Source organism: Streptomyces sp. AM25 (assembly GCF_058146165.1).
The window spans coordinates 1-57,388 of sequence record NZ_JBKIWN010000021.1; the positions used below are offsets into that span (position 1 = coordinate 1).

General features: G+C 72.3%; 52 protein-coding genes (1 of these 52 cut by a window edge). 13 read left to right on the plus strand and 39 right to left on the minus strand.

The window, feature by feature from the left end; all coding sequences use genetic code 11:
• The 21 genes from ACLHRZ_RS26755 to ACLHRZ_RS26855 all read right to left on the minus strand — a co-directional run.
• A partial coding sequence (locus ACLHRZ_RS26755) for a hypothetical protein (protein WP_490421083.1) occupies positions 1–608 on the minus strand: 608 nt, incomplete at its 3' end.
• A 561-nt stretch (positions 609–1,169) separates the two neighbouring features.
• Positions 1,170–2,321, minus strand: a complete 1,152-nt coding sequence (locus ACLHRZ_RS26760; RefSeq protein ID WP_490421084.1) for a hypothetical protein — start codon at positions 2,319–2,321, stop codon at positions 1,170–1,172.
• Positions 2,322–2,323: 2 nt separating this feature from the next.
• Complete coding sequence (locus ACLHRZ_RS26765; RefSeq protein WP_490421085.1) at positions 2,324–4,192, minus strand: ATP-binding protein; 1,869 nt, start codon at positions 4,190–4,192, stop codon at positions 2,324–2,326.
• Positions 4,189–4,830 (minus strand): Pvc16 family protein, encoded by a 642-nt coding sequence (locus ACLHRZ_RS26770; RefSeq protein ID WP_490421086.1) that lies wholly within the window; start codon positions 4,828–4,830, stop codon positions 4,189–4,191. The genes ACLHRZ_RS26765 and ACLHRZ_RS26770 overlap by 4 nt, the downstream gene beginning before the upstream one ends.
• A gap of 14 nt (positions 4,831–4,844) precedes the next feature.
• A complete protein-coding gene (locus ACLHRZ_RS26775) occupies positions 4,845–6,182 on the minus strand; it encodes a COG1470 family protein (RefSeq protein ID WP_490421087.1) in 1,338 nt (445 codons plus the stop codon).
• Between the two features lie 40 nt (positions 6,183–6,222).
• Entirely contained in the window at positions 6,223–7,335 is a 1,113-nt protein-coding gene (locus ACLHRZ_RS26780; protein ID WP_490421088.1) for a discoidin domain-containing protein, read from the minus strand.
• 1 nt (position 7,336) lies between these two features.
• On the minus strand, positions 7,337–7,936 hold the full coding sequence (locus ACLHRZ_RS26785) for a phage tail protein (RefSeq protein WP_490421089.1): 600 nt from the start codon (positions 7,934–7,936) through the stop codon (positions 7,337–7,339).
• On the minus strand, positions 7,933–9,915 hold the full coding sequence (locus tag ACLHRZ_RS26790; protein ID WP_490421090.1) for a putative baseplate assembly protein: 1,983 nt from the start codon (positions 9,913–9,915) through the stop codon (positions 7,933–7,935). The genes ACLHRZ_RS26785 and ACLHRZ_RS26790 overlap by 4 nt, the downstream gene beginning before the upstream one ends.
• On the minus strand, positions 9,902–10,354 hold the full coding sequence (locus ACLHRZ_RS26795) for a GPW/gp25 family protein (protein WP_490421091.1): 453 nt from the start codon (positions 10,352–10,354) through the stop codon (positions 9,902–9,904). The genes ACLHRZ_RS26790 and ACLHRZ_RS26795 overlap by 14 nt, the downstream gene beginning before the upstream one ends.
• Before the next feature lies 1 nt (position 10,355).
• Positions 10,356–10,679, minus strand: a complete 324-nt coding sequence (locus ACLHRZ_RS26800) for a PAAR domain-containing protein (RefSeq protein WP_490421092.1) — start codon at positions 10,677–10,679, stop codon at positions 10,356–10,358.
• A gap of 35 nt (positions 10,680–10,714) precedes the next feature.
• Positions 10,715–12,454, minus strand: a complete 1,740-nt coding sequence (locus tag ACLHRZ_RS26805; protein WP_490421093.1) for a VgrG-related protein — start codon at positions 12,452–12,454, stop codon at positions 10,715–10,717.
• 55 nt (positions 12,455–12,509) lie between these two features.
• Positions 12,510–13,229, minus strand: a complete 720-nt coding sequence (locus ACLHRZ_RS26810; protein WP_490421094.1) for a CIS tube protein — start codon at positions 13,227–13,229, stop codon at positions 12,510–12,512.
• A 19-nt stretch (positions 13,230–13,248) separates the two neighbouring features.
• Positions 13,249–13,698 (minus strand): phage tail protein, encoded by a 450-nt coding sequence (locus ACLHRZ_RS26815; protein ID WP_490421095.1) that lies wholly within the window; start codon positions 13,696–13,698, stop codon positions 13,249–13,251.
• 4,098 nt (positions 13,699–17,796) lie between these two features.
• Complete coding sequence (locus ACLHRZ_RS26820) at positions 17,797–17,955, minus strand: DUF6760 family protein (RefSeq protein WP_490421096.1); 159 nt, start codon at positions 17,953–17,955, stop codon at positions 17,797–17,799.
• The gene (locus ACLHRZ_RS26825) at positions 17,952–18,422 is read right to left on the minus strand and encodes a hypothetical protein (protein ID WP_490421097.1); all 471 of its coding nucleotides are present in this window, start codon (positions 18,420–18,422) and stop codon (positions 17,952–17,954) included. Before ACLHRZ_RS26825 ends, ACLHRZ_RS26820 begins: the two co-directional genes overlap by 4 nt.
• A gap of 11 nt (positions 18,423–18,433) precedes the next feature.
• On the minus strand, positions 18,434–18,892 hold the full coding sequence (locus ACLHRZ_RS26830) for a hypothetical protein (protein WP_490421098.1): 459 nt from the start codon (positions 18,890–18,892) through the stop codon (positions 18,434–18,436).
• A 50-nt stretch (positions 18,893–18,942) separates the two neighbouring features.
• Positions 18,943–20,613, minus strand: a complete 1,671-nt coding sequence (locus ACLHRZ_RS26835) for a phage tail sheath family protein (protein WP_490421099.1) — start codon at positions 20,611–20,613, stop codon at positions 18,943–18,945.
• Between the two features lie 251 nt (positions 20,614–20,864).
• A complete protein-coding gene (locus tag ACLHRZ_RS26840; protein WP_490421100.1) occupies positions 20,865–21,314 on the minus strand; it encodes a roadblock/LC7 domain-containing protein in 450 nt (149 codons plus the stop codon).
• A complete protein-coding gene (locus tag ACLHRZ_RS26845; protein WP_490421101.1) occupies positions 21,311–23,701 on the minus strand; it encodes a sensor histidine kinase in 2,391 nt (796 codons plus the stop codon). The genes ACLHRZ_RS26840 and ACLHRZ_RS26845 overlap by 4 nt, the downstream gene beginning before the upstream one ends.
• Positions 23,702–23,861: 160 nt before the next feature.
• Positions 23,862–25,424 (minus strand): FAD-dependent monooxygenase, encoded by a 1,563-nt coding sequence (locus ACLHRZ_RS26850; protein ID WP_490421102.1) that lies wholly within the window; start codon positions 25,422–25,424, stop codon positions 23,862–23,864.
• A gap of 110 nt (positions 25,425–25,534) precedes the next feature.
• Positions 25,535–26,197 (minus strand): response regulator transcription factor, encoded by a 663-nt coding sequence (locus ACLHRZ_RS26855; protein WP_490421103.1) that lies wholly within the window; start codon positions 26,195–26,197, stop codon positions 25,535–25,537.
• 419 nt (positions 26,198–26,616) lie between these two features.
• On the opposite strand from ACLHRZ_RS26855, the gene ACLHRZ_RS26860 reads away from it, so the two are divergent.
• The 4 genes from ACLHRZ_RS26860 to ACLHRZ_RS26875 all read left to right on the plus strand — a co-directional run bounded on the left by ACLHRZ_RS26860 (position 26,617) and on the right by ACLHRZ_RS26875 (position 30,653).
• The gene (locus ACLHRZ_RS26860; RefSeq protein WP_490421104.1) at positions 26,617–27,279 is read left to right on the plus strand and encodes a response regulator; all 663 of its coding nucleotides are present in this window, start codon (positions 26,617–26,619) and stop codon (positions 27,277–27,279) included.
• Between the two features lie 70 nt (positions 27,280–27,349).
• Positions 27,350–28,630, plus strand: a complete 1,281-nt coding sequence (locus tag ACLHRZ_RS26865; protein ID WP_490421105.1) for a sensor histidine kinase — start codon at positions 27,350–27,352, stop codon at positions 28,628–28,630.
• 50 nt (positions 28,631–28,680) lie between these two features.
• Complete coding sequence (locus tag ACLHRZ_RS26870; RefSeq protein WP_490421106.1) at positions 28,681–29,355, plus strand: response regulator; 675 nt, start codon at positions 28,681–28,683, stop codon at positions 29,353–29,355.
• 104 nt (positions 29,356–29,459) lie between these two features.
• Complete coding sequence (locus tag ACLHRZ_RS26875) at positions 29,460–30,653, plus strand: sensor histidine kinase (RefSeq protein WP_490421107.1); 1,194 nt, start codon at positions 29,460–29,462, stop codon at positions 30,651–30,653.
• Between the two features lie 12 nt (positions 30,654–30,665).
• Here ACLHRZ_RS26875 and ACLHRZ_RS26880 read toward each other — a convergent pair whose 3' ends face one another.
• The 5 genes from ACLHRZ_RS26880 to ACLHRZ_RS26900 all read right to left on the minus strand — a co-directional run bounded on the left by ACLHRZ_RS26880 (position 30,666) and on the right by ACLHRZ_RS26900 (position 34,871).
• Positions 30,666–31,286 (minus strand): peptidoglycan-binding domain-containing protein, encoded by a 621-nt coding sequence (locus tag ACLHRZ_RS26880; RefSeq protein WP_490421108.1) that lies wholly within the window; start codon positions 31,284–31,286, stop codon positions 30,666–30,668.
• 109 nt (positions 31,287–31,395) lie between these two features.
• A complete protein-coding gene (locus tag ACLHRZ_RS26885) occupies positions 31,396–32,346 on the minus strand; it encodes an ABC transporter substrate-binding protein (protein ID WP_490421109.1) in 951 nt (316 codons plus the stop codon).
• A 59-nt stretch (positions 32,347–32,405) separates the two neighbouring features.
• Complete coding sequence (locus ACLHRZ_RS26890) at positions 32,406–33,281, minus strand: ABC transporter permease (RefSeq protein ID WP_490421110.1); 876 nt, start codon at positions 33,279–33,281, stop codon at positions 32,406–32,408.
• Entirely contained in the window at positions 33,278–34,114 is an 837-nt protein-coding gene (locus ACLHRZ_RS26895; RefSeq protein ID WP_490421111.1) for an ABC transporter ATP-binding protein, read from the minus strand. Before ACLHRZ_RS26895 ends, ACLHRZ_RS26890 begins: the two co-directional genes overlap by 4 nt.
• 142 nt (positions 34,115–34,256) lie before the next feature.
• Positions 34,257–34,871, minus strand: coding sequence for a phosphoribosylanthranilate isomerase (locus ACLHRZ_RS26900; RefSeq protein ID WP_490421164.1), 615 nt, complete (start codon positions 34,869–34,871; stop codon positions 34,257–34,259).
• A gap of 166 nt (positions 34,872–35,037) precedes the next feature.
• Here ACLHRZ_RS26900 and ACLHRZ_RS26905 point away from each other — a divergent pair, with 166 nt between their 5' ends.
• Positions 35,038–35,586 (plus strand): DUF4232 domain-containing protein, encoded by a 549-nt coding sequence (locus tag ACLHRZ_RS26905; protein ID WP_490421112.1) that lies wholly within the window; start codon positions 35,038–35,040, stop codon positions 35,584–35,586.
• Here the strand turns inward: ACLHRZ_RS26905 and ACLHRZ_RS26910 are convergent.
• The 3 genes from ACLHRZ_RS26910 to ACLHRZ_RS26920 all read right to left on the minus strand — a co-directional run bounded on the left by ACLHRZ_RS26910 (position 35,573) and on the right by ACLHRZ_RS26920 (position 37,339).
• Complete coding sequence (locus ACLHRZ_RS26910) at positions 35,573–35,974, minus strand: hypothetical protein (RefSeq protein WP_490421113.1); 402 nt, start codon at positions 35,972–35,974, stop codon at positions 35,573–35,575. The genes ACLHRZ_RS26905 and ACLHRZ_RS26910 overlap by 14 nt on opposite strands.
• Positions 35,975–36,200: 226 nt before the next feature.
• A complete protein-coding gene (locus ACLHRZ_RS26915; protein WP_490421114.1) occupies positions 36,201–36,599 on the minus strand; it encodes a septal ring lytic transglycosylase RlpA family protein in 399 nt (132 codons plus the stop codon).
• Positions 36,600–36,631: 32 nt separating this feature from the next.
• A complete protein-coding gene (locus tag ACLHRZ_RS26920; RefSeq protein WP_490421115.1) occupies positions 36,632–37,339 on the minus strand; it encodes a polysaccharide deacetylase family protein in 708 nt (235 codons plus the stop codon).
• A 240-nt stretch (positions 37,340–37,579) separates the two neighbouring features.
• On the opposite strand from ACLHRZ_RS26920, the gene ACLHRZ_RS26925 reads away from it, so the two are divergent.
• From ACLHRZ_RS26925 to ACLHRZ_RS26940, 4 genes are all read left to right on the plus strand, one after another.
• A complete protein-coding gene (locus tag ACLHRZ_RS26925) occupies positions 37,580–38,791 on the plus strand; it encodes a basic secretory protein-like protein (RefSeq protein ID WP_490421116.1) in 1,212 nt (403 codons plus the stop codon).
• 78 nt (positions 38,792–38,869) lie between these two features.
• Positions 38,870–39,337 (plus strand): RpiB/LacA/LacB family sugar-phosphate isomerase, encoded by a 468-nt coding sequence (locus ACLHRZ_RS26930; protein WP_490421117.1) that lies wholly within the window; start codon positions 38,870–38,872, stop codon positions 39,335–39,337.
• Between the two features lie 298 nt (positions 39,338–39,635).
• Positions 39,636–42,428 (plus strand): MFS transporter, encoded by a 2,793-nt coding sequence (locus ACLHRZ_RS26935; RefSeq protein ID WP_490421118.1) that lies wholly within the window; start codon positions 39,636–39,638, stop codon positions 42,426–42,428.
• 45 nt (positions 42,429–42,473) lie between these two features.
• Positions 42,474–42,977: a hypothetical protein gene (locus ACLHRZ_RS26940; RefSeq protein ID WP_490421119.1), complete on the plus strand. Its 504-nt coding sequence runs from the start codon at positions 42,474–42,476 to the stop codon at positions 42,975–42,977.
• Here ACLHRZ_RS26940 and ACLHRZ_RS26945 read toward each other — a convergent pair.
• Entirely contained in the window at positions 42,963–44,006 is a 1,044-nt protein-coding gene (locus tag ACLHRZ_RS26945) for an alpha/beta hydrolase (RefSeq protein ID WP_490421120.1), read from the minus strand. The two genes, ACLHRZ_RS26940 and ACLHRZ_RS26945, sit on opposite strands and share 15 nt — an antisense overlap.
• A gap of 341 nt (positions 44,007–44,347) precedes the next feature.
• Positions 44,348–44,926 carry a helix-turn-helix domain-containing protein gene (locus tag ACLHRZ_RS26950; protein ID WP_490421121.1) on the minus strand — a complete coding sequence of 193 codons (579 nt, stop codon included), beginning with the start codon at positions 44,924–44,926 and terminating at the stop codon, positions 44,348–44,350.
• A 98-nt stretch (positions 44,927–45,024) separates the two neighbouring features.
• Here ACLHRZ_RS26950 and ACLHRZ_RS26955 point away from each other — a divergent pair, with 98 nt between their 5' ends.
• Positions 45,025–45,909: a class I SAM-dependent methyltransferase gene (locus ACLHRZ_RS26955; protein ID WP_490421122.1), complete on the plus strand. Its 885-nt coding sequence runs from the start codon at positions 45,025–45,027 to the stop codon at positions 45,907–45,909.
• Here ACLHRZ_RS26955 and ACLHRZ_RS26960 read toward each other — a convergent pair whose 3' ends face one another.
• Together ACLHRZ_RS26960 and ACLHRZ_RS26965 are read right to left on the minus strand one after the other, a co-directional pair.
• Positions 45,910–47,526 (minus strand): AMP-binding protein, encoded by a 1,617-nt coding sequence (locus ACLHRZ_RS26960; RefSeq protein WP_490421123.1) that lies wholly within the window; start codon positions 47,524–47,526, stop codon positions 45,910–45,912. It abuts the gene before it with no gap.
• A 174-nt stretch (positions 47,527–47,700) separates the two neighbouring features.
• The gene (locus ACLHRZ_RS26965; RefSeq protein WP_490421124.1) at positions 47,701–48,738 is read right to left on the minus strand and encodes an aldo/keto reductase; all 1,038 of its coding nucleotides are present in this window, start codon (positions 48,736–48,738) and stop codon (positions 47,701–47,703) included.
• 91 nt (positions 48,739–48,829) lie between these two features.
• Between ACLHRZ_RS26965 and ACLHRZ_RS26970 the strand changes: the two genes are divergently transcribed.
• Positions 48,830–49,468, plus strand: a complete 639-nt coding sequence (locus tag ACLHRZ_RS26970) for a TetR/AcrR family transcriptional regulator (RefSeq protein ID WP_490421125.1) — start codon at positions 48,830–48,832, stop codon at positions 49,466–49,468.
• 22 nt (positions 49,469–49,490) lie between these two features.
• Complete coding sequence (locus ACLHRZ_RS26975) at positions 49,491–49,709, plus strand: hypothetical protein (RefSeq protein WP_490421126.1); 219 nt, start codon at positions 49,491–49,493, stop codon at positions 49,707–49,709.
• Between the two features lie 74 nt (positions 49,710–49,783).
• On the opposite strand, the gene ACLHRZ_RS26980 is transcribed toward ACLHRZ_RS26975, so the two are convergent.
• Both ACLHRZ_RS26980 and ACLHRZ_RS26985 read right to left on the minus strand, forming a co-directional pair.
• Positions 49,784–51,163, minus strand: a complete 1,380-nt coding sequence (locus ACLHRZ_RS26980; RefSeq protein WP_490421127.1) for an FtsW/RodA/SpoVE family cell cycle protein — start codon at positions 51,161–51,163, stop codon at positions 49,784–49,786.
• A 170-nt stretch (positions 51,164–51,333) separates the two neighbouring features.
• Positions 51,334–52,455: a DUF5954 family protein gene (locus ACLHRZ_RS26985; protein ID WP_490421128.1), complete on the minus strand. Its 1,122-nt coding sequence runs from the start codon at positions 52,453–52,455 to the stop codon at positions 51,334–51,336.
• A gap of 97 nt (positions 52,456–52,552) precedes the next feature.
• On the opposite strand from ACLHRZ_RS26985, the gene ACLHRZ_RS26990 reads away from it, so the two are divergent.
• Positions 52,553–53,197 (plus strand): class I SAM-dependent DNA methyltransferase, encoded by a 645-nt coding sequence (locus ACLHRZ_RS26990; RefSeq protein WP_490421129.1) that lies wholly within the window; start codon positions 52,553–52,555, stop codon positions 53,195–53,197.
• Between the two features lie 165 nt (positions 53,198–53,362).
• Here ACLHRZ_RS26990 and ACLHRZ_RS26995 read toward each other — a convergent pair whose 3' ends face one another.
• From ACLHRZ_RS26995 to ACLHRZ_RS27010, 4 genes are all read right to left on the minus strand, one after another.
• On the minus strand, positions 53,363–54,082 hold the full coding sequence (locus ACLHRZ_RS26995; protein ID WP_490421130.1) for a transglycosylase SLT domain-containing protein: 720 nt from the start codon (positions 54,080–54,082) through the stop codon (positions 53,363–53,365).
• A gap of 296 nt (positions 54,083–54,378) precedes the next feature.
• Positions 54,379–55,647: a threonine--tRNA ligase gene (gene thrS, locus ACLHRZ_RS27000; RefSeq protein ID WP_490421165.1), complete on the minus strand. Its 1,269-nt coding sequence runs from the start codon at positions 55,645–55,647 to the stop codon at positions 54,379–54,381.
• 148 nt (positions 55,648–55,795) lie between these two features.
• Entirely contained in the window at positions 55,796–57,133 is a 1,338-nt protein-coding gene (locus tag ACLHRZ_RS27005) for a cytochrome P450 (RefSeq protein WP_490421131.1), read from the minus strand.
• Between the two features lie 29 nt (positions 57,134–57,162).
• A protein-coding gene (locus tag ACLHRZ_RS27010; protein ID WP_490421132.1) for a DUF5005 domain-containing protein crosses the window boundary here: on the minus strand, positions 57,163–57,388 show its 3' portion. It continues 932 nt past the right edge of the window; 226 of the gene's 1,158 nt are visible here — the last part of the coding sequence; its start codon lies off the right edge, out of view; its stop codon occupies positions 57,163–57,165.

Genomic DNA, 57,388 nt, shown 5'->3' on the forward strand with positions numbered 1-57,388 from the left:
CGATCACCGCGACTTTGCAATCGCCCTGGGTTCTGCCCGGAAAGGCTCGCGAAGCCGTTCTCCAGAGCCTCCTTCGGCACCAGCGGATCCGCGGCCAGCTCCTGCCGCTTGAGGCGCGTCACCTCGTCGTCGACCTTCGCCGCAACCTGGTTTTCCCAGTCCGCCAGTGACCAGCTCCCGTCGGTCGGCTTCCCCTCCGTCCCGTCCTGTGTGAACCGGGTCAGCGCCGCCTCGAAGTCGTACCGGGACTCCACCATCAGCCGGTCACGGTCCGGGCTGTTCGCGAACCGCGCGATGGCGGCGATCTCTTCGGCCAGTCGCTTCGCCTCACTGGGGTCCCGCCGTGCGGCGACGCGCCTCTCGTCGTAGAGCCGCTGCGTCGTCCTGGCGAGGGTGTTCCAGAAATGGCTCATGGCGGCCCCGTGTGCCGTCGCATGGTGGGGCGACGGCACCACGCCCATTGCTCTGTCCACGATCGCCGCACTGAGCTGGTGTCCCAGGCCGGAACGCGCCCAGTCGCGCAGTGTCTTCGCGGATGCCGTCGGCAGGGGACCGCCCCCGGCCCCCTGTGCACCTCGCGCATCCGGCTCCGTCTGCTGCACGGGCATCTGAACGGGCTTCCTTGCCTGGTCCCTCGGCTGCTGTGCAGGCACGTACTGGCTGTCGGGCATGTCGTTGCTCTCGTTCTTCGGCTGAACGTCGGTTTCGCGAAGCAGCCCCCGTCCTTGCGGTCCTGGACGACTCATGGAGCGACCGCCCGGACTCGTGCCGCTCGATGGACCACGGCCACCGAAAGGTCTTCGTCAGGGACACGATTCACACAGGAGGTTCGCGCAGACAGAGCGTCAGGGCCCTTGGCGTCAACGGATCAAGGGGCGCATCAAGGGGGGGACGAAATCACCGGGCAACGGTAACGACGGGGATGGTGGACGGCCCCGTACCGATGGGATACATCGAAGCACCCGAAAGTCGACACTTAACTTGGTGCTTATCGCCTACCGTCGAACGGTGCGACGGCCTTGTCCGAAACCCACTGTTCACCGGACATGCGGGCGGCCTCCGTCCGACCATGTGCTCCGTCACAGGGGCACTTGGCCGGCACGAAGGCCGCAACAACTGAGTCTTGCTTCAACGGGACGTTCTGCGGGATGCGCCAGACCGACCGCCCCTCACGCCCCTCCGGCCTTCTCCTCGAACCACGCCGCCGCGTCCGGGTGCAGGCGCCGACGCGGGGCGTTGCCGGGTACCGGGTCGTGGTAGGCCGCGTACGCCTCGGCGAACCACTCGTCCGCGGAGGAGAACTGGTAGGGCGAGACGATGTGGTCGCGCGCCGAGGCCAGGTAGCTGCCCCAGGAGCCGTATTGGTCGAGTTGGTAGACACGCCCGTCACGGGTGAGGCGGGAGGCTCCGCCGTCGGGGAGCATCCAGGGCTGGGCGGTCGCGAACTTCAGGTCTTTCACCAGCTGCCGGAGGCCATCCCGGCCCAACTGCCCGGCCGCTTCGGGCCGGTCGCGGGTCAAATCGGCGGCCAAGCTGTCGCCCAATGTCACGTTGCCGTCGTAGTCGGGCGCGATGCGCTGGGCCAGCCAGCCGCAGACGGACTCGTCGGTGATGCCGTGGGGGGTGAGGAAGGCGCGGGCGACCGCCCGGCACCCGTACGGGCCCAAATGGGTCTGCCATCCGCCGAATTCGGGCTTGCCGGATTCGGAGAGGACCCACCGGTGGCGCTGGTCGACACTGTGGCCGATCTCGTGGCGCAGGGTCCAGCCGAGCAGGCTGCCGTGGGCGAGAGCGCCGCCCATCACCTGACGCCGGCTGCGCGAGCAGCCCATGACCGAGCACCGCTGGCCGACGCTCAGGCCGTCGTAGCCGGCGGCGGCGCCGAGGTCCATCAGGCGGCGCTGCCAGCCGGAGCCCTTCTGGAGCCGGGTGTAGAGCCAGGCCGGCATGCCGGCGGGGTGCTGGATGTGAACCTGGCTGGTGTCGGGGTCGTAGAGGCTGACCATGCCGCCCTGGCCGCCGCCGCGCACGATGCCGCGCAGAGAGCTGCCGTTGTCGAGGTCGTTCCGGGGAAGGGCACTCAGCACTTTGTCCAGCTTGTTGAGCTCGGAGTGGCTGAAGTGCTGCCCGCCACCGTCGGCGGGGCCGAGAGAGATGCCGTACGCGACGCTCAGATCGCGCTCGCGGTGCTTGGCGCCCCGGTTCCACAGCAGTCCGGGAAGTCCCCGGCCGCCGGTGCCGAAACGGTCGGCGTGCGGACGCGGTGCGGGCGGCTGCGCAGTGGCCTTCGGGGCGGGACGTTGCAGATGTTCCTGTTCCACCGTCAGGTGCCTATCTGTGGGGAGCCGTCGAAGAGACGGCCCAGCTTGCGGTATTCGGTCTCGACCCCGTCGAGGAGGTCGGAGAAGGTGACCTCGCGGTCGTGCGCGGCCGCGGCGAAGGCGGCCGTCTCCACGCTGGCGCGGATGCTGCCGCCGGCCAGGTCGTAGGCGCGGGCGAGGGCGTCGAGGGGGGCGTTCTCGGGGGCGGCCGGGCCCAGGAACGTGCGCCACAGCTGGGCGCGGACCCGGGGGCCGGGGCTGTCGAACTCGACGACCTCGTCGAAGCGCCGGGTGAAGGCGGTGTCGATGTTGGAGCGGAGGTTGGTGGTGAGGACGGCGAGGCCGTCGAAGGCCTCCAGGCGTTGCAGGAGGTAGCCGCTCTGCATGTTGGCGTGGCGGTCGTTGGCGCCGCGCACCTCGCCGCGTTTGGCGAACATCGAGTCGGCCTCGTCGAAGAGGACGACGGCGTCCAGGGTTTCGGCGGCCGCGAAGATGCGTTCCAGGTTCTTCTCGGTCTCGCCGATGTACTTCGAGACGACCGACGGCAGGCTCACCACGTACAGGTCCAGGCCCAGTTCGCAGGCGATGGCCTCGGCGGCCATGGTCTTGCCGGTGCCGGACTCCCCCGCGAAGAGGGCCGCCGTGCCGCGCCCGCGGCCTCCGCCGCGGCGCAGGCGCCAGCCGTCGAGGACCGTATCGCGGTGGCGCACGCGGGCGACCAGCATCTCCAGGCGGGTGCGTACGGGCGTGGGCAGGACGAGGTCGCCCCAGCCCACTTGGGGGGTCACCCGGCGGGCGAGGCGGCCGAGTTCGGCGGCGGCGCGGTCGCGGGCCGTCGTGCGCACGGTCTCCGGGGAGACGGTGGCCGAGCGCAGGGCCGCGCTGCGGTGGAGGTGTTCGACGGCGGTCAGCGCGGCCGGGCTCAGCCGTTCGGCGGCGGCCGGGCGCAGGTCGGTCTCGGCGGGCAGCGGCGTGTCCCAGCCGCAGGCCGTCCACTCCTGCCCGCCGTAGAGCAGCAGGGGCACCGGTTCCTCGTCGAGACGGGTCACGACGCGCCGCAGCACCTCCATACCTTCCGAGGTGCCGGGTACGGGGACGAGGAAGCCGGCGCCGAGCAGCCGGCCCTCCAGGGCGATGCTCTCCGCGAGCCTGCCGGGCGGGAGTTCGGCGGCGGCCAGGGCCTCGGGGTCGAGCAGCAGGGGGACGCGGCCGGTGGCGGCCAGGGCGGCGCGTCCGGTGGGCAGGGCCTCGCCGGCGATGCCCTGGCGCAGGTAGTGGGCCCGGTGCGGCTCGGTCTCCAGCAGGGCGGTGAGCCGTGCCGTCGCGTCCGGGTCCGCGGCTCCCGGTCCGTCGGGCAGGAGGTGCAGCCAGCGGCCGCCGCCGTGGATGCCGTCGCGGTCGCCGGAGAGGTATCCCAGCACCCGGTCGGGGGCGTACGGGACGCGGTCGGGGAAGGCGGCTTCGGGGTTCTCGTAGGCGATCAGGCCGGCGGCCGACAGGCGCGACCCCTCGCGGAAGAGGCCGCGGGCGACGGCGTCCGGGACGGTGATGCCGTGGACGGCCAGGACCACGGCGACCGTCGGCCGGGAGCCGGCCTGACCGCTCAGGGCGCGGAAGGCGGCGCCGCACACGGGGTTGAGGTCGGGCAGCAGGCAGGTGACCAGGAGGTCGGCCTCCTCGCCGGTCAGGGCGAACTCGGTCATCAGGCGGGCCAGCGGGTCGCCCTCGGCCGCGCGGCGGCCGAGTTCGGCGGCGTCCGGCAGGGCGGGAGCCGTCTCCGGCTCGGCGTCGGCGGCGTACTCCTCGCGCTCCAGGTAGAGGCGGCGGAGCTGTTCCTCCGCCACGGTCAGGCGCTGTGCGAACAGGTTCACCGGACCTCCTCCACCCGGCGCCGGGGGCGCGCGGACCGGGGCGCCGGGTCCTCGGGGCGGTCCGGGAGGCGGCCCGTGCGCAGGGCGAGGCCGTTCACGGGCGCGGGTCCGGAGCCGATGGGCTCGCGCTCCAGGGGGACGGTGACGACGAGGTCGAGCCCGGGACGGGCCGGGGTGCCCAGGGAGGACCAGATGCGCGAGGCGGGGGTCTCGCCGTTCTCTCCGCCGGTCGCACGCACCCGCAGGCCGAGGCGGTCGGGGTGGAGGCCGAACCCGTCCTGCGGCAGGGCGAGTTCGTCGGTCACGGCGCACCACTCCAGCAGCCGCCCCAGCAGGCGGTGTTCGTCGGGAACGGTCTGCGCCCACACGGTGACGAGGTAGGAGAGGGCGAAGTAGCGGGGCGGGCGGCGGTAGCCGATGACCGTCCCCTCCTCGTCGACGACGCCGATCCGGCCCGTCTGGGTGTGCTGGGCGTCCTCCTCGACGGAGTGGAGGAAGACGTTGACGCAGGGCCCGCTGCGGCGGGCGGACCACTCCGATCCGGGGGTGTCGAAGGTGACGGGTATCCGCGACCCGCTGAGCGGCCCCCGGCTCAGTCCGTCCTTGAGGGCGTCGTCGACGCACTGGACAACACTCACTGATCTTGCTCCGTTCATGCGGACTTCAACGGCGGCGGGGAGTGGAAGGGGCCCGTCTTGGGCACGAGGATTCCGGTGAGCTGGGCCGTGGCGGTGCAGGTGGTGGGCTGGGGCTGCCCGGTGGCGCCGCTCGCGGACGGTCCGGCGGAGGGCTGCGGGGAGGAGCCGCCGCCGGTGGCGGTGACGGGGCATTCCACGGTGAGCTTGACCGACTTGCCCTCGGGGACGGTGTAGGGCGGCTCTTTCCAGTCGTGCTGGTATCCCTGGGCCATGGTGCCGTTGGCGAAGATCCCCTGGTGCGCGGTGAGTTGCCACGTGCCGTTCGCGGGTCCGGCGACGGTGACGGAGACGCTCGCGAGCCGCAGTTCGTAGCCCTTGGGGACCGTGTACTGGTCGGACTTGCTGCCCCGCACGGCCGTCACGCTCAGGGGCCGTTGCAGGGTCTTCTGCTTGGGCGCCTTGTCCTCCTCCTTCTTCTTCTCCTCCTCTTCCTTCTCCTTCTCCTGCTTCTCCTGCTCCTTCTTGTTCGCCTTCTCCTTGTCGCTCTCGCTCTGTTCCTGCTGCTTCTGCTGGGAGGGCCCGGGCAGGGCCTGGGTCTTGGGGGTGGCCTTGCCACCGACCGGGGAGAGCCACAGGACGATGCCGGCCACGGCCGCGGCGGCCAGGAGGGAGAGGCCCTTGATGGCCTTCTTGGTGAGGAAGGGCAGGCGTTCGTAGGTGAACTCGAGCTCCTCCTCGGCCTGGGCGTCCCATTCGACCCGCAGGCGCAGGGCGCAGGCCTCGGTCCCGCCCAGCAGGGTGGGCTTGGTGTTGTTCAGGTCGATGCCGATGCGGGCCCGCTCCCCCGGTTCCAGTTCGACCCTGGCGCGGCGGGTGCGGGCGCGCACGGGTGCGGTGTCCTCCTGGGGGGCGCACCGGATCCGGATGTGTGCGGGGGCGTTGCCGATGTTGTGCAGGGTGACGAACTGGGCTGCGCTGAAACGGCCTTTGACCGTCTTGCGGGCGAGCCGTGCCTCCACGTCGAAGAACTCGCCCACGGCCAGGGCGGCTTCGGGTACGGCGATGCGCCCGGGGTCCTCCGATGAGACGACCTTGACGGCGAACGGCAGCTGTCCGGGGGCGAGCCCGCCGCTGCGGGGCGGGGCGAGAGGGATGGTGATCTGTTCGCTGGTGCCGGGGAAGACGACGACGCGGCCCAGGCGCCGGGTGTCCCAGTCGCCGGGGTCGCCGAGCAGTTCCAGGTCGTAGGCGTCGACGATGTGGCCGTCGTTGCAGACGAGGAGATCGGCCGAGGTGCGCTCGCCGGGTGCGACCGAGTCGCCGGGGACGATCAGTTCGGCCCGCAGGCTCATGTGTGCTCTGCTCCCTTGTCTCTTCGTCTGTCTCTGCGTCTCATCCCTTGCGGGTGAAGAACTGCACTTCGGCCAGCCCGACCGGCGCCTTGGCGCCGGCGGCGTCGTCGACCCGTACGTCCTCGATCTGCAGCCGTACCGCCCGTACGTCGTCCACGCCCCAGCCGAAGGTCTGCGGGCCCGGCTGGTCCGCGAGTTTCAGTTCCTTGACGAAGGCCCGGTCGTCGGCGGTGATCGCCACGGCTTTGAGGCGGTGCGGGCGACCGGCGGCGAGGTAGTCCTTGGGCTGCTGGGACACGCCGTTGAGGATGACGAGCGAGGTGAGGCGGAAGGGCTGGCCGAAGTCCGCCTCCCACCACTGCCCCCGTGCGTCCGCGCCCGAGTTCTTCGGGGCCCAGGCGCGGTTGTTGACGCCGTCGGCGGCGCAGCGGGCGGGGAAGCCGTCGCGTTCGCTGGACGCCGAGACGGTGTCGGGCACCACGGCGGTCTTCGCCGCGAACCGGTCCTGTACACGTCCGGCGGCGGTGACCGCGGGGCCGGCCAGCCACGGTCCGCCGCCGGCGAGGACGACGACCAGACCCACGCCGCCGGCGCCGGCCAGCACGTACCAGGAGCGGTTGCGGTGCCAGACGGCGGGGCGTTCGCGGATGCGGGTGCGGACGTCCTCGACGACCCGGCGCCACCACGGGAGGTGTTCGGGTTCCGGCGGCGGGCGCAGCAGTTCGCCGCAGTGGCGGCAGAAGTGCCGTTCCTGCGGGTTGTCGCGGCCACAGCTCGGGGACGGGCAGGGCAGCGGGGGTGCGCCGGTGTCCCTGGTGTCCTTGACGGCGAAGAGCCGGAGCGTCTGTTCGACCCGGGGTTCGTCGTCGGCGGGCAGGAGCGCGGTGGGGCGGTGGTCCCGTTCGGGCCGGGGGGCGCGCGGTTCCTGGTCGTCCTGGCGGCGGTGCCGCGGGGTGCGCCCGTTGGTGACGGGCGGCAGGACCTGGGTGGCGTCCGGCTGTTCGGCAGGGGCGGCGGTCCGCGGGGCGGGGTCCTTGGCCGTCCAGTCCAGGTAGGCCCCGCAGGTGCCGCAGAAGACCTCTCCACGGCCCACGGGGCTCTCGCAGCCGGGGCACGGCTCCAGGGGGCCTGGCGTGTGCGCGTGGCGTGCCATGTCAGTTCACGTCCGGGTGCGGCGGGCCGGGGTGCCGGGCCGGCTGCGGGTCCGCGACGTCGATCGTCGCGTGGGCGTGGGCGGGCAGCCAGTCGCGTACGACGTGCACGACGTCCCGCGCCGGCATGCCGGCGGGCGGGGTGACGCGCACGCGGACGCGGGGCGGTTCGTGGTCCTCGGCGGTGTCGTCGGGCCACGGCCCGTACCGGGTGCCGCCCGTCTCGGCGATCTCGACGTGGCCGCCCAGGACATGACGGACCATCAGTTCCAGGCCCGTACGGGTGCCGCGCAGGCCCTGCAGCCGGACGCCTGCGGCCAGGGCGTAGCGGCGTCCCGCCTCGGGGACCGAGGCGGGCAGGTCGGCGCCGGTCCAGTCGAGCATCCAGTCCAGGAAGTCGGCGGGGGTGGTGCCGGGGGCGGTGTAGGCGTCCAGGCAGTCCAGCGTTTCGAGGACCGGTGCGAGGACGTCGTCGAAGCCGGCGACGAACCGGTCGGCGAAGTCGCCCTGCCGGTAGACCGCCGGGAGGGCGGCCAGCAGCGAGCGGTGGGCGGGGGCGTCGGCGGAGCGGTCCGGGCCCGGGCGCCGGCTGGTGGACGTCATGCGGCCCCTCCGCTCCGCGGGCCCCGGGTGCGCTGCCGTGCCGGTGCCACGGCGACCTGGTGCCGGTAGGACAGGAACAGGGCCGTGGGGTCCAGTTCGATGCGCTGGGCGGCGGCCGAGCGCTCGCCGGTGGTCAGGTCGGCGGGGTACATCTCCAGCTTCTCGATGGCGTCGACGCCCTCCACCGCGGCGAGGGCGGCGTGCAGTTCGCCCGAGCGCAGGGTGCGTCCCAGGGGCCGGCCGGGGCGGCCGTCGGGGCCCGGGAGGGGGCTGAGGAAGGCGTGCAGGGCGTCGAGCACCCGCTCCCGTACCCGCTCGGGGTCCTCGCCGGGTGCGGCCTCGACGCCGGCGACGACGGTGACGCCCTGGTAGGCGGGGCCGCTGACCGAGACCCGGGTGCCCAGGGGGCGGCGCACGTCGATGGCCTGGGCGACGGCGGAGAGGAGGGTCTGCGAGGGCACGGCCGTGCGCCAGTCGTTCTCCAGGGCCTCGGCGGGCACGTCGGGGACGACCAGCACCCGGACGGGGCCGTGCCCGTGCTCGCCGAGGGTCTCCACGCATTCGATGCGGCCGGCCTCGCGGCAGGCGCCGCGCGCGATGACGGCGTAGTCGCGGGCGGTCACGGCGCGCCGCTGGGTGCGCAGCCACTGGGCGGCGCGGAGCTTGACGCCCTCGACGGTCTCGGCGTCGACGCCGCCGCTCGCGGGTGCGCGGTTGGCGGCGCGGGCGACGGCGGCCAGCGGGGTGCGCAGCACGCTGAGCGCTCCGGCGGCGACGTTGCCGGCGCGTCCGCCGCCCCGGCGGTATGCGGCGGCGCTGATGCGGGCACCGGGCTCGGGCACGGCCCCGAACTGGCGGACGGTGCCGTCGGGTTCGCGGACGGCGGGGCCGAAGCGGACCTCGCCGAGGACCTCGTCGACGGTGACGTGCCGGTCGGCGGGCCCGGAGTCGGCGAAGGAGCCGACGACGGTCCAGCTGTGACGGCCCGTCGGGCCGTCGGTGAACACGGTGCGCAGGGATCCTGCGACGACGGGGCTCTGTTCGACGGGCAGCACCTGTCCGGGGGTGCCGTCGGAGGTGCCCAGGTCCTCGCCGCGGATGATCTCGCCGTGGGTGGCGGAGGTGGTGCCGCCGACGGTGAAGGCCTCGATGCGGCTGATCCGGGGCGAGGCGGAGTAGCCGGGCTGTCCCGGTTCGCTCTCCACGACGCGGCAGCGCAGCCAGCCGGCGCGGCGGCGGCCGATGAGGGAGGCGGTGTGGCTCTCGGGAAGGTGGAGGACCACTTCGCCGGGCCGGTTGAGTCCGCCGGTGGTGTCGTGGTCCACCGTGCAGGGCTGCCACTGCTCGCCGCACCAGGCCTCCCACACCAGCGGGGGGCGGGTCGGGTCGACGCCCACGCCTTCCAGGGCGCAGTCCATGCGCAGGGCGACGGCGCAGCGGGGTGCCGCCTCGCTCAGGCCGATCAGGAGGCTGTCGCCGACGGCGGGCTGCTGGGCGAAGCAGGTGACGGGGTCGCCTGCGGCGAAGCGTTCGGTGACGACGACGGCCGCGTGGCCGGGTTCGCTGGTGGCGATGTGCCGGAACGCGCTGGGCACGATGTGCAGTTCGCGGTCGACGGTGAACACACTGGCCTGGCCGCTGCCGGTGCGCGGGGTGGCGATCTCCGCGCCGACGGGCACGGTGACGGCCGTCTCCTGGGGTGCGGCCAGCCAGAATGTAACGTCCGCACCCGCTGCCTGATGGGGTGTCAGCTTCAGGTCGAGCATGTCGAGGAAGCCCAGGTGCACCTTCTCGGGTACCCGGTTGAGGCGGTACACCAGCTGGTCCACCATCTGCGCGAAGGCCTCGATGAGGGCGACGCCGGGGTCGGAGACGTTGTGGTCGGTCCACTCCGGGCAGCGCCGCTGGATGAAGCGCTTGGCGTCGTCGACCAGGTCCTGGAATCGCCGGTCGTCGAGGTGGGGGCTAGGCAGGGGCATCGGTGCCCTCCTGGAACGAGGTGGTCGTGCCGTGGTCCGCGCCGGGGCGGGCGGGGATCACGTAGTAGGGGAAGACGAGGTTGCGGCGGCTGTTGGTGTGGGACAGGTGGTAGGCGAGGTGGATGCGCAGCACCTCGGGTTCGCCGGGGTCCTGGGTGACCTCGACGTCGTCGACGACGATGCGCGGCTCCCAGCGGTCGAGTGCCTGGCGCACCTCGTGGGCGACCGCGCCCATGGCGGAGGCGTCGACGGAGCCGAAGACGTGGTCGCGGATGGCGCAGCCGAACTCGGGCCGCATGGGCCGCTCTCCGGGGTCGGTGCCCAGGACGAGGCGGATGGCCTGCCGGATCTCCTCGTCGCCGTCGGCCATGTCGACCCCGCCGGAGGGGCCGACGCCGAGCGGGAAGGCCCAGCCCCGTCCGATGAACGCGTCGCTCATCTCACCCCCCGATCACGACGGTTGCGCAGCCGCCCACGACCGCGGCCCCGCACGGCAGCTTGTCGCCCATGCGCAGCACGGGCCGGCCGCCGACGAGCACGGGCCGGGGCATGGGGGTGGGGATGACCGGCGCGGGCGGCAGGGGCGTCGGTCCGTGCGGCACCAGGCACACGGCGAGTCCGGGCGCGACGGCGACGGGCAGCCCGCCGACCAGGACGTTGGGCATGCCGGGCGGGGCGACGGACCCGGTGCCGGCGGGCACCGGCACAGGGGTGGGGTTGGGGATGTGGGACATGGCGTCGCCGACGCGGGCTGCGGGCGGCATGGGCAGGATCTCCTTGCGTGCGAAGTGACGGGGGGTCAGTTGAGCTTGATCATCGAGCCCTTGATGGTCGTGATGCCCTTGCCCTCGACGTTCACCGAGGTTCCGGAGAGGTCGACCTTGCCGCCCTTGAGCTCCAGAGCGCCGGTCCCGGCGTCCAGCGAAATGCCCTTGGTGCCCTTGACCTTGACCGATCCCGAGCTCGTGATCTCGATGTCGCCGCTGCTGGAGACGGTGACGGTGCTCTTGGCCTGGTTCAGCTCCAGCCGCAGCTTCCCGTTGCCGGTGGCCATCAGCACGCCCTTCGGTCCGCCGTCGGCGTCGAGCAGCTCCAGCCGCTGCCCGGTGCGGGAGACGAAGGAGCGGACGTTGGTGGCGCCCTTGGTCCCGTCGTAGAAGGAGTCCACGGCGTGGCTGCCGGGGTGGCGCTGCTTGCTGTAGAGGCCGCCGATGACGTACGGGCGGTCCAGGCTGCCCTGTTCGAAGCCGACGAGAACCTCGTCGCCGACCTCGGGGCACACGATCCCGCCGTCCTTGGTGCCGCCGGTCTGGACGGTGCGCGCCCAGTCGCTCTCGTAGTCGTCGGACAGCCAGGGGAAGGTGAGCTTGACGCGGCCCAGCTTCATCGGGTCCTTGATGTCCTTCACCAGCGCGCACACCAGCCCGGCCAGGCGGGGTGCGGAGGTCTCGGGGTCGCCGGGGCGCGTCTCCTCCCCCGCCGGGCCGTCGCCCTCCCGCACGGTCACCTCGGTGAGGTAGCCGGTGTCGGGGTGGAACTCGTGGCGCACGGACGTGGCCGTGTAACGGCCGTCGAAGCCGTCGCCGAGCCCGGTGAGCGTCACCGCCGAGCGGACCCGCAGCTCCGGCGCCCCGCTGACGACCGCGTGCAGCCCGGTGAGACCGGCGGCCACTTCCTGGGCCATGGCGGCGGCGACGTGCTCGGCCTCGTTCTGCCCGGTGCGCGGCAGCGAGGTGAGCAGCAGCGGCTCGCCGCGCACCGCGTCGCCGCCGGGCCGCCACGGCACGTCGCGGGAGGCGGTCCGCCCGGCCTTGCGCTCGGCGACCAGCGCCTTGCCCGCGTCCGGGTCCCATCCGCGCACCTGCACTCCGGTGACCTGGTGGCGCAGGGAGGCGGAGGACCGCACCTTCAGCAGATTCTGCCCGTACTCCAGGACGAGGGGGCTCTGTTCCGCGCGCGTGCGCGGCGAGGGGGCCCCGGAGGCGTCGGCGAGGGTGCGGAAGTGCAGGGCGCCGGTGCGGACGAAGACGTCGTGGCCGCTCTCGCGCGCGAGCCTGCGCAGGAAGTCCCAGTCGGACTCCCCTGCCTGGGCGAGGTGTTCGTACACGAGCGGCGTGCTGTCGATGCGCCCCCGCTTGAGCCCCGCCTTCTGGGCCAGCTTGGCGGCGATCTCGCTCGCCGCCATCTGCCGGTAGAAGGTGACGCGGCGGCCGCGGCGCAGCCGGTGCGAGAGGTCCTCGGCGCGCAGGACGGTGTATGTGCCCGACTCCCCCGCGACCACCTCGCATCCGGTGATCTCCCCGGTGAACAGCTCGCTGCTGCCCGCGCCGGTGCGGGCCACCAGCTCCAGCGGTGAACCGAGCCGCAGCCCGGTCCGGCGCGGCAGTTCGCACCCCGGGTCCCGGAATCCGAGTTCGCAGGATGCCGAGGAGTGCCGGGTCTCCTCGACGGACGCCCAGGCCACGGACTGGGTCAGGGTTTCGGGCAGCGCTTTGCCGCCGATGCGGGCGAGCAGCCCGGCGGTGTGACGTCGCACCACGGCAACAGCCTTCTCTCTCGGTCGTGTTCGTACAGGGCCGGGGCGGGGGCGTGCCTCAGCCCGGTTCCCGGTCCCCGCCGCCGGCCGGCAGCACCAGGGAGCGGCCGGCACGCAGCCGCAGCGGGTCGTCGATGCCGTTCCGCTCGGCGATCTCCCGCCATTCGGTCGGTGACTTGCGCAGCCTGCGGTGCACGACCGACGGCAGCGTGTCCCCGGCGACGACCGTGTGCACGTGGCGGGAGTCGGGCGAACCGGACGTCGGGTTCTGCCGCTTGCGGGCCAGCCCGATCTCCTCCAGCGTCAGCGCGCACACGGCCCGCTCCGGGCTGCCCTGCGGCGAGAACAGCGAGTAGACCGCCTCGACCTTGCGCAGGCAGGACATGAAGGACACCGACGAGGACTTCCCCCACCGGAACCGCACCCAGGGCGGCGACGGCAGGTCCGCGTGGATACTGTCCTCGGTGGGGGCGCACCACTTCAGGAGCAGGGACACCCGTTCGTCCACCGACCCGGCCCTGCCTTCGCCGTCCAGCAGCACGCGGAGCGTCAGCACGCGCGGCTCCGTCCCGGTGAACTCCGGCGTCGCGGCCGCGGCCGCCGAGCGGACGTGGTGCCGGGCCCAGGCGGCGCCCTTCACCAGGGTCAGCTCCGCCGGGTTGAACTGCAGGTCGACCGTCTCGCCGGACAGTTTGCGCGGCCCACCGCCGGAGCTGGTGGGCGGCGCATAGCACTCCAGGGAGGCGCGCTCCATCTTGTCCGTGTTCTCACCCCGCATCGGGTGCCTGTCCTTTCTCTCACCGGCCTCCGGGTTCGGAGAACCCGTGGTGCACGATCTCCAGCACTTCCATGCCGGCCATGGGACTGTTCACATCGAAGGTCGGCCCGCTCCACGAGACGGGCACCACGCCCATCAGCCCCCACCGGGCCAGCACCGTGCCGTCGCTCTTGAGCGCGGCGATCTCGCCGGTCACCCGGCGCCGGTCGGTCACGGCGGCCTGCATCCAGCTCAACGCCTTGGCGGCGCCGGGCCCGACCGGCCGGGACAGCACGAGCGGTGGGTAGGTGAGCCGCTTCGGCAGGTACCAGGTGAACCCGTTGCTGCCGCCCTCGGCGTACTCCTCCACCTCGACCGCACAGCCGAGCCCTTCGCAGGTGGTGAAGTAGCCGAGGTCCTGACGGTCGAGGGTCAGCCGGAAGCGGTGACTGACGAGGAGGTCGGTCCTGGCGGGTGGCGTGGTCGTCATACCCCTGATTTCTCTGCCGAAGTCGGTACGCCGCCCTGCCCGGGGAGGCAGGAGGCCGGAATGCCCCAGTGGTCGGTGGCCCCGATCACGGGGCCTTGACCGGGTGCCGGGGCGATGGGTACGCCTCTGGAGGCGTACGGCTCCGGGGAAGCCGAACCGTTGGCCGGGGCCGGGCCCGCGAGCGGTACGAAGCGGGCGCGAGCGGGCCTGCTGCTGCGAACTCGCGGGGGCGGGAAGGCGGATGGGGACTGGGCCGGTGGTTGCTCGGGGGCGTCGACGGGGGCCGGAGCCGGAGCCGCTGCCGCGGCGGGCCCAGCGGGTCGGCCGGTGACGGATGCGGTGAGCGGCTCACCGGGCCCCGGGGCTGCCGGGCGCCGCAGGAGAGGCCGGTGCGGGGCGGGTGCCCGCCCTGACGCGGCGGGCCGGCTGTCGGCCGGAGCTGCGGCGGGCCGGCCGGCCTGGGGCACGGCGGGTCGAGCGAGCCTGCTGGCATCAGGCGCGGCGTCCGGATCAACGGGCCTGAAGGGCGACGGGGTTCGCGGGACGGTCGTCTGCTCCGGCACGGCGCGCAGGTCGGTCTCAGTAGCCACCGACCGAGCGGCCGCAGGGCGGGCGGGCGCTTCGGCAACAGGTGCAGTGCCCGGCTCAACAGGTCTCAAAGCCCCCGGAGCTTGCGCATCAGACGAGCGCGGAGCAGTCGCCCGCCCCGGCACGACGGACCGACCGCCAGCCACAGTCGCAGCGGGCCGGCCGACCACGGGCGCGGCGGACCGCGCGACCGCAGGCCGGACAAGTGCTTCGGCGACAGGCGGAGCGCCCGGCTCGACGGGCGTCAAAGTCTCCGGGGTTTGCAGGCCGGACGAGCGCGGCACAGGCGCCCGACCCGGCACGACGGACCGACCGCCAGCCACAGTCGCAGCAGAGTGGTCGACCTCGGACGCCACGGACCAAGCAGACGCAGACCGAGCAAGCCCATCCGCAACAAGCACAGCACCCGACTCAACAGGCCCCAGGGCCACCGGGGTTTGCAGGCCGGACGAGCGCGGAGCAGTCGCCCGCTCCGGCACGACGGACCGACCGCCGACCAGAGCCGCAGCAGAGTGGTCGACCTCGGACGCCACGGACCGAGCAGACGCAGACCGAGCAAGCCCATCGGCAACAAGCGCAGCACCCGACTCAACGGGCCCCAAGGTTCCCGGAATTTGCAGGCCAGACGAGCGCGACACAGGCGCCCGCCCCGGCACAGCGGACCAGCTGTCGGCTGGAGCCGCGACAGGCCGGCCGACCACGGCCGACACCGACCGCGCAAGCCCATCGCCAACAGACCCAGCACCGGGCTCAACAGTCCCGAAGAACGGCGAAGTTCGCAGGCCAGGCGCGTGCGGGGCGGGCGCCTGCTCCGGCATGGCGGGCCGGTCAGCCTCAGTTGCCGACGACCGAGCGGTCACAGGCCGACCATGCCCGTCGGCAACAGGGCTGAAGGCTCCCCGAGTCCGCAGGCCAGGCGAGCGCAGCACAGGCGCCCGCCCAAGCACAGCGGGACGGTCGACCTCAGTCGCCCCCGGCCAGGCGGCCGCAGGCCGAGCAAACTCATCGGCACCAGACACAGCAACCGGCTCAACAAACCTCAAAGCCCCCGGAACCCGCCCTGGCAAGGCTGGGCGGTCAGCCCCAGGCGTCGCCGACCACACGGCCGCAGGCCGAGCAAGGCCCTCGGGACCAGGCGCAGCGACCGGCTCAACGGGCCCGAAGGCCTGCCGAGTCCGCAAACCAGGCGAGCGCAGCACAGGTGCCCGCCCCGGCACGGCAGGACGGTCGACCTCAACCGCCTCCGACCTCAGGGGCGCAGACTGAGCAAACCCATCGGCACCAGGCGCAGCGAACCTCAAAGCCTCCGGAGCCCGCAGACCAGGCAAGTGCGGCACGGCGGGACGGTCGGCTTCAGCCGCCGCGGACCAGGCCGTCGCAGGCCGAACATGCCCATCGGCGCCAGGCGCGGCAACCGGCTCAACGAACCTCAAGGACCCCGGAGTCCGCAGACCAGGCGAGCGCGGCGCGGATACCCGCCCCGGCACGGCTCGCCGCTCGGCCTCAGTCGCCGCCGACCGAGCGGTCACAGGCTGGGCAACCGATTCAACAGGCCCGAAAGCCTCCCGGGTCCGCGAACCATGCGAGCGCGGCACAGATACCTGCCACGGCGCGGCGGGACGGTCGACCTCGATCGCCGCCGACCGCGCAGTCGCAGGGCGAGCAAGCCCATCGGCAATGGACCCAGCGACTGGCTCAACGAACCTCAAAGCCCCGGGAGTTCGCAGGCCAGGCAAGTGCGACGCAGGCGCCCACCCCGGCACGGTGCGCCGGTCGATCAGCGGAACGGCTGCCACGCCTGCGGCAGGTTCGGTAAGCCGGTCGGTCACGCGCGCAGCGAACGGGCCAGTGACGGACCTGGTGTCCTGGCCGGCCACAGGTCCCACCGCAGACCGCGCAGCCGTGGGCATGGCAGGCCAGCACGGCACCGGTGCCTGCTCCGGCGCGTCGGGCCGATCGCCCGCCGGAGCCGCGACCGGGCCTGCGGCCGATTCGGCCGACATGTCGGCCACGGGCCGCAGCGGTGCCGCGGACGCGCGCGATCCGTCGAGAGGGCCCCGAGCACCGTCACACGGGAGGTCCTCCGGACCCCGGACGTCGTGACCGTCCGTGCCTGCTGCGGGTGCGCCGAGCGCACCTCCATACCCCGCCGCGCCGTTGCTCCGCGGCGGCGCCTGCGCGGCATGCCCCTCCGGGCCCGCCGTGGCGGGAACCTGGGCTCGTCCTGGCGTGCCGGACCCGCCGGGCAGCCCCTCGCGAAGGGCACTCGGCTGTGCACCGGACTCCTGCTCGCGGCCGGCCGCCGCGCTCGACTGGGCGTCGCCAAACGCCGCTGTCTTCTCGACAGGTGCGCCGGGCAGGCAGACGGGGAACACCGGCTGTCGCGCTTCCACTCTGCTCACAGGCCGAGCGGTCCACAACGCAGCGGTCTTCGGCAGCACGCCCTGCCCTTCGGCCGACCGAGCGGAAGGGCGCCGGATGAGAGGAACCGCATGCGCCTGTTCCACTCCTCTCCCACCGGGCACCGCAGCTACCGGGGGCGCGGGGGGCCGCTCTCCCGTGCCGTCACGCCTCGTGGCGGCGTCACCGCTCCCCTCCCGCTGCGCAACAGGGGCGCCCTGGGCGTCCGTTCCGTCATGCCCGGCATCACGAGCAGTGGTATCTGCCGAAACAGGCGAGGCCTCCGGCACCCGTGCTTCAACTGCTTCAACGGACCCGACAGTGTCCGTCTGCCCACCCCGCTGCAGCGTCGAAGGCGTGACCGCGTCGGCACCGGACTGCACACCGTGCGACACCGCCCCCTGCTGCCGACACACGGCAACAGGACGCTCGGTACCGGAGGAGTCCGCCTCCTGAGCGGCCCCGCTCGCACCGACTCGCCGAGCGGATCGCAGGCGAGGCTCCTGCGTCGGGCCAACCGCACGCGACGGAACGCCCGTTGCCACCGCCGCCCGCGCCGACCCCGCACCGCCGTCGCTCGCTCGGTACGCCGCCTCCGTCGCGGCGGTGCCCCCGGCCGGTCGATCGTCCTCGGCCCCACGGGCCTCAGGCGCCGGCGTGGCCCGGGCGGGCCCACCCGGCGCACCCTCGGAGCGGCGGCGCGACGACCGTCGCACCCGCCGCGCCGCCGTCCGCGACGTACGGCCCAGCGCGCGCCGCCACCAGACGGCACCCATCTGCCCGGGAACCGGGCGCGGCTCCGGAACCGGGCCGCCGGCACCGCCGGACGGCCACGCCGCCTCGTCGAACTCGCCGGCCCCACCGGTCTCATCAGCGAGCGCCCACACCAGCCGCGCCCTCTCCCGGTACCGCCCGACCCCCACCGGATACCGCCCTTCCGGCGCCCGGAAGACCAGCGGCGGCACCGGCGAGACCTGGGTGGCCGGCCCCGACGACAAGCGGTGGTCGCGCCACGTCGCCAACAGGCGCCGCGTGCGCTCCTCCTGGGTGACCGTGCGCAGCCGTCCGCCGAGCGCGAGCGGTACCGCTCCGGACTGCTGCTGCATGGTGCTACTCCTTGCCTGTCAGTTGGTTGATGGTGCCGATCTCCGCGACGTAGCGGCGGCGTTCGCCGTGGTCCAGGTCGAGGATCTCGTTGAGGGGCCAGTGGAAGTGGTAGGCGATGTACGCGACTTCGGCATAGAGGTCGTCGGCCGCGTACATCGTCATTCCCCCAGGCGGCTCCCCATGTCGACCGGGAACTCGTGGTGGCACTGCGGGCACGCCGTGCGCGCGATCGCGGTGCCGTCGGTGTTGATCTGCTCGTAGAACCGCTGCAGGAACGCCAGGTCGGCCGCGAACAGGTCCTCGATCATGCTGGCGTGAATGTCCGTCAGCGTCCCCAGCCGGGTGACGACCCGGGCGAGCAGGACGACCGACAGGTACGGCGGGTTGTCCTGGACCCGCTGGTCCCGCAGCGGGAACAGCTCGTCGCGCGCGGTCGCCAGGCGCATCACGCCGTCGCGGTGCACCCGGCCCTCGTCGTCCACGTAGCCACGCGGGAGCGTGAACGGGAACTCCGTGGGCAGGGTGGGGAGGGGGCGGGACGGGTCGGTCCGTCCCGCGCCCTCCTCGCGCGTGCGGTCGGCAGTCCCGGCCGGGGCCGGGTCAGGGGTCCTGGCGGACCCCTCCGTCACACGCCCGCGCCTCACTTCTTCTCTTCCACCCTAGTGAAGTGGATCTCGAGGGTGAGCGTGGTCATGTTGTTCTGACCGGCGCTCATGCCGCTCTTGCTGCGCGAGCCCAGCACCGCGTTGATGAGGTTGGTGCGGCCGACGACCTTGCCGTCCTGGCCCTGTCGTTCAAGGGTGACGTTGCGGTAGCGGCCGGGCTGGCCCGTCCGGCACTCCTCCCACCACTTGTCCACCTCGGAGATGTTCTTGTCGTTGGCCACGATCACGACCTGGACGCTGCCGGGCTGCTGGTCGGTGGTGACCAGCACCCAGTCCGACTTCCCGTCGCCCGTCTGGACCTGGGTCTTCTCGACGGCCAGGCTCTCGCTGATCTCACCGATGCTGATGAGGTGCCCGATCTGGGACTTGTCGAGCTGGAAGCCGAAGGTCTGACCGACTCCGCCGACGATCTCGGCCGGGGTACCGCCACTCATTGCTGTCTGTTCCTCTCGGTTGGGATCGGTTGGTTACGGATGCGGCCGTGCTACTCGGCCGAGGCTCCGCCCAGGGACTGCTGCGAGAGCCGGAAGACCACGAACTCGGCCGGCTTCACCGGGGCGACGCCGATCTCGACGATCACCTGTCCGGAGTCGATGACGTCCGGCGTGTTGAGCTCCGCGTCGCACTTGACGTAGTAGCCCTCCTGCGGGCTGGCGCCGTAGAGCGCGCCCTGGCGCCACATGCCGTCCAGGAAGGCGCCGACGTTGCGGCGGATCGTGGCCCACAGACGCTCGTCGTTGGGCTCGAAGACCACCCACTGGGTGCCCTGGTAGATCGACTCCTCCAGGTAGTTGAAGAGCCGCCGGACGTTGAGGTAGCGCCACGCGGGGTCGCTGGAGAGGGTGCGCGCGCCCCAGATGCGGATGCCGCGGCCGGGGAAGCTGCGGATGCAGTTGATGCCGGCCGGGTTGAGCAACTCCTGCTCGCCCTTGGTGACTTGGAGCGGCAGGTCGAGGGCTCCGCGCACCACCTCGTTGGCGGGGGCCTTGTGGACGCCCCGCTCGGAGTCGTTGCGGCCGTAGATGCCGGCGACGTGACCGGAGGGCGGCATCATGATGCTCTTGCCGGTGGCCGGGTCCGCGACCTTGATCCACGGGTAGTACAGGGCCGCGTACTTGGAGTCGAAGCCCGCCTCGTTCTGCCGCCACTCGTGGACCTCGGCCGGCAGCATCTCCGGCAGCGGGTCGATGACGGCCATGCGGTTGGCCATGTTCTCGCAGTGGTTGATCATCGCCAGCTGGATGGCCTTGACCTGCTCGCGGTCCAGGGCGCCCTGCTGGTAGGCGGCCATGAGGTCGGGGGCGGCGAGCATGGTCACCTCCTCGATGGCCTCCAGGCCGGAGAGGCCGGAGCGCTTGGCGACGTCGCCGACGTAGCGGCCCACGGCCGACGTCCCGGCGCCTGCGGCCTCCGGGGCCGCCGCGGCCACCGGGACGGCGGCGAGCGTGAGTTCCTGCTTCTCGGGGAGGGCGAGGGCCGCGTCCTTGGCGGCGGTGCCCTCCAGGATCGAGATGAACTGCGAGCGCTCGCGGACCGCGGTGACCACGTACTGGTCCGAGGCGCGGTCGGCGGTGACGTCGAAGGACTCGACCTGCTTGCCGCCGGACCTGACGACGAGTTGGAAGACGTCCGGGGCCGCGGCGCCGGAGCCGTCCTGGGCGCCGCCCGCCGGCGGCTGCTCGGCGTCCTTGCCCGTGGCCTTGTCGCCCGTGGCCCGGCGGGCCTTCGGCGGCTGGGCGGCAGGGCGCTGCTGCACCTCGACGGTGACGTCCTTGTCGGCCGCCGACGGCAGCGCCGCGACCCGGAAGCCGCCGAGGACGTGGGACCGTGCCGCCCCGGGCGCGCTCTGCGCACCGGCCGCCGTCGCGGCCACGGCCTCCGGGCCGTTCGGGCGGCCGCCGACGCGGACGACGTAGCACGAGCCACCGCCGTTGGCGAAGTAGCCGTAGACCGAGTGCGCGAGGTACGAGCCCTCGACGAAGTCGCCGAAGGTGGTGGTGAACTGATTCCAGTTCGAGACCCGTACGGGTTCGTCGACCGGGCCCTGTTCGGCGAATCCCACGAAGGCCGCGACCGCGGTGCCGACACCCTCGATGGGGCGCGAACCGCCGTCCGTCTCCTCCATGTAGACACCCGGGGACAGATATGTGGGCACCCGTGACTCCCTGCCTGAAGTGGTTGGTTCGGAATGCGATCTGAGATCACGTTAGCCCGCGGAATTACCCGTCGTCCCTGCTGGAGATACCGTTGTCAACCTTTGGCCGACAGAGGTCGAGCTGTTGTCACAACAAGGCGCCTCCGGTGAATCCCGCACATACGGAATTCGCCCGGCGGCGGGCAACAGGGCCCGCCGCCGGGCGAATTCAGGCTTACACGGTTCTTACGTCGCGAGCATTTGTTTTCCATTCAGTCCATGAGCATCCGCCGGAGCCCCGCGCGCACCTCCGGCGTGAGGACCGCGCCGACGCGGTCCACGAGCCGGGCCGCCTCGTAGGCCACGAGCCCGATGTCGCAGCCCGCGCCGGTCAGCACGGTGAGCGCCGAGCCGTCCGAGATCGTCATCGTGCACAGGAAGCCGCCGTCCATGTCCACGACGGTCTGGTTGACCCACCCCGTCCCGCACACCTCGGCCACACCGCGGGTGAGCGAGACCAGTCCGCACGCCACGGCGGCCAGCCGCTCGGCCGCCTCGCCGCTCAGCCCGCTGCCGGCGGCGGCGAGCACCAGCCCGTCCGCGGACACGGCGACGGTGTGCCGGACGCCCGGCGTCGCCCGGACGAAGTCCTGGATCAGCCAGGCCACATCACCGGCCGTGGCCCGCGGGTCCACCTCGTGGAGCGTCCCGTCCGTGCTCATGCGTCCATGCCCTTCTCGTGTGCTGATTCATGTATCGGGGGTTCGCCGGGCCGCTGCGGTGCGGGCCGGCTCCGCGGCACGCCGGCGGCGCCGCCCTCGTCCCGGGCCCTGCGCACGCCGCCGTGGAACCCGGCCATGCGGCCGCGCAGTTCATCCGGCGAGAAGCCGGTACGGGAGGGCCGTTCGGCACCCGCGCCCTCCCGCTCCGCGGTGCCCGTGCCGCCCAGCGTCGCGCGCGGTACACGGCGCGGCAGCCCGGCGCCGGTCGGCAGTTCGCCGAACCCGTGCGCGGCGACGGGGCCGCTCGGGCGGGGCTGGGGCATGGGTCCGGGCGGGGTGGGGCCGGCGGGGACGGAAGGCGGGGGCATGGGGGTCTCCTGTGCAGGACGGCCGGCGATTCCGTGCGGCTCGCGGGGCGGCGGGCCGGACACGAGCAGGGCCGGCGGCAGCTCCACCGCCACCGTGCAGCCGATGCCCTTGCAGGACAGCACGACGTCGATCCCGTGCCGTTCGGCGAGCCGGCTGACCACGTACAGGCCCATCTGGCGCGTGGTGGCCACGTCCACCAGGGGCGGGTCGCTCAGGCGGGCGTTGAGCTCCGCTGCCTTGGCGGCGGGCATGCCGACGCCCCGGTCGCGGATCTTGACGACGGTGCCGCCCGCCGGGCTCGCCCCGGTGGTCACCCGGACCGGTTCCCCGGGCCCGGAGTACTGGGTGGCGTTCTCCAGCAGTTCCGCGAGCAGGTGGCTGACGTCGTGCACGGCGGGGCCGCAGACGTGCACGTCCGGCAGGTCCCCGATGCGCACGCGCGTGAACTGCTCGACCTCGGCCGCCGCGGCCCGGACGACGTCCAGCAGCGGCGCGGGGACGGCGTGCACCCGGCCGGGGCGCTCGCCGGCCAGGACCAGCAGGTTCTCGCAGTGGCGGCGGATACGGGTGGCCAGGTGGTCGACCCGGAAGAGGCCTTCCAGCTTCGCCGGGTGGGCCTCGTTCCGCTCGAGTTCGGAGATCATTTCGAGCTGCCGGTAGACCAGGATCTGGCTGCGGCGGCCCATCGAGGCCAGCATCGCGTTGACGCTCTTGCGCAGCATCGCCTGGTCGGCGGCCTGGCGCACGGCCTCGTGGATGACGGCGTCGAAGGCTCTGGAGACGTCCCCGACCTCGTCGCGGGTGCCGAGGTCGACGGGTTCCGTGGTCAGGTCCACCTGGCCCGGCGCCTCTCGGGAGATCGAGGCGACCAGGGCCGGCAGCTGGTGTTCGGCGGCCTGCAGGGCGGCGCGGCGCAGCCGTCGCAGCCGGCTGACGAGCGAGTGCGCGGCGGCGGCCGCCACGAGCAGGGACAGGCCCAGGGCCACGGCGACGAATGCGCTGTCCAGGGCGGCGTCCTTCCTGGCCTGCGCCTTCGCCGCCGCGATGGAGTCGAGCATCCTTCCGGCGACTTCGGACTCCACCGTGCGCAGGCCTTCCAGGGCCTGACTGGCCGTCCGGTGCCACTTCTGTGCCTGCAGCGTCGGTGCGGCGCCCTTGGGGTCGCGCTGGGCGGCGACCGCGGCGGCGCGGGCCATGGTGCCGGTCTCCGTGAGGTGCTGGGCGATGCGCTGGTAGACCGCCGCGTCCTGGGGGACGGCCGCGGAGCGGAACTGGCGCAGGGCTATGTCCTGGAAGCCCTGCGAGACCAGCAGGGCTGCGGCCACGTCGGGGGTGACGCGCCCGTGGGCGATGGCGGCGTTCAGCAGGGCGCGTTCGCTGGAGAGGGACAGTTTGCCGACGGACAGCGCGTACAGCGCCCACCCTTCGGTGGAGGCCGTGTCGCCTCCGTTGTTCGCCTCCGTGCCCAGGCTCAGCAGCGGGAGGACGAGGTCGGAGTAGGCGGTCTGGCTCGCGACCGTGTCCGTGGCGTCGGTGAAGGCCTTGTCGCGGACGTCCGTCAGCGTGTGCAGCGCGGACTCGGCGTCGGTCACGCGCTGCATGACGCGCGCGTCGCCGTGGGTGTCCTGTCCGCGGGAGCGGAAGTCGGCCAGGGCCCGGTCGGTTGCGGCGCGGTGTTCGCGCACGGCGTCGCCGGCCTTGCCGGGGGTGAGCGCCGCGATGTCGCGTTCGTTCTCCAGGGCGTGGGCGAGCGTGGTGGCCGAGACGACGAGGCGGACGGTGGCCTCGGTCCGGGTCAACTCCTCCGCCCGGTCCAGGGAGTGGGTCACGCGGGGTACCGCGAGGCTGACGCAGAGGGCTGCGGGGAGTACGAGGACGAGCGTCATCCGGGTCCTCAGGCGCCAGTGGCGCGGGCGGGAGAGGAGCCGCAGGTGTCCGTCGCCGCGGTGTGCCCGGCTCCGGCGGGTGCCGTCTCCACCCGGGGCCGGTCGCGAGGTGTTGCTCAGGGGAATGTTCATGATGATCGGCGCCCACGCTAGGGAGCGGCGTCGGCGGCGTCCCGCGGCAAAGGTCGCGTCTCATGTCCCCAAAAGGAGACATTTTCCAAACCGTCCGTCCCGCTTCATCTGCCCGCATTCCCACAAGAACTGACGGGGTAACAGCACCACGGTGGGAGCATCAGGCGAGCCGGGTGATCGCGGCAAGGGCGTCGTGGAGGGCGGAGTCGCTCGCCGGGCGGTCGTCCCAGCGGGCGCCGATGTGGCCGTCGGGCCGGACCAGCAGCGCCCCGTGGGGGCCGAGGTCGCAACTCCCCTCGGGGAGGGCCTCGATGTGCAGCGGCCAGGGTGCGGTGGCCTGTTGCGCCCAGCGGTCGGGGTCCGGAGTGAGCAGGGTGAACCGTGCACCGACGGCGTCGAGCGTGGAACGGTTGCCTGTCAGCCACAGGTGCGGCATGCGACGGCCCGGTTCTGCGGTGGGGACGTAGTCCGTGCCGGTGTCGGGCGGTTCGGGCGGGGCGGTGTCGTCGGCGAGGACCGCGTCGGAGCGGTAGGTGACGCCGAGGACGAGGCCGAGTTGGGCGAAGTACCGCTCGGACCACGGAAGTTCGAGCCGCGCCGACGCTGCTTCGCCCGCTCGGAGCTGCTCGCGGCGCCGGTCCTGCACCTGCAGCATGAGCCGGGTGTTGGCGACCGCCTGACGGAGCGTCCGGTCGGCGACGGGGTGCCGTTCCGGCTCGTAGGTCTCCAACAGGCCCGGTCCGGCCCACCCGTGGAGCACACCCGCCAGTTTCCAGCACAGGTTGTGCACGTCGGCGACGCCGGCGTTCATGCCCAGGCCGCCGACGATGGGAACCGCGTGCGCGGCGTCGCCGGCCAGCAGGATCCGGCCGTGGCGGAAGCGCTCGGCGACGAACGCGTTCATCACCCAGTGCTGCACGCGCAGCACGTCGACCCGTACGTCGGCGCCGGATCCGAGGGCGCGCGCGACGAGGCTTGGCCAGTCGGCGTGCGCAGGGTCGTCGGGGGTGGGGACGAACCAGGCCCAGCCTCCTTCGGGGTAGAGAGGGGCGAACAGTCCGTGCGCGGTGAAGTAGAGGCCGGCGGGCTGCCCGGCGCACCAGCGGTCGAGGTCGGCGTCGAACACGACGGTGGTGAAGTCCCCCATCGCCCCGGGACCGGTGGTGCCGATGCCGAGCAGCTGCCGGACGGTGGAGTTCGCGCCGTCGGCGGCGAGTACGTAGCGGGCACGCACCCGGGTCTCCTCACCTCGCCGGTGGTCGACGAGTACGGCCGTGACGCCGTCGGCTTCTTCGGTCAGGCCGACGAGCTCGGTCCCGAAGGTCACCGGTGCGTCCGCCGCCGCCAGCAGGACGGGCTCCAGCCGGTCCTGCGAGGTGGCCACGCCGAGCACGGGGCTCTCGGGAACCGGTGCGTTGATCCCGACCATCGCGGCCGTGGCGAAGTCGCGGTCGCACAGGGTGTCGCGGAAGCGGATGCGGCCGTACTCCGGCGCGAACGCCGCGGCCGTGATCCCGGCGGCGAGCCCGAGTCCGCGGAAGACCTCCATCGAGCGCACGTTGACCAGCCGGGACCGGGGAAAGGGCGACAGCTCGCGGTGCTTCTCGACCGGCAGCGTGCGCACGCCCCAGCGCTCCAGCAGCGCCCGGGCGGTGAGCCCGACCGGTCCGCCGCCGACGATCAGTACCGGCACCTCGGCTTCGCCGGTGTCGCTGTACAGCACTCGACGTCTCCTCGCGCCGGCGCGGGAATCCCCGATCCCCGATCGTGGATTCCCGATCGTACGCCGACCGGCGCGGCGAGCCCGGCAAGCGGCCGACGGCCCGCCGCCGGCTACCGCCCGCTCTCCGTCAGCCCGGCCTCGTACGCGAGGATCGCGGCCTGCGTACGGTTGTCCAGGCCGAGCTTGGCGAGCATCCGCGAGACGTAGGTCTTCACGCTCGCCTGCGACAGGTACAGCTTGCGTGCGATCTGAGCGTTCGTCATCCCCAGGCCGACGAGCTCCAGCACGCGCCGTTCGCTGCCGCTGAGTTGGGCCAGCCGCTGTTCCATTCCCTCGCCGCCCGGCCGCTCGGCGGTGGAGGCGCGGCGCACCAGGCTGTCGAGGACCTCCGGGGAGACGACCCGGCCGCCGGCGAGGACGGTGCGCAGCGCGGAGGAGAGCCGCCGGGGGCACAGGTCCTTGAGCAGGAATCCGGAGGCGCCGGCCTCCAGGGCGTCGAGGACGCGGTCGTCGACGTCGAAGTTGGTGAGCATCAGCACCTTGGGCGGCTGCGTGAAGCGCATCAGCTGTTCCGTGGCGGCGACCCCGTCCACGCGCGGCATGCGGACGTCCATGAGGACGACGTCGGGGCGGTGGGTGCGGGCCTTGGCGAGGGCGTCGGCGCCGTCCTCCGCCTCTGCCACCACATCGAATTCCGGCGTGGAATCGAGCAGCAGGCACATGCTCGACCGGATCAGCGCCTGGTCGTCGACCACCAACACGGACGCGGTCACGCGCGCTCCCTCACAGTTCGGTTCTCGGCGTTGATCGTTTCGACCCTGTCATGCACGGCACGAGCATCAGAAGGGACTTAGGTCCTGGTCCGGACCTGACGAAAGTCCTTCGGCGCACAGGACGGAACGCCTCCGGTCACCCTTCAATTACTTACCGGTAATCCCGTAACTGACGTTGTTTTATGCGTGCGTCCACCAGGAGAAACGCTTTGCTTTTCGATCGATTTCGTGGGCTAGAGTGTGAAATCCGATGCCGCACCGGCCCTCGGCTCCACCGGGGCATGCGTGCACCGACAGGCTTCCGAGACGCCGAAAGCAGCTCCATGGTCCCCTGTGTCACCCCCCACCACAGCTCGCAGACCGTTCCCCTCTCGGAGGTCCGGCCGGCCCCGCCCAGGGAACGGCCGCCCACCGTCCGCGTGTTGATATCTGACGAGTCGTCATTTGTGCGCCGCGGCCTGCGGTCGGTGCTGCAGGCATGCCCTGACATCGATGTCGTGGGCGAGACGGCCGACTGCCGGGAGGCCGTCGCCGCGGCACGCGCCCTCGAACCGGACGTCGTCCTGACGGACTTCCCCGTCCCGCCCCCCGAGTGCGGGCTCTCCGCACTGCAGCAGATCGCCCGGCTCCCCCGCCCGCCCGCGGTCGTCGTCCTGACGGCGTGCGCCCGCCCCGGCTCCGTGGACGAGGCCCTGGCCGCCGGAGCCGTCGGGTTCCTGCTCAAGGACGCGCCGTCACGGGAGTTGGTCACGGCCGTCCGCAAGGTCGCCCAGGGACACGGCGTGCTCGCGCCCGAGGTCACGCGCCGCGTCATCGACACCGCGCGCAGGTGCCCGCCGGGCGTCACCCCCGACCAGCGCCGCCGGCTCGGCCGGCTGACCCGGCGCGAGCACGATGTGCTCGCGCTGCTCGGCGCCGGACTGCCCAACTCCCGCATCGGCGAGACCCTCGGGATGAGCGAGGGCACCACCAAGGGGCACGTCAGCCGCCTCATGGCCAAGCTCCATGCCGAGAACCGCGTCCAAGCCGCCCTCCTCGCACAGCGGGCCGGCATCGCGGCCGGCACCCCGGGCAGAGAGTGACGGTCCGGACCGGCCGCCGCGGCCGTGGACCACAGGTGCGGACCGACGTCCGGTGCACAGGGGCAGCCACATGAACGCAGAACGTTCCCTCCTTCGGGACAGCCTCGCCGGCGGCCGGACGCGCCGGTTCCGGCCCCCGGGCACGCGGCGTCCGGCGTCCCTGGCCGCGGCCGTGCGCTGCGCATGGCGGCGCCGGTCACTCCCGGCCGCCCTCGGCGGCCCGCGCCGGGGCCTGCTCTGCGACGTCGGCATCGCGCTCCTCGTCGCCGTCGCGTCCTGCATGCAGCTCCACACCCTGAGCGCGACCGGCCTCGTGCACGGCTACGGCCTCTCCTCGGCGATCGCCGTCGTCGCCGCGGCCACGCTCGTCCTGCGCCGCCGCATACCCGAGCTCTGCCTGCTCGCCGGGCTGGCCGCCAGCTTCGCCTCCGACGAGCGGACCCCGCTGTTCGCCGCCTCGTACGCCGTTGCGCACTACGGGGGACGGTCGCGGTTCGTGCTCGTGGCCGTCGTGACCGTGATCTACCTCGTCACCCGGCACTCCATCGGCATGGCCGACGCCACCACCGCGCAGCTGTACTACGGAGTCGTCGTCGAGATCGCCTTCCCGGCCGTGTTCGGCGGGCTCGTCCGGCACCAGCGCTCGGTGCGCAAGCTGCTCAAGGAGCGGCTGGAGCGGTCCGGGAGCGCGGTCGAGAGCGCCACCCGGTTCGCGCTGCTGGAGGAGCGCACCCGGCTCGCCTTCGACATCCACGACCACATCGGCCACCAGGCCACCTTCCTCGCCCTGCGGGCGGGCGCGCTCGAACGGGTGCCGGGCCTTCCCGGCGAGGCCCGGCAGGGAGCGGTCGCCGTGCGGGAGGCGGCGCACCGGGTGATGGCCGACCTGCGGCAGATGCTGGAGGTGCTGCGGGACGGCGACGGGCGGCGGGCGGCGCTGACCGGCCCCACCAGCTGCGCGGAGTTCCTGGGCGGGCTCGTGCGCAACATGTCCGCCGTGGGCATGGCCGCCGACTACCGGCTGCACGGCGCCGCCCGGCCGCTGCCCGCGGAGACCGAGCGGCTGCTGTACCGGATCTGCCGGGAGACCTTCACCAACGCGGCCAAGTACGCGCCCGGTGCGGCCGTTTCGGCCGAGCTCTCCTTCGAGGACGAGCAGGTCGTGCTGGAGGTGCGCAACGGGCCGCCCTCCGGGGCCGTTTCACTGCGCAGCTCGGACCGGATGGGCCTGACGGGGCTGCGGCTGCGCACCGCCGAGGCAGGCGGTGTGCTGAGCGCGGAACCGCTGCGCGACGGCGGTTTCCGGGTACGGGCGGAGCTGCCCGTCCCTGCGCCGGCACCCGAGCCGTGAACACGCCCCGCACGACTCCGACCTGTGGGAACCGAGACCGAAGGGGACTCATGTCCATCCGCGTAATGATCGTGGACGACCAGGCCATCATCCGCATGGGCCTGACCATGCTGGTGGACTCCTCGGACGACTTCGAGGTGGTCGCCGAGGCGGGCGACGGGGCCGAGGCGCTGAGCCGGGTGGCGGCCCACCGGCCGGACGTGGTCCTGATGGACCTGAACATGCCCCGTGTCGACGGGGTCGAGGCCACGCGCCGGCTGATGCAGCTGCCGGAGCCGCCGATGGTGCTGGTGCTGAGCGTGTTCGACACGGACGCGCGGGTGCTCGAGGCGCTGGAGGCCGGGGCGTGCGGCTTCCTGCTCAAGGACCTGCGGCCGGAGGAGCTGTTCGCGGCGCTGCACACGGTCGCCTCGGGGTGCCGGGTGGTGGCGCCGGAGGTGCTGACGAGCCTGGTGCGCCGGGCTGCCGACCACACGCCGATCCGGGTGAACGGGGCCGGGGAGAAGCTGTCCCTGCTCAGTCAGGGGGAGCGCCGGGTGCTGGCCCTGGTGGGTGCGGGGATGACGAACGCCGAGATAGCCCGGACCCTGCACCTGTCGGGGGCGAGCGTGAAGACGTACGTCTCCCGGACCCTGGCCAAGCTCGGGCTGGACAATCGCACCCAGGCGGCCATCATCGCCTACGAGATGGGGATCGCCCCGCGCGCGCAGTCCCCGACTGGTTGAATTCTTCCCCTTTCCTTTCATCTTTTGCCCGACACGTCCAACCGTTCGGTATGGCAACGTGGCCGTTCCTGTCCGAATGGATACCGAGTCGAAGCGGAATGCGTATGTGGGCAACGGGGCGGCACCTGACGAGGGGTTCCTGCCGGTACGGCGAACCGTCCGACATCGGCACGGTCGCACTGGCCGGGCTCCTGTCCGTCCTGGTCCTGGACGACAAGACCCTCGGCACGGGTCTCGTCGACGACTACGGGTTCTCGCTCGCCGTCGGGCTCGGCGCCTCGCTGACCTTCCTGGCCCGCCGTCGCCACCCGGCCCTGTGCGCGGTGGCCGCCGTCGCCGCCACGCTCGTCACCGACGACCGCACCCTGATGGTCTTCGCGGCCTACGCACTCGCCCAGTACGGCGGCCGCTCCCGCTACGCCCTGTGCGCAGGAATGCTGCTCACCTACCAGACGGGCCGCATCTGGACCCAGGCCCTGGCCCCGGCCACCGCCGTCACCGACTTCCGGGGCCTGACGGCGATCGCCGTCCCGGCGGTCATCGGCGAACTCATGCGCCGGCGCACCGCGGCAATCGACCACCTGCGGCGCAGGATCGCCCAGGTGGAACTGTCCGTCGAGCAGGCGGCCCGGCACACCCTGCTCGAAGAGCGCAGCCGCATCGTCGCCGGCCTGCACGACGACATGGGACACGAAGTGACCGCGCTCGTCCTGCAGGCCGGCCATCTGCTGCGCACGCCCGGACTCCCCGAGACGGCCCGCCCGACCGCACTGGCCGTGGAGGCCGGGGCGCGCCGGGTGATGGCGGACCTCAGGGAGTCCGCGAAGGTGCTGCAGGGCAGGCGGGAGGCGCTGGACCACAGCACGGCCTCCCTGATCTCCTACACCGAGCTGATGGCCGGACTGGTGCGGAACATGGAGACCATCGGCGTGGAGCTCGCGTTCGAGACGACCGGGACGCCCCGTGAACTCCCCGTCCGCATCGAGCGGATGGTGTACCGGGTGGCACTCGAAGCACTGGCCAACGCGGCCAAGCACGCCCCCGGCGCACCCGTCACGGCCCGGCTGGTCTTCACCGCGGACGCGGTGGACCTGGAGGTGGCGAACAGACGCGCCGAAAGCCCCCGCATCCACGAGGACTTCGCCCCCGCCGGACTGGACGCACTGCACGAGGCCGTGACCGGAGCCGGCGGAACCCTCACCGCGGGCTGGGCAGGCGCGGACCGCTTCGTCCTCCGGGCGCGCTTCGCCCTGCGGCCCCGGGTGATGCCCGAGGCTGCGCTGACCGCCGCACAGTGAGGGGGCGGACCGTCAGAGCCGGGCGGCCCAAGCCTGCAGCGCACGCCGGGTGTTCGGCCCGTACTCCCCCGCGACGTCCCCGCGCACCCCGTCCCACTCCTGGAACTTCCGGACGGAGGCGGCGGTGTCCGCGTCGTACGAGCCGTACCGGCGCCCGTGGTAGAGGCCGAGGCGCCACAGCGTGTACTGCATGTCGTGGACGGCCGCGCCGGAATCGCCGCGGCGCAGGGTGCCGTCGGCGCTGGAGGTCGCGGGGGCACCGGAGGACGCCGCCGCACTCCGGTGGGCGGCGGAGGCGCTCGTGGCACTGCGGCCGGACTCCGTCGTGGCCGGCGCCCTGGAAGGGCTCGGCGGTGCGGTGCTGCCACCGGTGCGGGTCGCCGCGCCGGAACGGCCCGACTCGGACGAACTCCCTTGCGGGGCAGCGGCGTCACCACTCCGCCCGAGCCCGTCGGCTGCACCGCCTGCATCGGGCAGACTCAGGGCGGTACCCGGGCCGCCGCCCACGGTGGTGAGCGCAGTGACCCCCAGCGCCCCCAACAGGGTGGCCCCGCCCGCGACATAGGGGATCCACCGGCGCCGTCCCCGGCGATGCGAGGCCGGCCCGGGCAGGGAGAGGTCGATCCGGGGCACGGTTACTCCTTCCAGTAGCGCCCCGAAGGGGCGCGGGGCGCCTATCGATGTGCGGCTCCGCCGCGTGGGCACGACCAGCCACAACCGACCCGCAGACAACGCACCACCGTCAGCGGAGCAGCCCGGCGTCCTCGTACGCCCGCTTCTGCGCCGCCAACTGCGCCTCGTCGGGCGCAAGTCGGGGATCCCACTGATACGGCGGCGTCTTGCGCAGCACCTCCGCCTTCTGACCGGTCGCCTTGGCAAGCACCGCCACCGTCTCCTCCGACGTCGCCCCCGCGCCCTGCAGATCGGCGGCACCCTTGCGCAGCGCGGTCAGGAACTTGTCGGCGGCCGGCTTCCCGGCAAAGGCAGTGCCGAAGACGACACCGGTGGCGGAAGTACCCCGCGGCGGCACGGCCAACGGCCGGGCCACATCGGCCTCCTCCATGGCCGTGGTGAACGGCGCGGGCGCCAGGGCCGCGTCGACGCCGCCGTCGGCGAGGGCGCTGCGCATGTCGGGGATCGCGACGTTGACGACCGTCACGTCCTTGAGCGTCAGCCCCGCCCCGCGCAGGGTGGCGGCCAGCTGGTACCCGCCGGCGGCGCCCGCCCCGCCCGCCACCGCGACCTTCCGGCCCTTGAGGTCCGCGGTGTCCTTGACCTCTCCGGAGTCCAGCACGCGCTGCGCGACTTCGAGGGCGGTGGGCGAGGGCCGGTCCCCGGTGGAGGCGCCCATCGAGGCGACGACCTTCACCTTCAGGCCCTGGTCCATGCCGTTGAACAGACCGGCGGAGAACCCGGCGACGACGGCGTCCACCTTCCCGGTGCCGGCCAGCGGGACCGCGTCCTGTCCGGCCTGCACCTTCCGCAGGTCGACGTCGAGCCCCTGCTCCTTGAAGTAGCCCTTGGCCCGGGCGAGATAGAGCGGGGCGAAGAGTGTGGACGGCACGTGGGCCACCGTCACGCGGGTGGGTCCGGAGGCGTCGCCCCCGGACGCCTTCCCGCCGCTGCTCTGGCAGGCGGCGAGGAGGGCGAGCGCGGGCAGCAGGGCGACGGCGGACGGCATACGGCGGCGCACGGGACGGTTCCTTTCGGGAGCCGGGTGAAGGTGGGAACGGCGGAGTCGAGCGGGCGCGGTCAGGGCCGGGGAGTACGGGCCCGCAGCAGGGCCCGCCAGGGGGCGAACAGCGGCGGCCGGGCGGCCTGCCAGGGCAGCAGCCACCGCTCGGCCAGGGCCAGAGCCGCGGACAGTGCCGCTCCCAGCCCGGCGACGGTCACCAGCCCCACGTACATGCGGTCGGGCTGGAAGAGGGTCCAGGAGTTCCAGATCAGGAAGCCCAGACCGTTCTCGGAATCCACGAACTCGACCGCGACGACGACCACGACGGCCAGTCCGACCGCGGTCCGCAGCCCGGTGAGAATCGCCGGGGCGGCCCCGGGCAGCAGGACGAACCGCAGGAGCCTGGGGCCGGAGGCCCCGTAGGACCGGGCGGTCTCCAGGACGCGCGCGTCGATCCGCCGCACGCCGGCGAGGGTGTTGATCTGCGTCACGAAGAAGACGGTGATCGCCACGGAGAGCACCTTGGGCGTCTCTCCCAGTCCGAAGACGAGCAGTAGCAGGGGCAGTGTGGCGATCTTCGGCAGGCAGTAGAGCGCGGCGAACAGCGGCCCGAGGGCGGCGCGCAGGGTCGCGGACACCCCCATCGCGAAGCCGGTGAGCGCTCCGGCGAGCGCACCCAGCGCGTAGCCGGGCAGCAGCCGTCCGAGGGTGGCCGCGAGGTGGCCGCCGAGTTCGCCGTCGGCCGTCATGGCGGCCAGCTGCGCGGCGATGTGCGACGGCGGCGGGAAGAGCAGCGCGTCGACGACGCCGGTGCGCGCGGCGGCCTCCCAGGCGGAGAGCAGCACCAGCGGCACGGCGACGCCGAGGACGGCGGCGCGGGCGGCGGCACGGCGCGCCCCGCGAACGGCCGTGCGGACGGCTTCTTCCGCGGCGGTCTGCGGGCGGGCGGTCATTCCTCGCCTCCCTCGGTGCGGGCGTCCGCGCCGTCCGAGCGCTGTGCCGGGATGCGGGGGCCGCGGAGCGCCTGCCGGACGCGGACGCGCAGGTGCGAGAAGGCCGGGGTGTCCTGGATCCCCGGGGTGCGCGGGCGGGGGAACGGCACCCTGAAGGTGTCCGTCATCGTGCCGGGGCGGCCGGACATCACCAGGACCCGGTCGCCGAGCAGGAGCGCCTCGTCGATGGAGTGCGTCACCATGACCACGGTCTTGTGCTCCTGCTGCCACAGCTCCAGCAGGTGTTCCTGCATCTGCAGCCGGGTCTGCGGGTCCAGGGCGCCCAGCGGCTCGTCCATCAGCAGCACCGGGCTGCCGGAGGCGAACGCCCGGGCCAGCGCGAGGCGTTGCCGCATGCCGCCGGAGAGCCGGCCGGGGTAGGCGTCGGCGAACTCGGACAGGCCGACGCGGCCCAGCCACCGGTCGGCGACCCGGTCGGACAGCCCCCGCCCGACGCCCGCCATGCGCAGGCCGAACGCCGCGTTCGCCCGGACGGTGAGCCAGGGCAGGACGCCGAAGTCCTGGAAGACGAAGGCCACCGGCGGGACGACCGAGAGCCCCGAGCGCAGCCGGACGCTGCCGCCCGAGGGCTCGTCGAGACCGCCGAGCACGCGCAGCAGCGTGGACTTGCCGCAGCCCGACGGGCCGACGACGCAGACGAACTCCCCGTCCTCCACGGCCAGGGAGACCCCGTCGAGCGCCTGGAGCACCTCTCCCTCGGGCGAGACGAAATAGCGGTCGATGTCCTGTGCGGTCAGCACGGGTCCGGGTTCTTCGGTCGCGGGGGTGGTCACACGGGAAAACTACGGACGCCGAAGGGGACAGGACCAGTCGCCATTGGAGAACACTTTCTGGCCGAATGGCCGAGAGACCGCAGGGCCGCAGGGCCGCAGGGCCGGACGGCCGGCCCGGCGTGCGGTCGCCCGGCCCGCGTCCTCACGCGCTCGCGGCGGAGGCCTCCCTGGCGGCCCGCACGAACTCGGTGATCAATGCCGGGTCCTTCACGCCGCGCCGCACCTCGACGCCGCTGGAGACGTCCACGCCCCAGGGCGAGAGCGTGCGCACGGCCCGGCCGACGTTGCCCGCGTCCAGCCCGCCGGCGAGCACCCACCGACCGGCGGGCGGTACGAAGCGGGGATCGCTCCAGTCCCACGGCCGCCCGGCCCCCGGTGCCGGGGCGTCGAGCAGCAACAGGTCCTCCCCCAGCGCACCGCACGACTCCGGCTTCTCCGGCGCGGGTGCGGTGGCCCGTACCAGCGTGTATCCCTCCGGGCGCAGGGCCTCGTAGTACTCGGTGCCCTCGTCCCCGTGCAGCTGCACGGCCCGGATCCCGGAGGCGGCGGACAACTCCCGTACCTCCTCCAGCGGCTGGCCGCGGAAGACCCCTACGGTGAGCACCCGGTCCCCGGCGCGTGCCGCCAACTCCGCGGCCGTCGTGGCGTCGACACGGCGCGGGCTGGCGGCGAAGACGAACCCGACGGCATCGGCACCGGCGGCCACGGCCGCGTCCACGTCCTCGGCGGTCCGCAGCCCGCAGATCTTGATGAACAGTTCACTCACATCCTCGGCACGTTGCGGCACCGCCCGCTGCAGGCCGTCCTCTGCAGCGTATGCCAGCCGGGGAACGCCCCGGGAAATGGCGAGAAGGTGAGGTGTTCAGCCCCGCGACGAAGTGATCAACTGGGTGGACATGTCACACGGAAAGGGACACTCCACCATGCGCGACATTCTCCGGAAAGCGGCCGCAGCGGCCGTCGCAGCCGCTGCGCTCACGGCAGGCACCGTGGTCACCGGCGCACAGGCCGCATCGGCCGCCCCGGCCACCCCGGACGAAGTGACCGCCACCTGCCGGACGTCCGGCCTGCGGGCCGAACTCACCAGCACCGACCCCGAGCAGGTCGGCATGTCCCACCGGGGCAAGCTGCTCCGGCTGACGAACACCTCCGACCGCACCTGCGCGCTGCGCGGCTACCCGGGGCTCGGGCTGGAGGACGCCGGGCACCGGCCGCTGGAGGCCGACACCCGGTGGGGCAGCACCTACTTCGTCCAGGATCCGGGCAAGCAGACCCTCTTCCTCCAGCCCGGCCAGTCGGCCGAGGCCGACCTGGTGTGGGCCGTCGCCGACGGCACGCGCGTACTGCACGCCTCCTACCTGGAGATAACGCCGCCGGCCTCCACCGACCACCTCACCGTCCCGTTCGAGGAGCGGGTGACCAACGGCGTCCTGAGCGTGACGGCCTTCGCCTACCGGATCAGCGTCCCTTAGCCGGCTTGGGAGCCTGCTTCGGAGCCTGCTTGGGCTGCGCCCCGGCCTTCTTCTTGGGCTGCGGGGCGTGCGACGGGGCCCTCCCCTTGGCCGGCTTGGACGGCTTGGCGGGCTGCGGCGCCGGCTTCTTCTTCGGCTTCGCCTTCGACTGCGCCCCGGGGTTCGGCGGCTTGATCCAGCCCTTCTTCACCAGTTCGTCGCAGTGCCACTTGGCGTACTCGGGTGTTTCCTTGTGCTGCTTGGCAGCGTCGAGGCAGTCCGCGTAGGGCCAGGGCGGCTGTTCACCGGGCACCAGCACTGCGGCAGGGGCAGCGGGCGCAGCCTGGGCGACGGCCGCCGACGCTCCCATTCCACCGACCGCAAGGGCGGCTGCCAGGGCAATACTCATCCGACGCACGGGAATTCTCCTCTTCATTCACGCCGCACCACGGCGTTCCGGCTGAACAAGACCCCTTGCGCCCAACGAGGACGATGGCCCGAAGAAGCTCCCCGCCATGCTCTTGGCCGCGCGAAGCCACCCGACCGGAGCAGCGTGCAGTCCCCTCGCACAGCGGGAAACGGCCGGCTTCCGGGCTCGCAGGAGCCCGGAAGCCGGCCGTGCCGTGTGGCCGGGATCAGTTGTCGACGACCTCCAGCGTCACCTGCGTCAGCCCCTTGTCCGTGTCCGCGATCCGGCTGAACGCACCTCTGGTCAGGTCGATGCAGCGGCTCGTGTCCGTCGGGCCCCGGTCGTTGATGCGGACGGTGACCGACTGCCCGTTGTCGGCGTTGGTCACGCGCACCTGCGTGCCGAAGGGCAGGTCGCGGCTGGCCGCGGCCATCGCCTCGGCGTCGAAGGGCTCGCCGCTGGCGGTGGGCCAGCCCGGCGGTATCTCGCCGGGCGCCCCGTACCACGAGGCGGTGCACGTCTGCAGCCCGCCGTCGGCGTGGGCCGGAGCGGCGATCGTCGTGGCCAGGCCCGCGGTCAGGGCCGCAGTGGCCAGGACGGTGCTGATCTTCTTGGCAAGCTTCACTGGATTCTCCTTGAGGTGTTTGTGGGTCCGGGTCAGCCGAGAACGGCCGGGAGGTCGTCGGTGTAACCGTTGTCGGCCAGGTCGGACAGGATGTTGCCCATGGCCTCGACGCTCTGGCTGCGGTCGTTCTCCTGGGAGCCGTCGTGCATGAGGATCACGCCGCCGCCCTGGAACTCCCGCTTGTAGTTCTGGAAGATCGCGTCGACGCCCGGCGTCTCCCAGTCGCGGGTGTCGACGGACCAGCCGAGCGGCTGCATGCCCTGGCTCGCGGCGTACTGCTGGACGTCCGGCGTCCAACCGCCTTCCGGCGCGCGGTAGTAGTCGATCTGTGCGCCGGGGGCGGCGGCGTGTATCGCGTCCGAGGCCTGCTGGAGGTCGGCGCGTGCCTGGTCCGGGCTCTGCTGGGTGGGGTTCACGTGGTGCATCGAGTGGTTGCAGAGGTGGTGGCCCTCGTTGACGATCCGCTTGACGAGGTCGGGGTACTGCCGGGCGTGGTCGCCGATGACGCAGAAGGTGGCAGTGACCTGACGGTCCTTCAGCAGGTCGAGGACCTGGTTCGTCCAGGTGGGGCTGGGGCCGTCGTCGATCGTGAGGGCGAACGTCTTCGAACCGGCCCCGGGGCCGGTGTGGTTCACCACCTCGGCCGTCGCGGCCGAGGCCGTGCCGGGCGTTGCGGCGAACAGGACGGCCGCCGCGAGCGCGGCACCGACGCCCTTCAGGGTTGCACCGAGCAACTTCATGGTGTGCATGTCCTTCATGTGGTGGGCGAGCAGGTGGAGCCGTGCCTACGCCGGTGGGGGCGGTGCGGCACGGAAAGGATCCTGCGGGCCCGGGATAGACAAACTGTCACCACTTGTTGAACATGCGCCCCATCGGCACGCCCACGACACACGTTGACCCGTTGTTGACTCCCCTGCCGGACGGTGATGTCCGCGGCCCGCGACCGGGGCCGCGGTCACCCCTGAAGGAGAGCGTCCACCGTGCACAGAAACCGTCGCCGCCGCGCTGCCGCGTCCGCCGTCGTCGCCACCGCCGTCCCGCTGCTGGCGGCACTCACCTCGACGTCCGCACACGCCGAGGACCACCGGCTCCCCACGTCCGGCCACCAGTACCGCATCTCGAACCACGCAGGCGGAGCCCTGCAGTGGGATTCCACGGCCAACGGCGCCGGAGTGCACGCGAGGGACTGGGACGACCACCGCAGCGAGCAGATCTGGCAGCTCAACGACAACAACGGCAACTGGTCGATCACGGTTCCCGGCACGAACAACGTCGTGGACCGCGACCTGCGCGCGAACAGCGTCGGGCTGTGGAACAACATAGGCAGGACAAACCAGCAGTGGTGGCTGCAGGCCGTCGCAGGCTCCCCGGCATGGCTGTTCCACAGCTCCGAGGGCGGCGACCGCTGCCTCGCCCGCATCGGCGACCGCAACGGCGACCAGGGCGTCGAGGCCCGCCCGTGCGACGCGAACGACGCACGGCAGCTGTGGAACATCGACGAGGCCACCGCCCCGCCCGCCGGCCGGGTGGACATCAGGGGCAAGGTCATCGACGCGGGCGGCTACGACCCGGCCCGGCTGATGGCCTGGTACGAGGCGAACAAGGGCCTGCTGCTGGACCAGTACCCGAAGATCCAGCAGGTCCTGACCGGCGGCGCCTACGAGGTCAAGCCGTACATCAACGTCGTCTTCGACGCCTCGTACTTCGGCTCCGGCTCGAACGCGCTCGCGGTGTGGGACCCCAACCCCCGTCCCGAGTGGGACAACAAGAAGACCATCGTCATCCGGCCCAGCCAGGTCATCGACCACCCCGACGACATCGGCCTGCTGGTCCACGAGCTGACGCACCAGGTGCAGGACCCCAACGTGCGCGAGGCGTGGCTGCTGGAGGGCATCGCCGACTACTACCGCAAGTACGTCTACAACGTCCGCGAGAAGCCGGGCACCCCGTACGGGGCGGACTTCAACGGCGGCTACAACCCGACCGCATACATGCTCAACTACATCGTCAACCGGCAGTCGGCGGGCGAGGGCATCATCATGCGGCTCAACAACCGCATCCACCAGAACGGTTCCACTCCCCCGGACAGCATCCTCATGGAGATCACCGGCAAGTCCGGCCGGCAGTGGTGGACGGAGATGTGGAACGAGATCCACGCCGGTACCTGGAACAACCACGCACTCCGGGACTGAAATCGGGCACTCCGGGTACGCTGCGGGAATCGCCGGTTCCGACGCGTGAACCATTCCACCGAGAAAGGTCCGGTCCCCATGGACATCGCTGTCTCCTCCGACACCGGCGAACCGGTGGCCCGCCTGGTGGTGCAGGAGCTGGAACGGCGCGGCCATCACGTGCTGCCCCACGGCGTGCTCAAGCAAGGAGACCGGACCGACTGGGCCTTCGTCTCGCAGGCGGCGGCCGAGGACGTGGCGGCCGGCCGGGCCCAGCAGGCCGTGGTGTGCTGCTGGACCGGCACCGGCGCCGCCCTCGCCGCGAACAAGGTCCACGGCATCCGTGCCGCGCTCTGCGGCGACGCCTACACCGCCGCAGGAGCCCGGCGGTGGAACGATGCGAACGTGCTGGCCCTGAGCCTCCGCCTCGTGTCCGGTCCGCAGCTCACGGAGATCCTCGACGCGTGGTTCGGCACGGGGGCCAGCGACGCGGCCGAGGACACCAGGAACATCGCCCACATCGGCCGCATCGAGGACGACGCGCAGCGGCCGCCGCAGCCACGGTGACCGCGATCGGTCAACAGTGATCACCCGCGGCCAGTAACCGACTTCAGCCGCGCGGCGTCAGGTCGGATGAATACGCTCAGAAGTCCATAACCGAGTACAAAGCCAGCTCTCCCTGCGCAGAGAGGCGGGTGCTCTGTACCGACCCGGGGATCCTGACGCCACTGCTGCCGGCCGGCGCGGTCGCCTGCTCGTGCCACCGGTCCTGGCGGTGATCGCCTGGCTCGACCGGCTGAGCGCCGTGACCTCGCGGGCCATGACCACCACAGAGGGCTGCTGCCGGCGCTGGACCGCTCTCGCGGTGGTGCTGGTGGCCTCGTTCATGGACCTGCTGGACGTCACCATCGTCAATGTCGCGGTCCCGGGTCTCCGGAAGGACCTGGGGATCGCCTATACGGCGGTGCAATGGGTCACGGCGGGATACGCCCTGGCTTTCGGCGCACTTCTCATCACCGGCGGGCGACTCGGTGATTTCTTCTGCCGCAAGCGCATGTTCCTGACCGGCATGGGCGGCTTCACGGCTGCGTCGACGCTGTGCGGATTCGCTCCCGACGCCTCGACCCTGATCTGCGCGCGGATTGCCCAGGGAGCAACGGCTGCGCTGATGCTGCCCCAGGTCCTGGCGCTGATCCAGGTGACATTCCCGGCGGACGAGCGGGGAAAGGTCTACGCGTTCTACGGCGTCAACGTCGGGGTCGCCACGGTGTCCGGCCCTCTCATCGGCGGCTGCCTCATGGACGCGAACCCGCTCGGTCTGGGGTGGCGGGCCGTGTTCCTGGTGAACGTGCCGATCGGTCTCGCCGGAATGGCGGTCGGCAAGCGCTTCCTCCCCCGGTCCCGGGATCCGCACGCCGCACGGCTCGACCTGGTGGGCGTCGCCCTGGCCACCGTCGGGCTGCTGATGCTGATCTATCCGTTGCTGGAAGGGCGCGAACTGCACTGGCCGCTCTGGGGTTTCGGATCCATGGCCGCATCCGTCCTGGTACTGGCCTGCTTCGCCGCATACGAACGCCGCGCAGCACACGAGGGACGATCCCCACTGGTCGCGCTGCGCCTGTTCACCGCACGCAGCTTCGCCTCCGGAATCAGCGTCCAGCTGCTCTTCAGCGCGGCTGTCGGCATCCTTTTCCTTTCCTGGATGCTCTACATGCAGCTGGGGCTGGGGTGGTCACCCCTGCACGCGGGCCTCACCGGCATCCCCTTCTCCGTCGGAACGGCCGTCGCCGCGGGGACGTCGGTCAGATTCCTGGTGCCACGGCTCGGCCGTCTCGTGCCCCAGGCCGGCATCCTGGTCATGATTGCCGGCATCGCCCTCTTCGGCGCCGGAATCGACCGGCACGGCACCGGAATCCGATCGGTTCACATGGCACCTCCGCTACTCGTCTGCGGCATCGGCCTGGGGCTGGTGGTCGCGCCATTGGGCGATGTCGTCCTCACAGGCGTCCCGCACAAGGACGCCGGCTCCGCGTCGGGACTGACGTCCAGCACGGTCCAGGTCGGAAACGCCATGGGCGTTGCCCTGATGTCCGTCTTCTTCTTCGGGTTGTTCGGCGGAGCAGCCACGCACAGCGTCGACCAGACGGTTCCCGAAATCCGGCAGCGGCTCGCCCACCACGGACTCTCAACAGCCCAGGTCGAACACACCGTTGCCGGATTCCGCAGCTGCGCCGTCGACCGTGCCACCGCGAACGACCCCGACCGATCTCCCGCGAGCTGCGCGCCCGATCCCCGAAATCCGCCGGACACGACGACGGCGGCCACGCTGGACGAACTCGGCAGGCGGGTCGGCGGCATGACGCTCTCCAAAGCCTTCCGGCAAACGCTGTGGTGGGTGAGCGCCATCCTGACGGTCGCCTTCCTGCTGATGTTCGCATTGCCGCGAAACGTCCGCCGAGCCGGCTCCGTACCCGCCCTCCCCGGACCGAGGGCCATCGCCCCGAGCCCACGGGTCCCCACGGACCGGCTCCGCGTGGCACTCGTCACCGAAAGCTTTCTCCCGCACGTCAATGGCGTGACCAACTCCGTTGTCCAGATCCTCGACCACCTTCACCGGCAGGGACACAGGACCCTGCTCATCGCCCCCGGCCCCGGACCCGCCGAGCACGGCAGAACACCCGTCGTGCGAGTGCCGTGCATCCATCTCCCGTCCATGAGTTCACTGCCGGTGGGCCTGCCGAGCCTTCGGCTGGTCAGGGCGCTGCGCGATTTCCGCCCGGACGTCATTCACCTGGCCTCGCCGTTCATGGTCGGGGCCCAGGGACTGCTGGTGGCCCAGCGGCTCGGCGTGCCGACGGTCTCCGTCTATCAGACCGACCTGGCCGGTTTCGCCACCTGCAGCGGCCTGGGGCCACGCGCAGCGCAGGCGGCATGGCACCGCATACACCGACTGCACGCGATGGCCGACCGGACGCTGGCGCCTTCGCGTTCGGCCGCGCACGCCTTGTCCTCGCGGGGCGTACCACGCGTCCATCTGTGGCCGCGCGGCGTGGACCTCGACCTGTTCCACCCGAATCGCAGAGACCCCGCGCTACGCGCTCGACTGGCAGTACCGGGACAGCTGATCGTCGGCTATGTCGGCCGTCTGACGCCTGAAAAACAGGTGGAACGGCTCGCCGCTCTGCATGGATTGCCCGGCATCCGGCTCGTGGTGGTGGGCGACGGACCGTGCGCCCCCGTCCTCCGGCGGCTGATGCCGGATGCCGCTTTCCTCGGATTCCGTTCGGGCCCCGAACTGGCCGCTGCCTACGCAAGCTTGGACGTGTTCATCCACACGGGAGGGCACGAGACCTTCTGCCAGGGTGTCCAGGAGGCCCTCGCCAGCGGCGTTCCGGTGCTGACCCCGGATACGGGAGGCCCCCGCGACCTCGTCAGACCCGGTGAGAACGGGCATTTGCTGCCCGCGCATTCCTGCCAGGCCTTCGCTTCCGCATTGCGCGCCGCGATCGACGATTTGCGCGATCCCCTGCTTCGGCTCAAGTACGCCGCCTCGGCACGTGACTCGGTGCTGTCACGTCCCTGGTCGTCCATTTGCGCTCAGCTGCTCGACCACTATCAGGAAGTCCTCGGGCCGGGTACGCCGGATTCTCCGGACTGACCGGCCGCACGGCAGCGCACGAGGCACCTCTGCGATCATGGTCGGATGCCTCACGATCCTCTGCACGGTGCCGTGTCCGTCTCCTTCAACAGGGAAAACGGCGTCGTTGTGGTCTACGGTCCCGCCGTCCCCCGGGTGAGGATCACCCGCGACTGGCGGGCCCGGCAGGACAAGGACGTGCCCATCGGCACGCGCGTCGCCAAGGAGCTGACGATCCATGTGGACGACGACGTCGCAATTCTCCTGCCGAACCCGGCCGGATTCACCCGGCGTTCCTGCGCCGTGGACGCCCGGTGCAAGGGTGCGACGTACCAGTTGGTACCGGAGTCGTTCGGGCGGAGCCGACTGACGAGGAACGGCCAGTGCATAGGGCGGTTCCGAACTCGGCTCAGCGGACGGGCAAAGGCCCAGTGGGAGCCGGAGGCGGACGTTCACCCGCTCGACGTGTCCATCGGGTACGCCCTCGCGGTCGCCTTCGGCACGGGCGGCAGCCCGGCATGGCTGGAGGCGACCGGCGAAGCCGTCGGCGCCGTGTCATCGCTCCCGTGACACGGGCACAGTTCCGGCGCGGTCCACTGCCGGATCGGACTGCGCAAGAATCCGCCGGAGCCAGCAGGTACGGGCGTTCCGGGCGTCCTGGCTGAGGGCGGCCCGTGGTGCGAAGGTGTCGAAGCCGTGGAAGGCCCCGGGCCACACGTGCAGTTCGGCCTGGCCGCCGGCCTGCCAGATCGCATTGGCGTAGGCCACGCCCTCGTCCCGGAAGGTCTCGGCCGACCCGACGTCGATGTAGGCCGGGGGCAGCTTCGACAGATCCGTGGCGCGGGCGGGGGCCGCGTAGGGCGGCAGGTCCGCAGCGCCGTACCGGTCACCCAGCAACGCCTGCCACGCGGTGGCGTTGGAGGTGCGGTCCCAGGTGTCGACGCCGGCCATCTGGTGGCTGGAGAAGCTGTTGTTGCGGTCGTCCAGCATCGGGCACAGGAGCAGCTGCCCGAGCGGTACGGGCCCGCCCCGGTCACGGGTGAGCAGGGCGAGCGCCGCGGCCAGTCCGCCTCCGGCGCTCTTTCCTCCGATGACGATGCGGTCCGCGTCGATGCCCAGCCGGTCCGCGTGCCCGGCCGCCCAGACCAGTCCGGCGTAGCAGTCCTCCAGCGGACCGGGATACTGCACCTGCGGTGCCAGCCGGTACTCGACGGAGACGACGGCCAACTCCAGCGCGAGCGCCCATTCGTCCAGCAGCCGCGGAAGCACGGACCACGCATTGCCCATGATCATGCCGCCGCCGTGCACGTAGTACAGCAGCGGCAGCGGCCGGGTGACCCCGGCGGGCCGTGCGCTCACGAGCGTGACGTCCGGCCCGCCCGTCGCCCCCGGCACGCACAGCTCGTCGACCTCGAAGCGGCCGTCGGCCTGCAGCTCCCGGACCGTCGGCCTGGGCCGGACCGCACCGTCCCGCGCCTGCCGGGCCGCCAGGTTCTCCGGGGTGAACGGCTCCCTCACCACCTCCCCCAACGCCGCCAGCGCCACGCCCAGTTCGGGGTCGAGCGGGGGTGCTTCCCGGCCGGAACGGCTTGTCGGCACGTCCGTGCAGGGAGGGCATGCTCGCGCGAGATCCATGCGGCGTAGTCAATCACCTGCCCGGCGAGGGCCATGGCTCGGCTACCGTGCCTCGCACACCCTCGGCACCGGGAGGTCCACATGTTCACGCGAATCACCGGACGTACAGCCGCCGTTGTCGCGGCAGTGCTCATTGCCGGCAGCTCCGGAACGGCCGTGGCCGGAGCTGCCGGCCACGAGGTACCGTCCCGGCCGGTCCTCTCCTCCGGTACGCCCGGCGCGTCCGATCCCTGCGACTCGCTCAGAGGAACGCCGGCGTATCCGTACTGCAGAGGCGGCGATCATCCGTTGGTGGCGCCGCTGCCCTAGTCCGCGCGCCCGTTGTTCCCGGGTCTCGCGCGGACGTGCATGCGCTCGCCCTGCGGGCCGAACAGGCTGAGGATCTCCACCGGCCCCTCCCCCGTGCTGCCGAACCAGTGCGGCAGCCGGGTGTCGAACTCGGCGGCCTCCCCCGTCGAGAGCACGACGTCGTGCTCGGCGAGGACCAGCCTCAGCTTCCCGCCGAGCACGTACAGCCACTCGTAGCCCTCGTGCGTGCGGGGTTCGGGGGTGCTGCGGGAGGTGCCCATCACCATCTTGAAGGCCTGCGGCCCGCCGGGCTGCCGGCTCAGCGGCACCATCGTGGCGTCCCCGCGCCGGAAGGGCTTCAGCCGGACCCGCGGGTCGCCGACCGGCGGGGCACCGACCAGTTCGTCCAGCGGGACCTGGTGGGCCTGGGCGATCGGGAGCAGCAGTTCCAGGCTCGGCCTGCGCTGCCCGGACTCCAGCCGGGACAGCGTGCTGACCGAGATGCCGGTGGTCTTCGAGAGCGCCGCGAGCGTGCATCCGCGCTGCTGCCGGATGTGCTTGAGCCTCGGCCCCACGGCGGCGAGCACGTCTTCCATCCCTCTATTGCAGAAACGGCAACAAGTTTTGTCAATCCGCACCGGCCGGGCGCAGGGTCGGGAACACCTGCCAAAGGGCAAAGGGAAGGGGAAAGAACATGGGCACGCACACGCACACCCATGCGCACACGCACACGCACACGCACCAGGACGACGACCACGACTGGGCCGCCATGGCCGATCTGCTGGAGCTCGAGGGCGAGACGCACAGCCCCTACGTGCGCCAGGCCCTGCAGGAGCTGGCGCACCTGAGCCCGCGGCGGATCCTGGATATCGGCAGCGGTCCCGGCGTCGCGGCCTGCCGCCTCGCGGAGACGTTCCCGAAGGCCGAGGTCACCGCGGTGGACGGGTCACCGGAGCTACTCGCCCGGGCCCGGGAGCGGGCCGAGCGGCTCGGTGTTCGGCTACGGACCCGGGAGGCCGCGTTCCCCGAGGGGCTCGCCGGCCTGGAGCCGGCCGACCTGGTGTGGTCGGCGCAGGTCGTGCACCACGTCGGCGACCAGCAGGACGCGCTGGACCGGCTGACCGGGCTGCTGGAGCCCGGCGGCGTCCTGGCCATCGTCGAGGGCGGGCTGCCGGCCCGCTGGCTCCCGCGCGACCTGGGCTTCGGGCGCCCCGGCCTGCAGGAGCGGCTGGACGTGGCCCGCGGGCTGAACTACAACCGGATGCGGGACGAACTGCCCGGAACGGTCGCGGTGGTCGAGGACTGGCCGAGCATGCTGCGGGCCGCCGGTCTCACCGGCGTCCACAGCAAGTCCTTCCTCGTGGACCGCCCCGCGCCCCTCGACGACGGGGCGCGGCGGTCGGTACGCCTGTGGCTGGAACGGCTGCGATCGACGCTCGGCGAGGTCCTGGACCCCGACGACACCGCGGCCCTGGACCGGCTGCTCGACCCGGCCGACCCGGCGGGCGTCGACCGCCGGGCGGACCTGTTCCTGCTGACCGCCAAGACCGTGCACTTCGGGCACCGGCCGGAGGCATGATCAGCCGGCGGCTCCGGCACCGTAAGCGGCCTGCAGCCGCTTCCTGTCCGGCTTGCCCACGGAGGTGAGCGGGATCTCCGGGACCAGGTGCACGGCCCTCGGGGCGTACATCGGGCCCTTCCTCTCGGTGACGAACTCCCGCAGCCCCTCAAGACCGGGGCGGCGGCCGGCCGCGGGGACGACGGCGACGTGGACCTGTTCGGCCGCGTCGTCGTCGCGGACGCCGAAGACCGCGCACTGGGAGACGTCGGGGTGGGCGAGGAGCACGTCCTCCAGGTCGGCCGGGTAGACGTGCCCGCCGACCACGATGATCATGTCCTTGATCCGGTCGACGATGAACAGGTAGCCGTTCTCGTCGAGACAGCCCACGTCCCCGGTGCGCAGCCAGCCGTCCCGGATCACTTCGGCGGTGAGTTCGGGCTGCTTCCAGTAGCCGCGCATCATGCCGGTGGACCGCACATGGATCTCGCCCTCCTCGCCCGGCTGCAGGGTGCGCCCCGCCCCGTCGCGGATGGCGAGCTCGACGCCCGGCAGCGGGCGGCCCGCGGTGATCCGGCCATCGCGCCCGGTCACCGTGTGGTCGTCCGGTGTCGCCACGGTGATGGTGAGGGCCTCCGACTGCCCGTAGGCGCCGTAGAGCACCGGCCCGAACACCTCGGCGGCCCGCCGCAGCCGGGCGGGCGAGGCGGCGCAGCCGCCGTAGGCGATCCGGCGGAGGCTGGAGTGGTCGGTGGCGGCCAGGCCCGGGTGGTCGAGCAACCGGTAGAGCAGGGGCGGCAGTACGAAGACGTCCGTGATGCGCTCCCGCTCGATCGCGGCGAGAACCTCGCCGGGGTCGAAGGAGTGCTGCAGGACGACGGATCCGCCCTGGCTGATGGTTATGTCGGTGAAGACGCCCGCAAGGTGGGCGAGCGGCGTACAGGCGAGGTAGCGGGGCGGCTCCTCGACGCTGCCGGCATCACCGACGGAGCGGCCCAGGGAGGCGGCGTAGGGGCCGTGTGCCATGGGAATTCCCTTGGGAATGCCGGTGGTTCCGCCGGTGTGGCGGATGCACCAGTCGTCCTCCGGGCCGACCGTGCTCGCGAACGGCCGCGGCTCGTGCTGCGCGGAACTCGCCTCCAGGTCCTCGCCGAAGGGGCCGGGCCCCAGGGTGAGCACCGCGAGGTCCGGGATCAGCGGCAGCAGTTCCTTGGCGTCCTCGTACCGGGTGAAGTCGACGAGCAGCAGGCCGGCCTCGACACTCTCCACGATGCGGGCCAGGGTCGCGGGAGCCATGCCCTCGTACAGGACGGTCACGCAGGCACCGGTGAGGTTCGCTGCGTAGCGGGCGGTGACGGCCTCGGGGGTGTTGCCGGTGAGCAGGCACACGACGGTGCCGCGACCGACGCCCCGGCCGGCCAGGTCCCACGCCATCCGCAGCACACCCTCGCGGAACTCCCCGGCGGCGACGCGGCGTCCGTCGGCGGCGGTCAGCACGGTGCGCCCGGGGTCGTCCGCGGCGGCGAGGGCGGCAAGGATCGCGTCGACGTAGCCGACGAACTCCCCTGACGACGAGGGCGAGGCGGCGTACACGTCGGCCCCGTCGGACGCGGCGGGGTCGGTGAAACGGTTGGCCATGGACCGTAACCTCCTAGGCGGGCGAAGCACTCACCCCGACCGTAAAGGCGAATGCTCATGCCTTCCACAACCAGTTCTGCCATTTGTTCATGCCGAGGCCCGCGCCGGGCCCGGCACCCTCGCAGGTGATGGCGGGGCCCAGGCCCGCTCCGGCGAACAGCGGCTCCACGGCACCTACTGGACGATGGGCGGCGAGAGGCGGGCGAAGCCTTCCTGCCGGTAGTAGGGGTAGTACGGGTACGCGGCCGGCCTGGTGCTCGCCGCGTCGAGCCTGGCCACCTGGTCGGGGGTGAGCGTCCAGCCGACCGCGGCCAGGTTCTGCCGCAGCTGTTCCTCGTTGCGGGCGCCGATGATGACCGAGGAGACGGTCGGCCGCCGCAGCAGCCAGTTGATGGCGATCTGGGGTACGGACCGGCCGGTCTCCTGCGCGATCTCATCGAGACCGTCAACCACTCGGTAGAGGTCCTCGTCCACGACCGGCGGGCCGTAGTCGGCCGTGCGGTGGAGGCGGCTGTGCTCCGGAAGCGGCTGCCCGCGGCGCACCTTGCCGGTGAGCCGCCCCCACCCGAGCGGGCTCCAGACGACGGCGCCGACGCCCTGGTCGGCGGCGAGCGGCATCAGCTCCCATTCGTAGTCGCGACCGACCAGCGAGTAGTAGACCTGGTGGGCGGCGTAGCGGGGGCGGCCGTGCCGTTCCGCTGCCGCGAGGGACTTCATCAGCTGCCAGCCGGAGAAGTTGGAGACGCCGGTGTGGCGCACCTTGCCTGCTTGTACGAGCTGGTCGAGCGCGTCCAGGACCTCCTCGACCGGCGTGGCCGCGTCGAAGGCGTGCAGTTGGAAGAGGTCGATGTATTCGGTGCCGAGCCGGCGCAGCGCGCCCTCGCAGGCGCGGATCAGGCGCGTGCGGGAGGTGCCGGCGTCGTGGGGCCCGTCGCCCATGGGCAGGCCAGTCTTGGTGGACAGGAGCACCCGGTCCCGGCGGCCCTTGACGGCCCGGCCCAGCACTTCTTCCGAGGCGCCGCCGGAGTAGACGTCGGCGGTGTCGAACATGGTGACCCCGGCGTCGAGGCAGATGTCCACCAAGCGGCGCGCCTCCCGGGCGTCGGTGGTGCCCCAGGCCTCGAACAGCTCTCCCCGGCCGCCGAAGGTGCCTGCGCCGAAGCTCAGCTCCGGGACCATGAGGCCGGACGTTCCCAGCTGTCTGTATTCCATGACGAATCCCCTCCCACAAACGGTCCTATAATCCCGTTAGGATGCAACGACCGTATCAGCTGCGAACCATTAAAGGAACAGGAGTCTCGTTATGGAGTCCGAGGAGCCAGTGCAGGATCCGGAGCCGGGGACCGTGCGCCCCGGCGGACGCACCGCCCGGGTGCGGGCGGCGGTCCTGCAGGCGGCCGGGGACGTACTGGCCGAGCAGGGCTTCGCCCACCTCGACCTCGGCGACGTCGCACGCCGCGCACAGGTGGGCAGGACGACCGTCTACCGCCGCTGGGGAACGGTGACCGCCCTCGTGGCCGACCTGCTGCAGGACATGGCTGAGCAGTCGCTGCCCCGCACCGAGACCGGCTCCCTGCTGGGCGACCTCCGGGCCAACGCCGGACTCGTCCAGCGCGCGCTCACCGACGCACGGCAAGGGCCGCTGTTCAAGGCGGTGATCGCGGCCGCCACGTGGGACGCCCGGACCGCCGAGGCCCTGCACCGCTTCTACGACACCCGCATCGCCGAGTGGGCACCGTGCGTGCAGCAGGCCGCCGACCGGGGCGAGGTACCCGAGGACACCGACCCGCACGAGGTGGTCCGCGCAGTCTCCGCCCCGCTCTACTACCGCCTGCTCACCGGCGACGCCCCGCCCGACCGTGCCGCCGCCGACCGTGCAGCGGAGGCCGCCGAGGCCGCCGCCCGCGCCGGGGTCTACGTGCGGTACCGCGAGCAGACGTGACCCAGGTCACCTGGAACCGCATGTGCGCTGCGGAAAGCCAATACACGGCATCGCCATCGCCCGTGAGGACAAGCAGCTCGGCGAGCGCACGGAGTGGGTCTTCGACCGGCAGAGCCTGGCCTACCTCGGCGACCGCAGCTGTCTGACCAGGACGGGCGACCGGGGCAAGGCGGGCACGCTCCTCCACGCCACCGCCGTCCTGGAGCGCGCCGTCGTCGACGCGCCCCGGCAGACGCCCTGACCGAAGCGTCCCGACCGGAAACGGCGGAGGCCGGACCCCCTTTTCCGGGTCCGGCCTCCGCGCGCTCGATGCGCTCAGTGTCTGATCAGTTGCGTCGCCTGGTCGTCCTCGTCGGGCGCCGGCTCCGGATCGGGCCTCCGTGCCGCGTCGCTGATCTTGATCAGCAGCGCGATGAGCACCCAGGTGGCCACTTGGGACGAACCGCCGGAGGCGAGGAACGGCAGCGCCTTGCCGGTCAGCGGGATCAGGCCCATGACGCCTCCGCAGACCACGAAGACCTGCAGCGCCAGGGCGCTGGCCAGGCCCGTCGCCAGCAGCTTGCCGAACGGGTCGCGGGCGTCGAGCGCGGCCCGCAGACCGCGCTGGACGAGCAGCGCGAACAGCACGATGACGGCCATGGTGCCGGCAAGCCCGAGCTCCTCGCCGACCGTGGTCAGGATGAAGTCGCTGCGGCCGGCGAACTTGATGAGGTCGGAGTGGCCCTTGCCGAGGCCGGTGCCCATGACGCCGCCGCTGCCGAAGCTGAACAGCGCCTGCGCGGCCTGGTCTGAGACGATCTCGGGCGGGCGGGGCACCTTGTAGTAGTCCATCGGGTGCAGCCAGGCGGCGACGCGGCCGTGCACGTGGGGCTCGAAGGAGGCGACCACGACGGCGCCGACGGAGAACATCAGCAGGCCCGTCGCCACCCAGCTGGTGCGCTCGGTGGCCACGTAGAGCATGATCACGAACAGGCCGAAGAAGATCAGCGAGGTGCCGAGGTCGCGCTCGAAGATGAGCACCACCAGGCTCAGCACCCACACCGCGGCGATCGGGCCGAACTGCCGGCCGCGCGGCAGGTAGAAGCCCATGATCCGCCGGCTGGCCAGCGCGAGGGCGTCCTTGTACATCGTCAGGTATCCCGCGAAGAACACGGCGATGCCGGTCTTGACGAACTCGCCCGGCTGGAACGACAGCGGCCCCAGCACGATCCACCGCTTCGCGCCGTAGGTGTCCGCGCCGAAGAACGCCGGGGCGATCAGCAGCACGAGGGCGGTGAACACCATGACGTACTGGTAGCGCTGGAGCAGGCGGTGGTCCTTGAGGAGCACCACGATGGCCAGGCACACGGCGATGCCGATGCCGCTCCACATCAGCTGGTTGGTCTCGCCCGGGGCGGAGTGCCAGCGAATCTTGTACGAAATGTCCAGCCGGTGGATCAGCACCAGCCCGAGGCCGCTCAGTCCGACGGCGAGCGGCAGGATCAACGGATCGGCGTGCGGGGCGAATCTGCGCATCACCCCGTGCGCGGCGGCGGCCACCGCCGAAAACCCGAGGGCGTAGCCGAGCAGCGAACCCGGCACCTTCCCGTCGACGGCCATCCCCACGGAGGCGTAGCCGAACAGCGTGAGCAGTACCGCGAAGGCGAGCATCAACAGCTCGGCATTGCGGCCCCTCCCCACGTTTGTCCGTGCCATCCGGGCCGCAGCCCTTCCTCCCAAGCCCATGTATCCCTCGGTTCCCTTACGAGCCGTTTTCCGGCGAAGCTCTGCGCTGGTGTGCGGCAACACGGCCGAACACCCAACTGAAGGAGGTTCAGGACTCGTAAAAGGTTGCGCCCTTGCCTCCTTCCTCATCGCCATTCTTCTCACACTCCGTCTGCGTGTTTCCTGCGCCCCCTCACTGCGGCGCGACGGGCCTCCTCCTGCTCCCACAGTTCCTTGAGCCGGAGCGTCTGTTCGTCGAGTTCGATCGGCTCGTCCTCGTCCTTCCACTCCCCGCGGTCCTTGAGCTGCTGCACCGAGACATCGACGGGCGGTTCGGGGTCGAAGTCGGAGGGCCGGGGGCCCTCCGGGCCGTCGGGGCCGATGCGGACGAGGCGTTCGACCCGCGTCACCCGGAAGCGGGTCCCCGCGACGTTCACCACGTTGCCGCGGGTTTCGTCGAGCCGGTCGGCGGCCTGCGCGTGGACCGCGCGTTCGGCCTCGTCCAGCTCCATGCTGAACGGTGCCATCACCCGCAGCCAGGTCGCCAATACGTCCCGGGCGCCCTGCGGCGTCGAGGAGATGGCGCCCGGCCGGTGCGCCCGCCACCGGCCGTCCACCCGCTCGGAGATCATGAACGCGGCCGGCAGCAGCACTCCGCCGGGATACTGCCCGGCGGCCCGCCGCGCGTCCTCGGCCACCTCGGGCGGTACGCCGCGCGCTGCGACGCACTGGACGAGGTCCAGCTTGAGGATGCCGTCCGAGAGGCCCGTGCCGGCGGCCGGGTCGACGACGAACCCCTGGGTGCGCGACGGCAGTCGGTACGCCTCGCCGGTCTCCCCGGGGTCGGGGTCGGAGGGGCGGGGCGGCTCGGGGCCGCTGCCGCCCATGCGGATGAAGTGCGAGGCGCGGACGATCCTGAACCGGTTCCCCAGCACGCGCAGCTCGTCGACGACTTCGCGGTCCATGCGCAATGCCGCGTCCATCCAGGTCTTCGCGGCTTTCTCGTCGCCCGCATCCTCGGCCTCCTTGGAGCGCATGCGGAACTGCGATCCGAGCGTGTCCCGGGCCTGTTGCGGGGTGTCGCATCCGTAGGCGGACAATTCCCAGCCGCCCGCCTCGCGTTCGCGCGCGTAGAAGAACTCGGCGACGCCCACGCCCATGAGGTCCGGGTACAACTTCCGGGCCTGCCAGGCCTCCTGCTCGACAAATGCCGCAATCGGCCCTTCTTGTGGGGATACCCGGAACATCAGATAGGCGGGAACCTTGTCCTCGTAGCCACTCATGCGCCGAATCTGCCGCACCCGGACCCGGCGCGTCCGGAAAACCGGCGAATCACCCCGCACGACGGCGCCGTTCCGCCGGTCGCTAGGGTGCTCTGCCGTGACCGCACCCTCCCACCTGCAGACCACGCGGGCGTTCTACGACGCCATAGCCGCCGATTACGCCGAGCGCTACAAGACCCAGCTCGCCGACACGCCGTTGGACCGCGCCATGCTGGCCGCGTTCGCGGAACGGGCGCAGAGCCGCGCCGCCGGGCCGGTCGCGGACCTCGGGTGCGGCCCGGGCCGCGTCACGGCACACCTGCACGCGCTCGGGCTGGACGTCTTCGGTGTCGACCTGTCCCCCGCGATGGTCGCCCTGGCCCGCCGGGAGCACCCGGCCCTGCGGTTCGACGAGGGCTCCATGACCGCCCTGGAGCTGGCGGACGGCTCGCTCGGCGGCATCGTCGCCTGGTACTCCCTGATCCACATGCCGCAGGAGCAGCTGCCGGCCGTGTTCGCCGAGTTCCACCGGCTGCTGACCCCCGGCGGCCATCTGCTGGTCGCCTTCCAGGCGGGCGACGAGCCCCTGCACATCGCGGAGCCGTTCGGCTACGCGGTGTCGCTGGACTTCAACCGACTGTCGCCGGACCGCATCACCGGCCTGCTGCGCGAGGCGGGGTTCGCGCTGCACGCGACGACGGTGCGCGAGCCGGAGGAGGGCGAGCGGGTCCGGCAGGCGTACTTGATGGCCGGCAAGCCGTAGCGCTCCGCGGGGGGTGCGGTTCGTCGGCTGCGGGCCGTCGGTGGCTGGTCGCGCCCACGCGGCGGAGCCGCAAATCGAAACGGCCCCGGGCCCCCTACGGGGCACGCAAGGGCGGCGGCCCCCTGACCGGGTGCCGCCGCCCTTGCGTGTTTTGTCTGGCGGCTCTTAGTAGGCGGAGTTGACGCTGTCCATGGAGCCGTACTTGTCGGCGGCGTAGTTGCAGGAGGCGACGATGTTGGCGACCGGGTCGTAGATGTCCCAGGAGGTGCCCTCGACGTGGTACGCCTTGAACGTCGGGTCGATGATCTGCAGCAGGCCCTTCGAGGGGATGCCGTTCTGGGCGTTGACGTCCCAGTCGTTGACCGCCTGGGGGTTGCCGGTCGACTCACGCATGATGTTGCGCTTGATGCCCTCGTACGAGCCCGGGATGCCCTTGGCCTTCATGACATCCAGCGCCTGCGTGATCCAGCCGTCCAGGTTGTCACCGTAGGCCTTGGGGGCCGGAGCAGCGGCCTCGGCCTTCTCGGCCTTGATCGGGGCACGCTCGGTGGAGCGGCTCGCGGCCTCCTTGGCGGCACGCTCCTTGTCGGCCTTCGCCTTGGCGGCGGCGTCCGCGTCCGCCTTCTGCTTGGCCTCGACGGCGGTCTTGGCGGTGGCCTGGGCCTGGGTGGCGGCGGCGTCGGCCTGCTGGGTCAGCTCGTCCTGCTGCGTCTCACCGAAGGACTGCGCGTTCTGCGCCACCGGCTTCACGGGGGCGGCGGTGGCCGTGCCGCCGCCGAGGGCGGCGAAGGCGACGGCGGCGACGCCGGTCGCGGCGATGCCTGCGGCGGAGAACTTGTGGGTCTTGGTCAGAGCGGTATAGCCGGAGATGGTGGTGGTGCGCATGAGCGAGCTGATCCTTCCAATCGCTGAGTCGCAGTGGCCGTCATTGGCGCGGATGAAGCGCCGCGTCTCTTTCGACGGCGCCGTGCGACTCGGCAATTGTTAGCGGCGGGAAAATCCGCTGGCAAAGGTGTGACCTACGACCGGGCGTCGTTGCTCGCACCCACCGAATAGCCCGGAAATGTCTGCTTCAGGCCCTTGGTCCTCTACGATGCGGCATCGCACGTGACCTGGCTCTCATGGGCGGGCTCACACGGTGCCCCCTTCCCGCTCACTCCGAGCAGCCGCCCGGTGACCCGTCACGGGAGGTCCCACAGCTCGGTGCTGTGCGCCCCCACCAGGGCCCCGACGCGCCGGAGCGCCTCCTCCGCGGGCAGCGGGTCCGGACGGCGGCCGTCGCGCAGGCGCAGGGCGACCCGGTCGTCGGCGGCCTCCCTGGGGCCGATCACCGCCTGGTACGGGACGAGCCGGGCCGCGCGGATACGTGCGCCCAGGGTGCCGCGCTCCGGGCCCGCGACCTCCGCGCGCAGCCCCCGGTCGAGGCAGCGCTGCACGAACGCCCCGGCCCGGGGCGCCTCCGCCCCGGTGAGCGGCAGGACCGCCAGCTGGGTGGGGGCCAGCCAGGCGGGGAAGGCCCCGCCGTACAGCTCGATGAGGTGGGCGACGGCCCGCTCCATGCTGCCGATGACGGCGCGGTGGACCAGCACCGGCCGGTGCTTCTCCCCGTCGGGGCCGATGTACTGCAGCCCGAACCGCTCCGGCTGGTGGAAGTCGACCTGGACGGTCGACAGGGTCGCCTCGCGCCCGGCGCTGTCGGCGACCTGGACATCGATCTTGGGGCCGTAGAACGCCGCCTCGCCCTCGACCGCCTCGTACGGCACGCCGGAGGCGTCGAGAACCTCGGTCAGCAGCGCGGCCGACCGCTCCCACAGGCCCGGGTCGGCCACGTACTTGCCGCCGGCCCCGGGCAGGGAGAGCCGGTAACGGGCCGCGGTGATGCCCAGGGCGGCGTACGCGCGGCCGATCAGCTCCAGCGCTCCCCGCGCCTCGTCGGCCACTTGGTCCGGGGTGCAGAAGATGTGCCCGTCGTTCAGCTGGATGGCGCGCACGCGGGTCAGACCGCCCAGCACGCCCGAGAGCTCGGAGCGGTACATGCCGCCCAGTTCGGCCATACGCAAGGGAAGTTCGCGGTAACTGCGGGACCGGGAACGGTAGATCAGGGCGTGGTGGGGACACAGGCTCGGCCGCAGGACGACCTGCTCTCCCCCGAGATCCATCGGGGGGAACATGTCCTCCTGGTAGTTCGACCAGTGGCCGGAGATCTCGTACAGCTCCCGTTTGCCGAGCACCGGCGAGTGGACATGCCGGTAGCCGGCCCGCCGCTCCGCTGCGCGGACGTACTCCTCCAGGGCGTGGCGCACCGCCGCGCCGTCGGGCAGCCAGTACGGCAGGCCTGCGCCGATCAGCGGGTCGGTGTCGAACAGGTCCAGCTCACGGCCCAGTTTGCGGTGGTCGTGCTTCGGACGTTCGTGGATCAGGTGGTCGTGCATCGCGGTCTCCTCGCGGATATCGGTGCGAGTGACCACACGGCGAAGCCCCGGGGCACTCGCCCCGGGGCTTCGGACACAGAACAGATGTCAGCGCGCCGGGACACTCTCCGGCGTCGTCGTCATGGCAGAACCAGCGCGCTTCATGACCGTTACGGTAACAGACCGCTCAACCGCCCTGTGCGGGACGGGTGATGGGCCGCCGCGGCTCGGCCGTCATCGGCAGGGCGTCGGGGCGCAGGACATGGCTGCGGACGCAGCGGATGCGGTGCTCCGGCGCCGGTCGCAGCCGCCAGTTACCGGCGATGGTGCACAGGGCGAGCGTGACGTGGGCCGCCCCCAGGGAGCTTCCGATGCACTGGTGGTCGCCCGCCCCGAAGGGCAGGAAGGCGCCGCGGGGGAGCGCCCCGGCGCGCCCGGGCAGCCATCGGTCCGGGTCGAAGCGCAGCGGGTCGGGGTAGAGGTCCGGGTGCCGGTGCAGGGCGTGGGGGCAGAAGACGACGTCCGCCCCGTGCGGCACCCGGTAGCCGGCGAGCTCGATCTCGCGCAGGGCGCGGCGCCCCACCAGGGGCGGCCCGGCGAGCCGCAGCACCTCGGTGACGACCCGGCCCGCGTACGGCAGGCGGGCCAGGTCCTCGTGGCGTGCGGGGCGCCCGCCGAGGCGGCCGTCGATCTCCTCGTGGAGGCGGTGCTCGACGTAGGGGTGGCGGCCCAGTTCGTGCCAGGCCCAGGCGAGGGTCATGCCGGTCGCGACGGCACCGGCGACCAGCATCTCCAGGGCCTGGTCGAGGACTTGGCGCCGCGACAGCCGTTCGCGGGTGGCCCGGTCGCGCACCTGTGCCAGGACGCCGAGCAGGCCGGCCGGTGCGCTGCCCGGGGGCGGGAGCGTGTCGATCGCGTGGGCCAGCATCCGCCGCAGCAGGGCGGCGGCGCAGCGGTACCGGCGCCGGGCCGGGGCCGGGGTCCGTGCGAGGAACCCGGTCTCCTCGACCGTTCCCCGGTCGACGTCCAGGATGCGGCGGGCGGGATCCGAGACGGGCATGCGGGACGGCCGCGCCCCCGTCAGGACGGCCCACATGGCCTCGGCCGCGCAGGCGACGGACTCGTGGACCATGTCGACCGGGCGGCCCGGGCTCCAGTGCGCGGCGAGGCGGGCGGCCACCGGTCCGATGACGTCGGCGTGGCACGCCGTCAGCTCGTGCCGGAAGGCCGGTTGCAGCATCCGCCGCCGTGCCCGGTGGGCGGGTCCCGTGGTGCCCAGCAGGGCCTCGCCGAGCAGCCGGCCCGGTCCGCCCTCGCGCACCCGGCCCAGCCCGTCCCCTTCGAGGGCGAGCGCCTGGCGGACCGGTTCCGGCTCGGTGAGCAGGTAGACGTCCCTCGGCCCCAGCCGCAGCCGCTGGACCGGCCCCGCCCCGGCGCACGAGGCGAGCAGTCCGGGCAAGTCCTTCAGGAGCGGCCGCACATGCCCGAGCACGGCACGCGCTCCGGGAGCGACGGGCGGTTTCACGCGGCGAAGCTACCCGTAGCGGAAGGCGGTCAAGCGCTGCGCGGGGCCCGGGGTGGCGTGAGCGCGATGCGCAGGAAGCGCGGCCGGTAGAGGTCCGCGCGGCGGACGACGTCCTGCGGGACGAGGCTGTTGACGTTGTACGAGACGACGAGCTCCCCGCGGCGTTCCAGCTCGGGGTGCTCGTGCGGGTTGTAGGCGATGACGTTCGCGTTGCGGTAGGTGCCGTACGGTCCCGCTTCCGGTGCCCTGTACACC

Coding starts and splice junctions, on each gene's coding strand:
- ACLHRZ_RS26865 (WP_490421105.1), top strand. CDS start 27,350: ATGAACGCAGAACGTTCCCTCCTTCGGGACAGCCTCGCCGGCGGCCGG.
- ACLHRZ_RS26830 (WP_490421098.1), bottom strand. CDS start 18,892: ATGAGTGGCGGTACCCCGGCCGAGATCGTCGGCGGAGTCGGTCAGACC.
- ACLHRZ_RS26980 (WP_490421127.1), bottom strand. CDS start 51,163: ATGGCACGGACAAACGTGGGGAGGGGCCGCAATGCCGAGCTGTTGATG.
- ACLHRZ_RS26845 (WP_490421101.1), bottom strand. CDS start 23,701: ATGAACATTCCCCTGAGCAACACCTCGCGACCGGCCCCGGGTGGAGAC.
- ACLHRZ_RS26775 (WP_490421087.1), bottom strand. CDS start 6,182: ATGAGCCTGCGGGCCGAACTGATCGTCCCCGGCGACTCGGTCGCACCC.
- ACLHRZ_RS26820 (WP_490421096.1), bottom strand. CDS start 17,955: ATGACGATGTACGCGGCCGACGACCTCTATGCCGAAGTCGCGTACATC.
- ACLHRZ_RS26790 (WP_490421090.1), bottom strand. CDS start 9,915: ATGCCCCTGCCTAGCCCCCACCTCGACGACCGGCGATTCCAGGACCTG.
- ACLHRZ_RS26995 (WP_490421130.1), bottom strand. CDS start 54,082: ATGCGCACCACCACCATCTCCGGCTATACCGCTCTGACCAAGACCCAC.
- ACLHRZ_RS26970 (WP_490421125.1), top strand. CDS start 48,830: ATGGAGTCCGAGGAGCCAGTGCAGGATCCGGAGCCGGGGACCGTGCGC.
- ACLHRZ_RS26950 (WP_490421121.1), bottom strand. CDS start 44,926: ATGGAAGACGTGCTCGCCGCCGTGGGGCCGAGGCTCAAGCACATCCGG.
- ACLHRZ_RS26780 (WP_490421088.1), bottom strand. CDS start 7,335: ATGGCACGCCACGCGCACACGCCAGGCCCCCTGGAGCCGTGCCCCGGC.
- ACLHRZ_RS26920 (WP_490421115.1), bottom strand. CDS start 37,339: ATGAAGTTGCTCGGTGCAACCCTGAAGGGCGTCGGTGCCGCGCTCGCG.
- ACLHRZ_RS26890 (WP_490421110.1), bottom strand. CDS start 33,281: ATGACCGCCCGCCCGCAGACCGCCGCGGAAGAAGCCGTCCGCACGGCC.
- ACLHRZ_RS26815 (WP_490421095.1), bottom strand. CDS start 13,698: ATGACGACCACGCCACCCGCCAGGACCGACCTCCTCGTCAGTCACCGC.
- ACLHRZ_RS26800 (WP_490421092.1), bottom strand. CDS start 10,679: ATGCCGCCCGCAGCCCGCGTCGGCGACGCCATGTCCCACATCCCCAAC.
- ACLHRZ_RS26840 (WP_490421100.1), bottom strand. CDS start 21,314: ATGAGCACGGACGGGACGCTCCACGAGGTGGACCCGCGGGCCACGGCC.
- ACLHRZ_RS26875 (WP_490421107.1), top strand. CDS start 29,460: ATGTGGGCAACGGGGCGGCACCTGACGAGGGGTTCCTGCCGGTACGGC.
- ACLHRZ_RS26955 (WP_490421122.1), top strand. CDS start 45,025: ATGGGCACGCACACGCACACCCATGCGCACACGCACACGCACACGCAC.
- ACLHRZ_RS26960 (WP_490421123.1), bottom strand. CDS start 47,526: ATGGCCAACCGTTTCACCGACCCCGCCGCGTCCGACGGGGCCGACGTG.
- ACLHRZ_RS26785 (WP_490421089.1), bottom strand. CDS start 7,936: ATGACGTCCACCAGCCGGCGCCCGGGCCCGGACCGCTCCGCCGACGCC.
- ACLHRZ_RS26905 (WP_490421112.1), top strand. CDS start 35,038: ATGCGCGACATTCTCCGGAAAGCGGCCGCAGCGGCCGTCGCAGCCGCT.
- ACLHRZ_RS26870 (WP_490421106.1), top strand. CDS start 28,681: ATGTCCATCCGCGTAATGATCGTGGACGACCAGGCCATCATCCGCATG.
- ACLHRZ_RS26985 (WP_490421128.1), bottom strand. CDS start 52,455: ATGAGTGGCTACGAGGACAAGGTTCCCGCCTATCTGATGTTCCGGGTA.
- ACLHRZ_RS26965 (WP_490421124.1), bottom strand. CDS start 48,738: ATGGAATACAGACAGCTGGGAACGTCCGGCCTCATGGTCCCGGAGCTG.
- ACLHRZ_RS26930 (WP_490421117.1), top strand. CDS start 38,870: ATGGACATCGCTGTCTCCTCCGACACCGGCGAACCGGTGGCCCGCCTG.
- ACLHRZ_RS26810 (WP_490421094.1), bottom strand. CDS start 13,229: ATGCGGGGTGAGAACACGGACAAGATGGAGCGCGCCTCCCTGGAGTGC.
- ACLHRZ_RS26910 (WP_490421113.1), bottom strand. CDS start 35,974: ATGAGTATTGCCCTGGCAGCCGCCCTTGCGGTCGGTGGAATGGGAGCG.
- ACLHRZ_RS26795 (WP_490421091.1), bottom strand. CDS start 10,354: ATGAGCGACGCGTTCATCGGACGGGGCTGGGCCTTCCCGCTCGGCGTC.
- ACLHRZ_RS26940 (WP_490421119.1), top strand. CDS start 42,474: ATGCCTCACGATCCTCTGCACGGTGCCGTGTCCGTCTCCTTCAACAGG.